The sequence below is a fragment of the Streptomyces sp. 7R007 genome, from assembly GCF_054850255.1.
Window position 1 is genome coordinate 1 of the sequence record NZ_JBTWMV010000008.1, and the last position, 57671, is coordinate 57671.

47 protein-coding genes (1 of these 47 running past the window's edge) are annotated in these 57671 nt (G+C 71.8%); 22 read left to right on the plus strand and 25 right to left on the minus strand.

Going from position 1 to position 57671, the window contains the following annotated elements; genetic code table 11:
• The first annotated feature begins 444 nt into the window (after positions 1-444).
• The 9 genes from ngcE (at position 445) to ACYF6T_RS12780 (ending at position 12533) form a co-directional block, all read left to right on the plus strand.
• Positions 445-1893: an N-acetylglucosamine/diacetylchitobiose ABC transporter substrate-binding protein gene (gene ngcE / locus ACYF6T_RS12740; protein WP_461696028.1), complete on the plus strand. Its 1449-nt coding sequence runs from the start codon at positions 445-447 to the stop codon at positions 1891-1893.
• A gap of 66 nt (positions 1894-1959) precedes the next feature.
• The gene (locus ACYF6T_RS12745; protein WP_461696030.1) at positions 1960-2895 is read left to right on the plus strand and encodes a carbohydrate ABC transporter permease; all 936 of its coding nucleotides are present in this window, start codon (positions 1960-1962) and stop codon (positions 2893-2895) included.
• Between the two features lie 15 nt (positions 2896-2910).
• Positions 2911-3834 (plus strand): carbohydrate ABC transporter permease, encoded by a 924-nt coding sequence (locus ACYF6T_RS12750; RefSeq protein ID WP_461696031.1) that lies wholly within the window; start codon positions 2911-2913, stop codon positions 3832-3834.
• A gap of 183 nt (positions 3835-4017) precedes the next feature.
• The gene (locus ACYF6T_RS12755; protein WP_461696033.1) at positions 4018-5217 is read left to right on the plus strand and encodes an ROK family transcriptional regulator; all 1200 of its coding nucleotides are present in this window, start codon (positions 4018-4020) and stop codon (positions 5215-5217) included.
• A gap of 133 nt (positions 5218-5350) precedes the next feature.
• A complete protein-coding gene (locus tag ACYF6T_RS12760) occupies positions 5351-6451 on the plus strand; it encodes a sugar ABC transporter substrate-binding protein (RefSeq protein WP_461696358.1) in 1101 nt (366 codons plus the stop codon).
• Positions 6452-6640: 189 nt separating this feature from the next.
• Complete coding sequence (locus ACYF6T_RS12765) at positions 6641-7432, plus strand: ATP-binding cassette domain-containing protein (RefSeq protein ID WP_208780943.1); 792 nt, start codon at positions 6641-6643, stop codon at positions 7430-7432.
• Positions 7429-8733, plus strand: a complete 1305-nt coding sequence (locus tag ACYF6T_RS12770; RefSeq protein ID WP_461696035.1) for a sugar ABC transporter permease — start codon at positions 7429-7431, stop codon at positions 8731-8733. Before ACYF6T_RS12765 ends, ACYF6T_RS12770 begins: the two co-directional genes overlap by 4 nt.
• Before the next feature lie 216 nt (positions 8734-8949).
• Entirely contained in the window at positions 8950-10878 is a 1929-nt protein-coding gene (dxs, locus tag ACYF6T_RS12775; protein ID WP_461696036.1) for a 1-deoxy-D-xylulose-5-phosphate synthase, read from the plus strand.
• A gap of 149 nt (positions 10879-11027) precedes the next feature.
• Entirely contained in the window at positions 11028-12533 is a 1506-nt protein-coding gene (locus ACYF6T_RS12780; RefSeq protein WP_461696038.1) for an amino acid permease, read from the plus strand.
• Between the two features lie 15 nt (positions 12534-12548).
• On the opposite strand, the gene ACYF6T_RS12785 is transcribed toward ACYF6T_RS12780, so the two are convergent.
• Together ACYF6T_RS12785 and ACYF6T_RS12790 are read right to left on the minus strand one after the other, a co-directional pair.
• Positions 12549-12995, minus strand: a complete 447-nt coding sequence (locus ACYF6T_RS12785; RefSeq protein WP_461696040.1) for an NTP pyrophosphohydrolase — start codon at positions 12993-12995, stop codon at positions 12549-12551.
• A 33-nt stretch (positions 12996-13028) separates the two neighbouring features.
• Positions 13029-13919: an NAD(P)-dependent oxidoreductase gene (locus ACYF6T_RS12790; RefSeq protein WP_461696041.1), complete on the minus strand. Its 891-nt coding sequence runs from the start codon at positions 13917-13919 to the stop codon at positions 13029-13031.
• A 155-nt stretch (positions 13920-14074) separates the two neighbouring features.
• Between ACYF6T_RS12790 and ACYF6T_RS12795 the strand changes: the two genes are divergently transcribed.
• Positions 14075-15091, plus strand: coding sequence for a hypothetical protein (locus ACYF6T_RS12795; protein WP_461696042.1), 1017 nt, complete (start codon positions 14075-14077; stop codon positions 15089-15091).
• Between the two features lie 78 nt (positions 15092-15169).
• Here the strand turns inward: ACYF6T_RS12795 and ACYF6T_RS12800 are convergent, their stop codons facing one another.
• Entirely contained in the window at positions 15170-16258 is a 1089-nt protein-coding gene (locus tag ACYF6T_RS12800; RefSeq protein ID WP_461696043.1) for an LCP family protein, read from the minus strand.
• A 327-nt stretch (positions 16259-16585) separates the two neighbouring features.
• On the opposite strand from ACYF6T_RS12800, the gene ACYF6T_RS12805 reads away from it, so the two are divergent.
• From ACYF6T_RS12805 to ACYF6T_RS12825, 5 genes are all read left to right on the plus strand, one after another.
• Positions 16586-17707 (plus strand): PLL family lectin, encoded by a 1122-nt coding sequence (locus tag ACYF6T_RS12805; RefSeq protein WP_461696359.1) that lies wholly within the window; start codon positions 16586-16588, stop codon positions 17705-17707.
• 189 nt (positions 17708-17896) lie between these two features.
• The gene (locus tag ACYF6T_RS12810; RefSeq protein WP_461696361.1) at positions 17897-19702 is read left to right on the plus strand and encodes a stealth family protein; all 1806 of its coding nucleotides are present in this window, start codon (positions 17897-17899) and stop codon (positions 19700-19702) included.
• The gene (locus tag ACYF6T_RS12815; protein ID WP_461696044.1) at positions 19699-20649 is read left to right on the plus strand and encodes a hypothetical protein; all 951 of its coding nucleotides are present in this window, start codon (positions 19699-19701) and stop codon (positions 20647-20649) included. The genes ACYF6T_RS12810 and ACYF6T_RS12815 overlap by 4 nt, the downstream gene beginning before the upstream one ends.
• Before the next feature lie 8 nt (positions 20650-20657).
• Positions 20658-23528 (plus strand): stealth conserved region 3 domain-containing protein, encoded by a 2871-nt coding sequence (locus ACYF6T_RS12820; protein ID WP_461696045.1) that lies wholly within the window; start codon positions 20658-20660, stop codon positions 23526-23528.
• Positions 23529-23550: 22 nt separating this feature from the next.
• Complete coding sequence (locus ACYF6T_RS12825) at positions 23551-25521, plus strand: PIG-L family deacetylase (protein WP_461696046.1); 1971 nt, start codon at positions 23551-23553, stop codon at positions 25519-25521.
• Positions 25522-25595: 74 nt separating this feature from the next.
• On the opposite strand, the gene ACYF6T_RS12830 is transcribed toward ACYF6T_RS12825, so the two are convergent.
• From ACYF6T_RS12830 to ACYF6T_RS12845, 4 genes are all read right to left on the minus strand, one after another.
• Entirely contained in the window at positions 25596-27725 is a 2130-nt protein-coding gene (locus tag ACYF6T_RS12830; RefSeq protein ID WP_461696047.1) for a 3-hydroxyacyl-CoA dehydrogenase NAD-binding domain-containing protein, read from the minus strand.
• Positions 27722-28948: a thiolase family protein gene (locus ACYF6T_RS12835; protein ID WP_461696048.1), complete on the minus strand. Its 1227-nt coding sequence runs from the start codon at positions 28946-28948 to the stop codon at positions 27722-27724. The genes ACYF6T_RS12830 and ACYF6T_RS12835 overlap by 4 nt, the downstream gene beginning before the upstream one ends.
• A gap of 118 nt (positions 28949-29066) precedes the next feature.
• Positions 29067-30095 carry a LacI family DNA-binding transcriptional regulator gene (locus ACYF6T_RS12840; RefSeq protein WP_461696049.1) on the minus strand — a complete coding sequence of 343 codons (1029 nt, stop codon included), beginning with the start codon at positions 30093-30095 and terminating at the stop codon, positions 29067-29069.
• On the minus strand, positions 30092-32461 hold the full coding sequence (locus ACYF6T_RS12845; protein WP_461696050.1) for a glycoside hydrolase family 2 protein: 2370 nt from the start codon (positions 32459-32461) through the stop codon (positions 30092-30094). The genes ACYF6T_RS12840 and ACYF6T_RS12845 overlap by 4 nt, the downstream gene beginning before the upstream one ends.
• Before the next feature lie 165 nt (positions 32462-32626).
• Between ACYF6T_RS12845 and ACYF6T_RS12850 the strand changes: the two genes are divergently transcribed.
• From ACYF6T_RS12850 to ACYF6T_RS12860, 3 genes are read left to right on the plus strand one after another with little or no spacing between them, the layout of a single operon-like run.
• Positions 32627-33940, plus strand: coding sequence for an ABC transporter substrate-binding protein (locus tag ACYF6T_RS12850; RefSeq protein ID WP_461696051.1), 1314 nt, complete (start codon positions 32627-32629; stop codon positions 33938-33940).
• Positions 33940-34890, plus strand: a complete 951-nt coding sequence (locus ACYF6T_RS12855; protein ID WP_461696052.1) for a carbohydrate ABC transporter permease — start codon at positions 33940-33942, stop codon at positions 34888-34890. The genes ACYF6T_RS12850 and ACYF6T_RS12855 overlap by 1 nt, the downstream gene beginning before the upstream one ends.
• Positions 34887-35717 carry a carbohydrate ABC transporter permease gene (locus ACYF6T_RS12860; RefSeq protein WP_461696053.1) on the plus strand — a complete coding sequence of 277 codons (831 nt, stop codon included), beginning with the start codon at positions 34887-34889 and terminating at the stop codon, positions 35715-35717. The genes ACYF6T_RS12855 and ACYF6T_RS12860 overlap by 4 nt, the downstream gene beginning before the upstream one ends.
• Positions 35718-35733: 16 nt before the next feature.
• On the opposite strand, the gene ACYF6T_RS12865 is transcribed toward ACYF6T_RS12860, so the two are convergent.
• The 3 genes from ACYF6T_RS12865 to ACYF6T_RS12875 form a co-directional block, all read right to left on the minus strand.
• Complete coding sequence (locus ACYF6T_RS12865; RefSeq protein WP_461696055.1) at positions 35734-37014, minus strand: ribonuclease D; 1281 nt, start codon at positions 37012-37014, stop codon at positions 35734-35736.
• Between the two features lie 251 nt (positions 37015-37265).
• Entirely contained in the window at positions 37266-37925 is a 660-nt protein-coding gene (locus ACYF6T_RS12870; protein WP_461696056.1) for a helix-turn-helix transcriptional regulator, read from the minus strand.
• Between the two features lie 240 nt (positions 37926-38165).
• Positions 38166-38834, minus strand: coding sequence for a DUF3000 domain-containing protein (locus ACYF6T_RS12875; RefSeq protein WP_461696058.1), 669 nt, complete (start codon positions 38832-38834; stop codon positions 38166-38168).
• A 95-nt stretch (positions 38835-38929) separates the two neighbouring features.
• Between ACYF6T_RS12875 and hemE the strand changes: the two genes are divergently transcribed.
• Positions 38930-39988 carry a uroporphyrinogen decarboxylase gene (gene hemE / locus ACYF6T_RS12880; RefSeq protein ID WP_461696059.1) on the plus strand — a complete coding sequence of 353 codons (1059 nt, stop codon included), beginning with the start codon at positions 38930-38932 and terminating at the stop codon, positions 39986-39988.
• Position 39989: 1 nt separating this feature from the next.
• On the opposite strand, the gene ACYF6T_RS12885 is transcribed toward hemE, so the two are convergent.
• Positions 39990-40817, minus strand: a complete 828-nt coding sequence (locus ACYF6T_RS12885; RefSeq protein WP_461696060.1) for a rhomboid family intramembrane serine protease — start codon at positions 40815-40817, stop codon at positions 39990-39992.
• A gap of 125 nt (positions 40818-40942) precedes the next feature.
• Between ACYF6T_RS12885 and ACYF6T_RS12890 the strand changes: the two genes are divergently transcribed.
• Positions 40943-41266: a hypothetical protein gene (locus ACYF6T_RS12890; protein WP_461696061.1), complete on the plus strand. Its 324-nt coding sequence runs from the start codon at positions 40943-40945 to the stop codon at positions 41264-41266.
• A 78-nt stretch (positions 41267-41344) separates the two neighbouring features.
• Here the strand turns inward: ACYF6T_RS12890 and ACYF6T_RS12895 are convergent, their stop codons facing one another.
• A complete protein-coding gene (locus ACYF6T_RS12895) occupies positions 41345-42733 on the minus strand; it encodes an FAD-dependent oxidoreductase (RefSeq protein ID WP_461696063.1) in 1389 nt (462 codons plus the stop codon).
• Positions 42734-42760: 27 nt separating this feature from the next.
• The gene (locus ACYF6T_RS12900; RefSeq protein ID WP_461696065.1) at positions 42761-43741 is read right to left on the minus strand and encodes a DUF4349 domain-containing protein; all 981 of its coding nucleotides are present in this window, start codon (positions 43739-43741) and stop codon (positions 42761-42763) included.
• A gap of 156 nt (positions 43742-43897) precedes the next feature.
• Here ACYF6T_RS12900 and hemG point away from each other — a divergent pair, with 156 nt between their 5' ends.
• Positions 43898-45352, plus strand: coding sequence for a protoporphyrinogen oxidase (gene hemG, locus ACYF6T_RS12905; protein WP_461696067.1), 1455 nt, complete (start codon positions 43898-43900; stop codon positions 45350-45352).
• Between the two features lie 5 nt (positions 45353-45357).
• Entirely contained in the window at positions 45358-46089 is a 732-nt protein-coding gene (gene hemQ, locus ACYF6T_RS12910; protein ID WP_461696068.1) for a hydrogen peroxide-dependent heme synthase, read from the plus strand.
• Here the strand turns inward: hemQ and ACYF6T_RS12915 are convergent, their stop codons facing one another.
• From ACYF6T_RS12915 to ACYF6T_RS12970, 12 genes are all read right to left on the minus strand, one after another.
• Positions 46090-47694 (minus strand): alpha/beta hydrolase, encoded by a 1605-nt coding sequence (locus ACYF6T_RS12915; protein ID WP_461696070.1) that lies wholly within the window; start codon positions 47692-47694, stop codon positions 46090-46092.
• A gap of 115 nt (positions 47695-47809) precedes the next feature.
• Positions 47810-48586 carry a TIGR04222 domain-containing membrane protein gene (locus ACYF6T_RS12920; RefSeq protein ID WP_461696072.1) on the minus strand — a complete coding sequence of 259 codons (777 nt, stop codon included), beginning with the start codon at positions 48584-48586 and terminating at the stop codon, positions 47810-47812.
• Positions 48587-48719: 133 nt separating this feature from the next.
• Positions 48720-49490: a DUF4142 domain-containing protein gene (locus tag ACYF6T_RS12925; protein ID WP_461696073.1), complete on the minus strand. Its 771-nt coding sequence runs from the start codon at positions 49488-49490 to the stop codon at positions 48720-48722.
• A 116-nt stretch (positions 49491-49606) separates the two neighbouring features.
• Complete coding sequence (locus tag ACYF6T_RS12930; RefSeq protein WP_461696075.1) at positions 49607-51322, minus strand: MbnB/TglH/ChrH family RiPP precursor modification enzyme; 1716 nt, start codon at positions 51320-51322, stop codon at positions 49607-49609.
• Positions 51323-51439: 117 nt separating this feature from the next.
• On the minus strand, positions 51440-52228 hold the full coding sequence (locus ACYF6T_RS12935) for a DUF4142 domain-containing protein (RefSeq protein WP_461696362.1): 789 nt from the start codon (positions 52226-52228) through the stop codon (positions 51440-51442).
• A 151-nt stretch (positions 52229-52379) separates the two neighbouring features.
• Positions 52380-53093 carry an aminoacyl-tRNA hydrolase gene (locus ACYF6T_RS12940; protein ID WP_461696077.1) on the minus strand — a complete coding sequence of 238 codons (714 nt, stop codon included), beginning with the start codon at positions 53091-53093 and terminating at the stop codon, positions 52380-52382.
• A 35-nt stretch (positions 53094-53128) separates the two neighbouring features.
• A complete protein-coding gene (locus ACYF6T_RS12945) occupies positions 53129-53308 on the minus strand; it encodes a hypothetical protein (protein WP_461696079.1) in 180 nt (59 codons plus the stop codon).
• A gap of 18 nt (positions 53309-53326) precedes the next feature.
• Positions 53327-54169, minus strand: a complete 843-nt coding sequence (locus ACYF6T_RS12950) for a polysaccharide deacetylase family protein (RefSeq protein WP_461696080.1) — start codon at positions 54167-54169, stop codon at positions 53327-53329.
• Between the two features lie 83 nt (positions 54170-54252).
• Entirely contained in the window at positions 54253-55770 is a 1518-nt protein-coding gene (locus tag ACYF6T_RS12955) for an FAD-dependent oxidoreductase (RefSeq protein WP_461696081.1), read from the minus strand.
• Between the two features lie 29 nt (positions 55771-55799).
• Positions 55800-56651, minus strand: a complete 852-nt coding sequence (locus ACYF6T_RS12960; protein WP_461696083.1) for a PPK2 family polyphosphate kinase — start codon at positions 56649-56651, stop codon at positions 55800-55802.
• A gap of 29 nt (positions 56652-56680) precedes the next feature.
• A complete protein-coding gene (locus ACYF6T_RS12965) occupies positions 56681-57232 on the minus strand; it encodes a YbhB/YbcL family Raf kinase inhibitor-like protein (RefSeq protein ID WP_461696084.1) in 552 nt (183 codons plus the stop codon).
• A gap of 10 nt (positions 57233-57242) precedes the next feature.
• Positions 57243-57671 carry the 3' portion of a slipin family protein gene (locus tag ACYF6T_RS12970; RefSeq protein WP_461696086.1) on the minus strand. It continues 411 nt past the right edge of the window, so the window shows 429 of its 840 coding nt (coding positions 412-840); its start codon lies off the right edge, out of view — the gene reads right to left on this strand; the stop codon is at positions 57243-57245.

The window sequence follows — 57671 nt, forward strand, 5'->3', positions numbered from 1 at the left end:
CGGTGGCCGCCCCCTGTGCGCCCACCGCCATGACAAAGGCGGCCGTGATCACGACCGCCGGACTGCCTCTGTGCCGTCTTCTGAAACCCATGGACCAGACCCTCCCTGCGCCCATCGGACAACGTTGTCAACTTCGATGCGCAGTGACCAGTAGTGGGTCAAGTGGTCAGTGATGTCAAGGGTGTTGCTCGTGGCATTCGGGGTGTATGTCGCGGATTTTTCCGGCAAGGCGGCCACAGGCGGCTCATATTTCCGCCAGGTCTCAACTCGGAAAAGACCCGTGGCCCACTTTGCATTCGATCTTGCTCCGTTGGCGGGAAGTGGACTATACCTGTCGGCGAATCACACGATCCGCACATCCTGCACGACCCTGCTTGACCTGACCGCGGTGCCGGCGAGGATCCGGTTCACCGCCTGAGTCCTGGAGAAGGCGAGGACTTGAGCATGGGATCCACTTCCGCCGAGAACAACGGCAGCGCGGGTGTCGGCCGCCGCGATCTGATCAAGCGGTCGGCCGCACTCGGCCTGATCTCCGTACCCGCGATGAGTTTCCTGTCGGCGTGTGCCAGCGGCGGCGGGGGTGACGACAACTCGAGCGACAACGACCAGGGCAAGACCTCCAAGTCGAACCCCTTCGGCGTCGAGAAGAACGGCAAGCTCGACGTCGTCGTCTTCAAGGGCGGTTACGGCGACGACTACGCCAAGGCGTGGGAGGCGAACTTCAAGCAGAAGCTCGGCATCACCTCCACCCACACCGGCACCCAGGAGATCACCGGCAAGCTCCAGCCCCGCTTCAACGCGGGCAACCCGCCGGACATCGTGGACGACTCCGGCGCCCAGCAGATCAAGGTCGACGTGCTGTACAAGAACGGCCAGCTGCTGGACCTCGCCGCCGTCCTGGACGCGCCCGCGGTCGACGACCCGAGCAAGAAGGTGCGCGACCTGATCATCCCGGGCACGCTCGACGCCGGCATGCAGGAGGGCAAGATCGTCGCCCTCAACTACATCTACACGGTCTGGGGCCTGTGGTACTCCGGCAAGCTCTTCAAGGAGAAGGGCTGGGAGGAGCCCAAGACCTGGGACGACTTCATCGCCGTCTGCCAGGACGCCAAGAAGCAGGGCATCGGCGGCCTCGCCCACCAGGGCAAGTACCCGTACTACATCAACGTCGCCATCATGGACCTGATCGCCAAGACCGGCGGCCTGGACGCGATGAAGGCGATCGACAACCTCGACCCCAAGGCCTTCGTCGGCTCCGACGCGGCCCAGGCGGCCGTCGAGGCGATCTACGAGGTGGTGGAGAAGGGCCTGTTGATGCCCGGCACCAACGGCCTGACCCACACCGAGTCGCAGACCCGCTGGAACCAGTACAAGGCCGCCTTCATCACCTGCGGCTCCTGGCTGGAGAACGAGCAGCTGAAGCAGACGCCGTCGGACTTCGACATGAAGTTCATGCCGATGCCGCTGCTGCCCGACAGCAAGATGCCCTTCGAGGCGATCCGGGCCGGTTCCGGCGAGCCCTTCATCATCCCGGCGAAGGCCAAGAACCTGCCCGCGGCCAAGGAGTTCATGCGGCGCATGCTCTCCAAGGAGTGGTCGACGCTGTTCGCCAAGGAGGCCAACTCCCTCACCATCCTCAAGGACGGCGTCGACCCGAGCGTCAAGCTGCGCCCGGGCACCCAGTCCACGGTCGAGGCGTCCAAGGCGGCCGGTTCCAACACCTTCCGTTACCTGTACACCGAGTGGTACAGCGAGATGGACACCGCCCTGCAGGCGGCCTCCAACGAGCTGATGTCCAAGCGCATCCAGCCCAAGGAATGGCTGAAGCGGTGCCAGGCCGCGGTCGACAAGCAGGCCAAGGACCCGGCCTCCAAGAAGAACCACCGGGACTGACCGCAACGCCGTTTCCCGGGCCGGACCGGTCCGGCCCGGGAAAGGACTTCAGGGGCAGGGACGCCAATGCGCAAAGGGCAGTACAGGTTCGTCGCCGGATTTCTCTTCGTCCCGGTGGCGCTCTATCTGATCTTCGTGATCTGGCCGTACATCCAGACGTTCGGCTATTCGCTGACCGACTGGAAGGGCCAGTCGCAGACCTTCAAGTTCGTCGGCCTGGACAACTACAAGGCGCTGTTCCAGGACGACGTCTTCATGCAGGCCATCTGGCACAACATCCTGTTCCTGATCTTCATTCCGATCATCACGATCCTGCTCGCGCTGTTCTTCGCGTTCATGGTGAACGCGGGCGGACGCAGCCGGGCCGGCGGAGTGCAGGGCGTCGCCGGATCGACGTTCTACAAAATCGTCTACTTCTTTCCGCAGGTCCTGTCGCTGGCGATTGTCGCGGTGCTGTTCAACGCGGTGTACCGCAGTGACGGCGGCGGCCTGCTCAACGGCTTTCTGATCAAACTGCACCTGGTCGACGCCAACAATCCGGTGGAATGGCTCAACGAGCCGAACATGGTGCTGTGGGCGCTGATGGCGGCCGTGGTCTGGCACGGCGTCGGCTTCTACCTGGTGCTGTTCTCGGCCGCCATGCAGTCCATTCCGAAGGACATCTACGAGGCCGCCCTGATCGACGGCGCGGGCCGCAACCAGTCCTTCTTCCGTATCACCCTGCCGCTGCTGTGGGACACCGTGCAGACCGCCTGGGTCTACCTGGGCATCGTTGCGATGGACATGTTCGTCCTGGTGTCCTCCATGACCGCGAGCATGGGCGCGTACGGCGGCGGCCCCGACCACCACAGCGACGTGATGTCGACGGTGATGATGCGCAACTTCCAGTACTTCGGCAAGAGCGGATACGCCTGCGCCATGGGCGTCGTCATGCTGCTGCTCACCCTGGTCCTGTCCGTGGTCATGCTGCGCGTCACCCGCCGCGACCGCGTCGAGTTCTGAGCGGGAGATACGACGATGAGCGCACCCATCAAGGAACCCGCGGCGGCCCCCGCCGAGCGTCCCGTCACCAAGGCACCCGCCGGCCCGGGCGACCGCCGTGGCGAGGGCGTCGTCCTGAACGTCTTCTCGCACGGCTTCCTCGCCCTGTGGGCCCTGCTGATCGTGCTGCCGCTGCTGTGGCTGGTGTTCAGCTCCTTCAAGACCGACGCCCAGATCGGCGGCTCGGCCTTCGGCTGGCCGCAGAACTGGTCCTTCGGCGTCTTCCGCCGGGCCTGGAACAAGGGCATCGGCGACTACTTCCTCAACACGGTCATCGTGCTGGTCTTCTCCGTGCCGCTGACCATGCTGTTCGGCTCCATGGCCGCCTACGTGCTGGCCCGCTACCGGTTCTGGGGCAACCGGCTGCTGTACTACTTCTTCGTCGCCGGCGCGATGTTCCCGGTCTTCCTGGCCCTCGTCCCGCTGTTCTTCATGGTCAAGCGGCTGGACATGCTCAACACCTACCAGGGCCTGATCCTGGTCTACATCGCCTACTCGATGCCGTTCACGGTCTTCTTCATGCACGCCTTCTTCCGCACACTGCCCACGGCGGTCTTCGAGGCGGCCATCCTGGACGGCGCCTCGCACACCCGGACCTTCTTCCAGGTGATGCTGCCGATGGCCAAGCCGGGTCTGATCAGCGTGGGGATCTTCAACACGCTCGGCCAGTGGAACCAGTTCATCCTGCCCACGGTCCTGATGCAGCCGCAGAGCGGCGGCGATCCGGAGCGGTACGTCCTCACCCAGGGCCTCATCCAGCTGCAACAGCAGCAGGGATACGCCTCCGACCTGCCCGTTCTCTTCGCCGGCGTGACCATCGCGATGATCCCGATGCTGGTGGTCTACCTCTCCTTCCAGCGCCAGGTCCAGGCGGGCCTGACCTCGGCCACCCTGAAGTAGCGCTCCGCAGCCGCCCGAACGCGCGCCGCTCCCGTCCCGGGGGGCGGCGCGCACGCTTGTTCCCATGCGCCCCGAAACAGTTCAACCTCTTGACGGGAGGCAACCCGAACGGCTCAGCTTAGAGTTCACTAGTTGGACATAGACGGGGCCTCACCGATGCGGTCCCGCGCGCAGGAGGTCGTCGTGGAGACTCCGGGGTCGCAGTCGTCACTGCACCGAGCCAACCTGGAGCGGGTCGTACGGGCCGTCCGGCTGGCCGGGTCGCTCACGCAGGCGGAGATCGCGAGGACCACGGGCCTGTCCGCGGCGACGGTCTCCAACATCGTCCGCGAGCTCAAGGACGGCGGAACGGTCGAGGTCACGCCCACGTCGGCGGGCGGGCGCAGGGCGCGCAGCGTGTCGCTGAGCGGGGACGCCGGCATCGTCATCGGCGTCGACTTCGGGCACACGCATTTGCGCGTCGCGGTCGGGAACCTCGCCCACCAGGTGCTGGCCGAGGAGTCCGAGCCGCTGGACGTGGACGCCTCCTCCACGCAGGGCTTCGACCGGGCGGAGGAGCTGGTCAATCGCCTGATCAGCGCAACGGGCGTGGACCGGTCGAAGATCGCCGGCGTGGGCCTGGGTGTGCCCGGTCCGATCGACGTCGAGTCCGGCACGCTGGGCTCCACCGCCATCCTGCCGGGCTGGACCGGCACCCGGCCCGCCGAGGAGCTGCGGGGGCGGCTCGGGGTGCCGGTGCACGTGGACAACGACGCCAACCTCGGCGCCCTGGGCGAGCTGGTCTGGGGCAGCGGCCGGGGCGTGCGCGACCTCGCTTACATCAAGGTCGCGAGCGGTGTGGGCGCCGGTCTGGTGATCAACGGGAAGATCTACCGCGGCCCGGGTGGCACAGCGGGAGAAATCGGTCATATTACTCTTGATGAGTCCGGCCCCGTCTGCCGCTGTGGAAACCGGGGCTGCCTGGAGACCTTCGCGGCCGCGCGCTATGTGCTGCCGCTGCTCCAGTCCAGCCACGGCACCGACCTGACGATGGAAGGCGTCGTGCGGCTGGCCAGGGACGGAGACCCGGGCTGCCGTCGGGTGATCGCCGACGTCGGCCGCCACATCGGCTCAGGAGTCGCCAATCTCTGCAACCTGCTGAACCCGAGCCGGGTGGTGCTCGGCGGTGATCTCGCCGAGGCCGGTGAACTGGTGCTCGGGCCGATCAGGGAGTCCGTCGGCCGCTACGCCATCCCCAGCGCGGCGCGTCAACTCTCCGTTCTCCCGGGGGCACTTGGAGGCCGTGCGGAGGTGCTCGGGGCGCTCGCTCTCGCACTCAGCGAGATGGGCGATTCCACCCTTTTGGACGGCACGCTGCACGCGGCGTCACCTGCCTTCACTTAGAGAACGGATGGCACCGTTGCCAACCCGTTAAGGATTTACTTCTTGACGTCGCACGTGTGGCCGAGTTGACTTCCAGCCACCTCGGCCGCAACGTCGCGGCCTCGTCAGGGAGGTTTCTGAAGTGAACACGCGTATGCGTCGTGCCGCGTTCGCCGTTGCAGCCGGTGCGATGGCCGTTTCCCTCGCCGCCTGTGGCAGTGCGAAGGAGTCGGGCGGCGGTTCGGACTCGTCGTCGTCCGCCAAGAAGGGCGACAACATCAAGGTCGGTCTCCTGCTCCCGGAGAACCAGACCGCGCGCTACGAGAAGTTCGACAAGCCCTTGATCGAGAAGAAGGTCAAGGAGCTCACCAACGGCAAGGGCACGGTCGTCTACGCCAACGCCAAGCAGGACGCGAGCCTCCAGGCGCAGCAGGTCGACACCATGGTCACCCAGAAGGTCGACGTGCTGATCGTGGACGCGGTGGACTCCGCGGCGATCAAGAACTCGGTCCAGAAGGCCAAGGACGCCGGCATCCCGGTCGTCGCCTACGACCGCCTCGCGCAGGGCCCGATCTCCGGCTACACGTCCTTCGACAACGAGACCGTCGGCAAGACCCAGGGCGAGGCCCTGCTGAAGGCCCTCGGCTCCAAGGCGAAGTCCGGCAAGATCGTCATGATGAACGGGTCCTCCACCGACCCGAACGCCGCCCAGTTCAAGAAGGGCGCGCTCTCCGTCCTCCAGGGCAAGGTGAACATCGGCAAGTCCTACGACACCAAGGACTGGAAGCCGGAGAACGCCAACGCCAACATGGAGGCGGCGATCTCGGCCCTGGGCAAGAAGAACATCATCGGTGTCTACTCCGCCAACGACGGCATGGCCGGCGGTATCATCACCGCCCTCAAGGCCGCCGGCATCTCCAACGTCCCGGTCACCGGCCAGGACGCCGAGCTCGCCGCCGTCCAGCGGATCATCACCGGCACGCAGTACATGAGCGTCTACAAGCCCTACCCGACCGAGGCCAACACCGTCGCCGAGCTGGCCGTCGACATCGCCCAGGGCAAGGACCTCAGCTCCGTCGCGCCCGACAAGGTCGACAGCCCGACCAACCAGGGCATCCCGGCGAAGATCATCCCGGTCTACTCGCTGACCAAGGACAACATCAACGACACCGTCATCAAGGACGGCATCTACACGGTCGCCGACATCTGCACGGCCCAGTACAAGGCCGCCTGCGACAAGGTCGGTCTGAAGTAAGCAGCGGCACGTCCCTTCCCAGGTGGGGGAATTCGCTCTTGAATTCCCCTACGGGACGCCCGCTCCGAAGGCTCCTTCCGGCGCCCCGCGTATCAGACAGCCCCGCAAGCTCGTGGCGGGGCGCCGGACGGAACAGCCTCCCCCCCAACTTTTCTGCACTACCTTCCGCCGGGTCAGGCGGCGAAGGAGATGGTTCACGTGTCCGCTACGCCCGTGCTGGCGTTGCGCGGGGTCTCCAAGCGATTCGGTGCCGTCCAGGCGCTCACCGACGTAGAGCTTGAGGTCCACGCCGGTGAAGTGGTCGCCCTGGTGGGCGACAACGGCGCCGGAAAGTCCACGCTGGTCAAGACGATCGCCGGCGTGCACCCCATCGATGAGGGCGTCATCGAGTGGGACGGCAAGGCGGTGTCGATCAACCGGCCGCACGACGCCCAGAACCTGGGCATCGCGACGGTGTACCAGGACCTCGCGCTGTGCGACAACATCGACGTCGTCGGCAACCTGTACCTGGGCCGTGAGGTCCGCAAGTACGGCGTGCTGGACGAGGTCGAGATGGAGCGCCGCTCGCGCGAGCTGCTGGACCAGCTGTCCATCCGCATCCCCAGCGTCCGCATCCCGATCGCCTCGCTCTCCGGCGGTCAGCGCCAGACCGTGGCCATCGCCCGCTCCATGCTCGGTGAGCCCAAGCTGGTCATTCTCGACGAGCCCACCGCCGCTCTCGGTGTCGAGCAGACCGCCCAGGTCCTCGACCTCGTGGAGCGGCTGCGGGAACGCGGTCACGCCGTGATCCTCATCAGCCACAACATGGCCGACGTGAAGGCCGTCGCCGACAAGGTGGCGGTACTGCGTCTGGGTCGCAACAACGGCGTCTTCGAGGTCAAGTCGACCTCGCAGGAAGAGATCATCTCCGCCATCACCGGCGCCACGGACAACGCCGTGACCCGTCGTGCGGCGCGCACCTCCGGGGAGATCAAGAAGTGAGCATCGACAAGACCTCTGCCGCCCCGGGGACCCCGGAGGACGAGCACGTCGTGGAGAACCCCGAGGCCGCGGCCGGCGCCGCGACCGTCGTCGACCCCCGGCTGCTCGTGCGCGAACAGGGCTTCGCGGGCTACATCACGGAGTTCAAGCGCAAGATAAAGGCCGGCGACCTGGGCTCCATGCCGGTCGTCATCGGCCTCGCCGTCATCTGGATCATCTTCCAGAGCCTGAACTCGAACTTCCTCACCGCCAACAACCTCTCCGACATCTCCATCACGATGGTCGGCACCGGCATGATCGCCGTCGGTATCGTCTTCGTGCTGCTGCTCGGCGAGATCGACCTGTCGGTCGGCTCCGTCTCCGGTGTCGCGGGCGCCACCTTCGCCGTGCTGAACATCAATCACGGCATGAGCGAGTGGCTGGCCTTCGTGCTGGCCATCCTGACCGGCACGGTCGCCGGCGCGATCCACGGCTTCTTCTTCGCCAAGATCGGTGTGCCGGCGTTCGCGGTCACCCTGGCCGGTCTGCTCTTCTGGAACGGCTTCATGCTCCAGATCCTGGGCGACAACGGCACGATCAACCTCAAGAGCGACGGCATGGTCGCCAAGCTGACGACGTACTACTTCACGGACGTCGCCGCCGCCTACGGCCTGGCCATCGCCGTGACCGCGCTGTACTTCCTCAGCTCCTACTTCGGCAACCGCCGCCGCGAGGCCGCGGGCGTGCCGTCGCGGCCGCTGAGCGAAACCATCCTGCGCACGGCGCTGCTGGCGGTCGTCGCGTTCGCCGTGGCCATCGTCTACAACCAGTACAAGGGCCTGCCGCTGGCCGTCGTGATCTTCATCGGCGTCCTGCTGATCACGGACTTCGTGCTGCGCCGCACCCCGTACGGCCGCAAGATCTTCGCGCTCGGCGGCAGCGTCGAGGCCTCCCGGCGTGCCGGTATCAACGTGGAGCTGGTGCGGATCTCGGTCTTCGCGATCTCCGGCACCTTCGCGGCGATCGGCGGTCTGTTCATCGCCTCGAAGATCGCCTCCGCCAACCAGGGCGCCGGCGGCGGTGACCTGCTGATGAACGCGATCGCCGCGGCCGTCATCGGCGGCACGTCGCTCTTCGGTGGCCGTGGGCGCACCTGGAACGCGCTGCTCGGTGTGCTGGTCATCGTCTCGATCCAGTACGGCCTGGCGCTGGAGGGCATCGCCTCGCCGGTCCAGTACATGATCACCGGTGGCGTGCTGCTGGCGACGGTCGTCATCGACGCCGTCACCCGCAGGACGCAGAAGACGGCCGGTCGCGCCTAGCGACCCCCGACCGATGCCCGGCACCGCACAGGTGCCGGGCATCGTCGTGTCGTACGCAGCCGCATGCAGCCGTAGGCAGTCGTAGGCAGGAGCGATCGTGGGTAGAGCCGATCGCGTGACGTACGACGCACCGGCCGGGCGTCGCTCGCACAGGCGGAACATTAGACTCGACAAGCCCGGCAACAGCTCGATCAGCTCTACTGCAAGGAGGCACGGGTGCCGCTGCTGACCCGTATCAGGGGACCGCGCGATCTGGACCGGCTCAGCCTGGAGCAGCTGGACCAGCTGGCAGAGGAGATCCGGACCTTCCTCGTCGACGCCGTCTCCAAGACCGGCGGGCACCTCGGCCCGAACCTCGGCGTGGTCGAGCTGACCATCGCGCTGCACCGCGTGTTCGACTCGCCCAGGGACAAGGTGCTGTGGGACACCGGTCACCAGTCCTACGTGCACAAGCTGCTCACCGGGCGGCAGGACTTCTCCCGGCTGAAGATGAAGGGCGGTCTGTCCGGCTACCCCTCGCAGGCCGAGTCCGAGCACGACGTCATCGAGAACAGCCACGCCTCGACGGTGCTGGGCTGGGCCGACGGCCTCGCCAAGGCCAACCAGATCAAGAAGCGCGATGACCACGTGGTCGCCGTCATCGGCGACGGCGCCCTCACCGGCGGCATGGCCTGGGAGGCGCTGAACAACATCGCCGACGCCAAGGACCGCCCCCTGGTCATCGTCGTCAACGACAACGAGCGCTCCTACGCGCCCACCATCGGCGGCCTGGCCAACCACCTCGCCACGCTGCGCACCACGGACGGCTACGAGCGCTTCCTGGCCCGCACCAAGGAGGTGCTGGAGCGCACCCCGGTCGTCGGCAGGCCGCTGTACGAGACCCTGCACGGCGCCAAGAAGGGCCTGAAGGACTTCATCGCCCCCCAGGGCATGTTCGAGGACCTGGGCCTGAAGTACGTCGGCCCCATCGACGGTCACGACATCGAGGCGCTGGAGTCGGCGCTGGCCCGCGCCAAGCGCTTCGGCGGCCCGGTGATCGTGCACTGCCTCACCGAGAAGGGCCGCGGCTACCAGCCCGCCCTCCAGGACGAGGCCGACCGCTTCCACGGCATCGGCCCCATCCACCCCGACACCGGCCTGCCGATCAAGGTCTCCGGCGCCGACTGGACCTCCGTCTTCGGCGACGAGATGGTCGCGCTCGGCAAGGAGCGCGAGGACATCGTCGCCATCACCGCGGCGATGCTCCAGCCGGTCGGCCTGAAGAAGTTCGCGGACGCCTTCCCCGACCGGATCTACGACGTCGGCATCGCCGAGCAGCACGGCGCCGTCTCCGCGGCCGGCCTCGCGCACGGCGGCCTGCACCCCGTCTTCGCCGTCTACGCCACCTTCCTCAACCGGGCCTTCGACCAGGTGCTGATGGACGTGGCGCTGCACAAGTGCGGGGTCACCTTCGTCCTGGACCGGGCCGGCATCACCGGCACCGACGGCGCCTCCCACAACGGCATGTGGGACATGTCGATCCTCCAGGTCGTGCCGGGCCTGCGGCTCGCCGCCCCGCGCGACGCCGACCAGGTGCGCGCCCAGCTGCGCGAGGCCGTCCAGGTCGAGGACGCGCCGACCGTCGTCCGCTTCTCCAAGGGCGCCGTCGGCCCCGCCGTACCCGCCGTGGGACGCGTCGGCGGCATGGACGTGCTGCGCGAGCCCGGCACCGGCACCCCGGACGTGCTGCTGGTCTCGGTGGGCGCCCTCGCCCCCATGTGCCTGGAGATCGCGGAGCTGCTGGACCGGCAGGGCATCTCCACCACCGTCGTCGACCCGCGCTGGGTCAAGCCGGTGGACGAGGCCATGGCCCCGCTCGCCGAGCGGCACCGGGTGGTCGTCACCGTCGAGGACAACTCCCGCGTCGGCGGCGTCGGCTCGGCGATCGCGCAGGCCCTGCGGGACGCGGGCGTCGACGTGCCGCTGCGCGACTTCGGCATTCCGCCGCGCTTCCTCGACCACGCCTCCCGCGCCGAGGTCATGGCCGAGATCGGACTCACCGCCCCCGACATCGCCCGCCAGGTCACCGGCCTGGTCTCCAAGCTGGACGGCCGCTTCGACCGCACGGCGGCCGGCGTGGACTCCGTGGAGCCCGCGCGCGACTAGAAGACCCCTTCAACGGGCCGGTTCCGCCACTCCTACAGGTGGCGGAACCGGCCCGTTTGCGTGAACCTGCCTGTGCCGGGGCATACGCATCCCCGGCCCTCTCGATCATGTTGAGCCATACCGGGGTCTCGCAAGCGTGGGAGGTAGGCGTGAGCAACACGCTGTTCAGGACGAAGAACGTCGAACAGTCCATCCAGGACACGGAAGAACCCGAGCATTCCCTCAAGAAGTCCCTGTCCGCCCTCGATCTGACGGTGTTCGGAGTCGGTGTCATCATCGGCACCGGCATCTTCGTCCTCACCGGCACGGCCGCCAAGAACACCGCCGGCCCGGCCGTTTCCCTGTCGTTCGTGGTCGCCGGCGTCGTCTGCGCGCTCGCCGCCCTGTGCTACGCCGAGTTCGCCTCCACGGTCCCGGTCGCGGGGTCCGCGTACACCTTCTCCTACGCCTCCCTCGGCGAGCTGCCGGCCTGGATCATCGGCTGGGACCTGGTGCTGGAGCTGGCGCTCGGCACGGCGGTGGTCGCCGTCGGCTGGTCCGGCTACATCCACTCGCTGCTGGACAACGCCGGCTGGCATCTGCCCGAGGCGCTCAGCGGCCGGGACGGGGCCTCCGGGTTCGGCTTCGACATCCTCGCCGCCGCCCTCGTCCTGGTGCTCACCACCATCCTCGTCATCGGCATGAAGCTGTCCGCGCGGGTCACCTCCGTCGTCGTCGCCATCAAGGTCGCCGTCGTGCTGGTCGTCATCATCGCGGGCGCCTTCTTCATCAAGGGCGGCAACTACGACCCGTTCGTCCCCAAGGCGCAGTCGGTGGAGGCGGGCGGGAACCTCAAGGCGCCGCTGATCCAGCTGATGTTCGGCTGGGCGCCCTCCAACTTCGGCGTGATGGGCATCTTCACCGCCGCCTCCGTGGTCTTCTTCGCCTTCATCGGCTTCGACGTCGTCGCCACCGCCGCCGAGGAGACCCGCAACCCGCAGCGCGACGTGCCGCGCGGCATCATCGGCTCGCTGATCATCTGCACGGCCCTCTACGTCGCCGTGTCGATCGTGGTGACCGGCATGCAGAAGTACAGCAAGCTGTCCGTGGACGCCCCGCTCGCCGACGCGTTCAAGGCCACCGGGCATCCCTGGTTCGCCGGTCTGATCAGCTTCGGCGCGGCGGTCGGTCTGACCACCGTCTGCATGATCCTGCTGCTCGGCCAGTCCCGCGTCTTCTTCGCGATGAGCCGCGACGGTCTGCTGCCGCGCTTCTTCTCGCACACCCACCCGACGTTCCGCACGCCCTACCGGTCCACCATCCTGCTCGGCGTGGTCATCGCGGTCGTGGCCGGCTTCACCAGCCTGAGCGAGCTGGCCGAACTGGTGAACATCGGCACGCTCTTCGCCTTCATCGTCGTCGCGATCAGCGTGATCATCCTGCGCAACACCCGCCCCGACCTGGAGCGTTCCTTCCGCACCCCCTGGGTGCCGGTGCTGCCGGTCCTGTCGGTGCTGGCCTCGCTGTGGCTGATGCTGAACCTGCCCGCCGAGACCTGGCTGCGGTTCGCGATCTGGATGGTGATCGGCTTCGCGGTGTACTTCTTCTACGGCCGCTCCCACAGCCGCCTCGCACGACGCGACCCCGCGGCCGCCGCCCCCGACGCCAGGGCCTGACGCCAGGGCCCGACGTCAGGGCCTGACCGTCCGGGGACCGGCGACCTCGGCGCCGAGTTCCCGCACCCGCCGGCGCAGTTCCCGGTCCGCGGTCACCACCAGCATGGCCCGGTCACCCGCCCGGGCGACGAGGTCGACCATGTGGTCGTCCCCGCTGCCCGGCGCGGACTCCACCCGTACGCCGGGCACGGCCGGCAGCCCGCGGGCCGCGCCCTCCACCACGAGGACGATCTCCACGGGCCCCGGCCGGCCGGGCACCCCGTCCACCGCCAGCCGGTCCCGCAACCGCTCCGCGGCCCCCCGCCGATCCCGCCACCACCCGTCGGGCACCGACCCGACGACGTTGGCCCCGTCGACGATCACCAGCAACGGGGTCTCGGGGCGCACGGCGGCCTCGCCCACGGAGCCCTCGTTGCCGGAGCCCTCGTCCGCGGGGCCCTCGTGTCTGCGGTCCTCGTTCATGGGGTCAGGTTCGCACGGTGCGTCGGTCGGGTGTCAGTCGGTCGGCTTCTCGTCGAAGCTGGCGAAGTAGGCCGCCACCATGTCCTCGTCGCCGTGGCCCTGTGCGGCGGCGCGTTCCAGGCGTTCGGCGCTCGCCGCGGCCACGTCGAGGCGCACGCCGTGCTCCTCGCCGGCGGCCACGATCAGCCGGGCGTCCTTCGCGGCCGTGGTGACCGCGAACTGGGGCGGGGTGAGCCGGTTTTCGAGGACCATGCCGGCCTTGGCGCGCAGGTAGCCCATGTCGAGCGGCCCGCCGCCGATCAGGTCGAAGAAGTGCTGCGGGTCGACGTCGAGGGCCTTCGCCAGCGCCAGCACCTCGCCGGTCGCCGCGGTGGCGGCCACCACCCAGCTGTTGGCGACCAGCTTCAGCCGGCTCGCGCTGCCGGCCGAGCCGTCCCGGCCGGTCCACAGGGTGCGCGCGCCGACCGCGTCGAACACCGGCTCCACGGCCGCCCGGCCCTCCTCGGGCCCGGCCGCCAGCACGGTCAGCTGCCCGGCCTCGGCGGGCTGACGGGTGCCCAGCACGGGGGCGTCGTAGAAGACCAGTCCGTGCTCGGCGGCGAACGCGGCGAGCCGCGCCGTGCTCTCCAGGCCGGCGGTGGTCGACTGCACCCAGGCGACCCCGGGACGCAGCGCGTCGGCGGCCTCGCGCATCACGTCGAGGGTGGTGGGGCCGTCGTAGAGGATGGTCAGGACGACGTCGGCATCCCGGACCGCCTCGGCCGGGGTGTCGGCGATGTGCGCGCCGTCGGCGGCGAGCGGCTCGGCCTTGGCGCGGGTGCGGTTCCAGGCGCGGACGGTGTGTCCGGCGCGGGCGATGTTGCGGGCCATCGCGGCGCCCATGATGCCCGTGCCCAGGACGCTGACGGTTCGCTTGTCGGTCATGGAGTCGGCTTCCTTCTCGTACGTACGTGGCCTGTGTGGAGGTTGCCTCGTGCGGTTGGTGCCGGTACCAGCCTGCCCCATCGAGATCGTTCCCGGGCGACCGGTTGCCGCTCCCCGCGTGACCGTGCGGCGGGCGGCGCGCTTAGAGTGAACCGGTGAACGGCGACTGGCTCATGCGCGGCCGAGACGGCCGGCTCTGTGTCTACCTGCCCGCGGGCGACGCCGTCCTGTGCCGGGCGGAGCGGGTGCCCGGCGGACCGTGGACGCCCCCGCGCAGGATCGGCGGGGAACAGAAACTGCTCGACTCGCTCGCCGTCGGGCAGGGCGACAACCTCTACGGCCATCTGGTGGCCTGGCGGCCCACCGTCTCCGGCGAGGCGGGCCTGGTGCACTCCACCCACTTCCGCCCCCGGCTCGCGGCCCTCGACTGGAACCCGATCGGTCACCCGAACAAGAAGGGCGACGTCACCGGCACGCCGGCCGTCGCGGTCGACGCGCAGGGCCGGGCCCATGTCTTCGTGCGCAACCGGGGGCAGGGGGTGAACATGATCGCCCAGAAGGAGAAGGGCGGCTGGGAGCCCTGGCGCGACCTCAAGGGCAGCAAGGTCCAGGACGGACTCGCGGCCGTGACGGGGGAGTCCGGGTGCGTGGAGCTGTACGCGGCGGTGCCGGGCGGGCTCGTGCACTGGCGGCAGCGGGAGCCGGGGACGGTGCCGGAGCTGGACGAGGCGGTCGAGGCACCGGTGCGGCCGGGGACCCTGCACGCGCTCGCCACCTCTTCCGACCGTACGACGTGCTTCTACACCGACGACTCGGGCGACCTGTGCGCATGGCGCCCCGGCGGCAAGCCGGTCACCCTCCTGCCGTCCACGGGGCCCGGTCCGGTGTCCGCCGTCCGCTGCGAACTCGACGGCCACGACTGTACGTTGCTCGCCCAGCGCTCGGCGAGCGGCCGGGTCGCCTTCGCCGCGTACCCCACGGAGCAGGAGTCGGCCGGCGCCTGGTGGACGGAGTCGGGCCCGCAACTCCCCTCGGACGCGACGGTCTCCCTCACCCTGGACGACAGCGCCCGCGTGGTGGCCGCCACGGTGTCGCCCAGCACCGGCCGGCTCCTCCTCACCCGCCGCAAGGACGAACCGGGCCTGGCACTGGAGGCCTGGCGGGAGTTCTGAGCGAAAGCGACGCGACGCACCGGACGCACCGGGAACTCGCGCGCCGCGAGGGGGCAGCGACCCGCCGCACCGCGTGGGTCAGGAACTCCCGCCGTGCGCCGGGGACTTCTTCGCCGACTCCGGGATCGTGGAGTCCGTGCGGATCGCCTTCCACAGGGTGGACGCCTGGGGCTCGGCCGCCACCACCCGGTTGGGGTCGATCCTGTCGTAGGCGACCGGGAGCATGATGGTCTCCATGCTCGACGGGTCGACGCCGTTCAGACTGCGGCCGAAGTCCGCGAGCTTGGTGAGGGAGGCGAGGCCGGAGTCGGTGGTGAGGGCCTCGGTCAGGTTGTCGGCGATCCGGTATGCCTTGGCCGGGCTGCCCAGCAGGTCCTGCTTCTTGATCTCGCTCAACAGGGCCAGCATGAACTGCTGTTGGAGACCGATCCGGCCCAGGTCGCTGCCGTCGCCGATGCCGTGCCGGGTGCGCACGAACTGCAGCGCCTGCGTGCCGTCCAGCTTGTGCGTGCCCTTGGTGATGTCCAGGCCGCTGGAGCTGTCGTGGATGTCCTGGTCCACGGTGACCGTCACGCCGCCGATCGCGTCCACCAGCCCCTTGAAGCCGGCGAAGTCGATCTCGACGTAGTGGTCCATGCGCACCCCGGACATCTTCTCCACCGTCTTGACCACACAGGCCGGACCCACCTGGGAGTAGACGGAGTTGAACATCACGCGCTTGGCGGAGGGGACCGTGGAGCCGTCGGACTTCGTGCACGCGGGCCGGGTGACGAGGGTGTCGCGCGGAATGCTCACGGCGACGGCCTTCGTGCGGCCCTCGGGTATGTGCATCACCAGCGCCGTGTCCGAACGCGCCCCGGAGACGTCCGGGTCGTCCACCAGCTCGCCGTTGGCGCCGGCCCGCGAGTCCGAGCCCAGGATCAGGATGTTCTGCCCGGAGGTCGGCAGCTTCTCGGGCCGGTCGTCGCCGATCGCCTTGTCGATGTCGACGCCCTTGAGGTTGCCGTCGAGCCTGCTGTACAGCCAGTAGCCGGTTCCGGCGCCGGCCACCACGAGGACGGCCAGCGAGAGGAGCACCCACCGCAGCACCCGGCGCCTGCGGGGCGGTCGGCCGGGGGACCGGCGGCGCGATCTGCTCGGGCTGTCGTCGACGGCTGGGGTCGTCATGCGGCTCGGTGTCCTCGTCTTCCGGTCGTTCTCGGGCTGCTCGGTCTCGCGCGCCGTCGGCGTGCCCAGCGCTGCCCGGCGCTGGAGAGACCGGTGAGACGCGACAGGCGTTGTACGGCAGTGACCCGAATCACACGACTCCCGGGCGGACGGCGTCCGATGTCCGTGATGTCCGCTGATGTTCCGTCGTGCGCGGGGCTCTTGGGCCCTCGATCCGAGCCCGGGGAGTGTAAACGGTGTGCATATCATGTGTGAATTCCAGGTCCCCTGTGAATTCCAGGTCCCCGCATCGGAGTCGGGCAGTCGTCGAGGGAGTCCGTCATGGTGATGCGGGGTCGGTCCGCGCGCGCCGCACAGCCGCGCCGTCCCGCCGGGACCGTCGCCGCCGTACCCACGCACACCGTGACCGCGACCGCCACCGGCTCCTGGCTGGTGCTCGGCAAGGACGGCCGCCTCACCGCCTACGCCCCCTGCGCCGGCGGCCTGCTGCGCTGGACCGAACTGCGGCCCGGCGGCCCCGGCTGGTCCGGGCCCGACGTCGTCGCCGTACCGGACCTCACCCACCTCGCCGTGGTGCAGGGCGCCGACACCTACGTCCACTTCCTGGGCCGGCGCGAGCGGCCGCGCGCCGGCGGCCCGGCGCAGGTGGACGTGGTGCACGCGATCCAGTACCAGACCGGACGGCCCGTCACCGAGTGGCGCTCGCTCGGCAATCCGCACCGGGAGCCGGACAGGGCGCTGCGCCTCGGCCCGCCGACGGCCGCCGTGGACGGCGCCGGCACCGTGCACGTCTTCGCGCGCAACGCGGGCGGCGGAGTGATGATGCGCCGGGAGGGCAGGGGCGGCCGCTGGGAGCCCTGGGCCGACCTGCGGGGCGCCGACGTCCAGGACGCGATCGCCGCGACGGCGCTCTCCGACGGCCGTATCGAGGTGTTCGCGCCCGCCCGGGGCGCCGCGCTGCACTGGGTCCAGCCCGAGCCGGCCGCCGTGCCGCAGCGGGCGCACGACGTACGGCCCGGCCCGCTGCCCGGCACCGTCGCCGCGCTGGAGACCGCCCCCGGCCGGCTCACCTGGTTCTGGACCGACCCGGCCGGCTCCGGGCTGGTCTGCCACCGGCGCGGCGGCTGGTCGGTGCCGCTCGGCGGCGCCCCCGGCGACGGCGCCAACGCGGTGCTGCGCACGGTGCTCGACGGCTACGACTGCACGGTCGTCGCCCACCGCGGCGCGTCCGGCGCCGTCGTGCTCGGCCTGTGCGGCACCGAGGCCGAGTCCTCGGGCCTGTGGTGGACGGACACCGGCCGCCCGTGCCTGGGCGATCCGGCCCTGGCGCACGACGGCCGCGGCCGGGTGGTCGTCGCCGCCGTCGATCCCGACGGCACCCTGCGGGTCGCCCGCCGGGCCCCCGAACCGGGGCTGGTGCTCGGGGAGTGGGAGCGCGTGGCCGGGTGATCCGCGATGTGGCGTTCCCGACACCGGTGGCCGTTACATCGATTACTTCTGGACAGCTTGAGAATCCGGTGTAAATATTCTGTCCGATCGGTAAAGCCCAGGTAATCGTCTGATGAACCGTGGGCTGACGTGAGGGTGGGGACCTGTGCCGGAACCGCTTCCGGCCACGACTTGGATGGTGCAGACGTACTGGTGAGCCTCAACAATCCCGAGGCGAGCGGACTCGTGTCGACCTATCGGTCCTTGGTGCCCACGGGAGCCCGCCGCCGGATCGCGGGACGCGTTCCGCACCCGGTGCGCACCTCCGTCAAGCGCTCCCTGGCCTCCGTCGACGCCGTCCGCTCCGCCGTGGTGGTCCGCGCGCTCGGCGGCGGCCGGCGCGGCGGCGGCACCTCCGACGGACAGCTGCGCGTCGTCCGCGCGAACGGCAGGCACGTCCGCGCCATGGAGGTGGAGGGCGCCACCGCCTGGGCCGCCCGCGCCCGCAACCTCCACATCGTGGTCTCCGTCCTGGAGGAGGCCGGCATCGACTACTTCTGCGTCCGCGGCACCGCCTCGCTCACCCCGTGCGTCGCCGTGCCGGAGCGGCTGCGGGCCGAGGCGGAGTCAGTGCTGCGGGCCGTGTGCGAGGAGGGCGCGGGATACGTCGGCACGGCCGGCGCGGGACCGATGCGCCCGGGCGCCGCCGCGGCGAGCTGGCGTGCGCTGCGGGGCCAGCGCGTGCTGCGGGTGGCGTGGAACGTCTGCGATCCCACCGGCAACCTGGTCTTCGGCCGCGAGTCCGGCTGCGACCTGGAGTTCTGGTCCGAGCAGGACGGCCGGCTGATCGCGCCCCGGCCCAACCGCGTGGTGACCGAGGTGCCGGTGGACCGGGGCCGCTGCTGGGTGGAGCAGAAGCGTTTCAGCACGGTGCCCGCCGTCTACGACACCGGCCATGCGCGCACCCTGCCCGAGTTCGCCGCCGCGCTGCCCGAGGACCACCTCTTCCCGATCGACGTCGTCTACACCTGGGTCGACGACTCCGACCCGGTGTGGCGGGCGAGCCGCGACGCCGCACGCGGCCGGCTCGGCGCGGACGGCGGCGGCGCCCTGCACGAGCAGGCGGCCAACGACGCCCGCTACACCAGCCGCGACGAACTGCGCTACTCGCTGCGCTCGATCCACCAGTACGCCCCGTGGGTGCGCCACATCTTCCTCGTCACCGCGGGTCAGGTGCCGGCGTGGCTGAACACCGACTTCCCCGGCATCCGGGTCGTGGACCACCGGGAGATCTTCTCCGACCCGCACGCGCTGCCGACGTTCAACTCCCACGCCATCGAGAGCCAGTTGCACCACATACCGGACCTCTCGGAGCACTTCCTCTACCTCAACGACGACGTGTTCTTCGGCCGTCCCGTCCAGCCCGGCCACTTCTTCCACCCCAACGGGCTGACCAAGTTCTTCCAGTCCAAGGCGCTGATCCCGTCCGGCCACGCCGACACCGCGGACCTGCCCGTCAACGCCGCCGGCAAGAACAGCCGCGGCCTGATCGCGCAGCGCTTCGGCACCGTCATCTCGCAGAAGATGAAGCACACCCCGCACGCCCTGCGGCGCAGCGTCCTGGCGGAGATCGAGCAGGTCTACGCGAAGGCGCACTGGGTGACGCAGCACGCCCGCTTCCGCTCGCCCCACGACGTGCCGATCGCCTCCTCGCTGCACCACTACTACGCCTACCACTCGGCGCGCGCGACGATCGGCGACATCCGCTACGTCTACGTCGACCTCGCCGACGCCCTCGCCCAGCGCCGCCTCGACAGCCTGCTGGCCCGCCGCAACTTCGACACCTTCTGCATGAACGACACGGTCACCGCGGCCGACCCCGAGGCGCAGAGCCGTATGGTCGCCGACTTCCTGGAGAGCTACTTCCCGGTGCCGAGCCCCTACGAGGCGACCACCGGCATCCCGGCGCCGCGCGAGGGCCGGCGGGCGGCCCAGCTGGAGCGCGCCGGCTCATGACCCGTACCTCCCAGAGCCCCGCCGCGAAGGCCGGCGGGGCGGGCCTCAGACGCCGTCTGGGCGCCCTGCGCACCCGCCTGATGCTCGGCTTCTTCCTCCCCCTGCGCCGGGGCCGCGCCGCCCACCTGCACTACGCCGCCATCCTCGACGGCCAGACCGTCAACCTGCACGCCGAGCTGCCGCCCTCGGCGGGCCGGCCCGAGCGGGCGGAGATCGTGCTGCGCCGCGGCCGCAGCCGGCACCGCGGCGAGGCCCGCGTCTACGCCGGACCGGACGGGGAGACGCTGGTCGACGCCGCGATCCTGCTGGGCGCCGAACTCGGCGGCCTGCCCGTCGGCCCCGGCCGCTGGCGCCTGCGGCTGCGGCTGACCTCCGGGCGCCGCTCGCGCACGCTGTCGCTGCTGCTGCCGGAGCCGCCGAAGCCGTACGAGGGACCGACGAAGCCGATGACGGCCTCCCCGGTGACCGGTGAACGCCACCGCCTCGGCCGCTCCGTGCGCGGCAGCGCCCGCGTCGTGACCACCCCGGCCCGCTCGGCCGTGGAGGTGTCCAAGGTGCACCTCAACCACGCGGGCGTCACCGTCGACTTCCGCGTCCTCGGCACCCGGGCCGAGGAGCCCCGGGCGGAGTTCGTCGCCTCCGGACGCCGGGTCGAGCAGCCGGTGACCGCACTCGGCGCCGGCACCTACCGCGTGGAGGTCCCGCTGGAGCGGATGCCGCCCCGCGGCGCCCGCCCCGACCACTGGGACGTCGTCCTCGTCGACCGCGCCGGACGGTCGATGCGCCTGGGCCGCCGGCTGCACGACGTACGCAACCCGCTGCGCGTCTTCGCGATGCGCTCCCTGGCCGTCACCCCGCCGGGCCGCGCCCCCATGATCGTCCAACCGCGCTACACCCCCGCAGGCAATCTCCGCATCACCTGCACGCGCATGCCCGAGGCAGGCTGAACCGAGCAATGAAGATCACGTTCCTGCTGACCACGGCCGACGCGGTCGGCGGCACCGAACGGGCCGTCTACAACCAGGCCTCGGAGCTCGCCGTCCGGCACGACGTGCGGGTGCTCAGCGTCTTCAAGAGCAAGCGGGAGCAGTTCTTCACGCCCGACGAACGCGTCCGCGTCGACTACCTCGTCGACCTCACCGGCCGCGCCCCCCGCCCGCTGCGCGCCACCGCCGTCGACGACGCGGTGTGGGCGGGCCTGGCCGCACAGCCGAGCCAACTGGTCGACCGCTCCTGGGAGTCGGCCTTCAGCCGGCTGTCCGACCTGGAACTCGGCCTCGCCCTCCAGGACACCGACACCGACGTCCTGATCACCACCACCCCCGCGCTGATGGCCCTCGCCGTCCAGCTCGCCCCGGCGCACGTCGTCACCGTCCACCAGGAGCACCGGGTCTCCGAACTGCGCGGCACCAGCGGGGAACCGCTGCGCCGGTACGCCTCCCGGCTCGACGCCCTCGCGGTGCTCAGCGAGCGCACCCGGGACTGGTTCGCCGAGACCCTCGGCGACGCCGCCCCCCGGCTGGAGGTCGTGCCCAACGCGCTGCCCGGCGGCTTCCGGCCGCGCTCCACCCTGCAGACCCGCACCGTCGTGATCGCCGGCCGGCTCGTCGCCGAGAAGCAGATCGACCACGCGGTCAACGCCTGGGCGATCGTGGCCCGTTACCACCCCGACTGGCAGCTGAGGATCTTCGGCGACGGGCCCCTCAGCGGCGCCCTGCGCCGGCAGATCGACATGCTCGGACTGCACGACTGCGTCCAGCTCAACGGCAACTCCCGGCATCTGGCCGAGGAGTGGGCCAAGGCCAGCATCGCCACGCTCACCTCGCGCAACGAGGCCTTCGGCCTGGTCCTCGCCGAGGCCCACGCGGCCGGCGTCCCCGTGGTCTCCTACGACTCGCCCAACGGCCCCCGCGAGGTCGTCATCGACGGGCAGACCGGCATCCTCGTCCCGCCCGGCGACACCGACGCCCTCGCCTCGGCCCTGCTGCTGCTCATCCAGGACACCGAACTGCGGCAGAAGATGGGCGCCGCCGCGCTGGCGTCCGTCACTCGGTTCTCGCCCGCCGTGGTCACCGCCACCTGGGAGCGGATCTTCCACGAGCTGCTCGCCGAACGCGACAGCGGCCGCCGCGCCGCCGCCAAGGCCGAACGCCAGGCGCTGCACGCCTACTTCGGCGGCCCGGACGGCACCGTGGCCGCGGCCACCCCCGCCCCGGCCACCACCGTGCGCACCAAGGACCAGCGTGCCCTGGAGCAACGGCTGCTCCAGCGACGGGAGTTCGTCACCGACGGCGGCCAGGTGTGCCGGCTGCTCGACTGGGAGTCCCCCTGGGACGTCGTGCAGCAGAACCTCGCCCTGGTGGCCGGCGCCCTGGAAGGGGCCGACATCCCCTACATCGTCGTACGCGACCATCTCGTACGGCACTCGGTCGCCGTGCACGCCGTCTACCGGGAGCAGGTCTTCAAGACCCTCGCCGAACGGTACGCGCGCGACGCCGTGTACGTCGCGGTGCTCAACGAGGCGCAGAAGACGACGGCGACGGTCCTCGCCGGGCTCGCCGCCCCGTACGCGGACGAGTCCGTCTCGGGGGTGCGGGTCTACCAGAACGTCGTGTCGCACTCGCGGCTGCTGCGCCTGGGCGGGGTGTACGGCTGCACCATCGCCTTCTGGGACAACGACCTGGAGGACGAGGCCCACTTGCAGGCTCCCGCCCGCACCCTCATCGGCGACCGCGTCCCCGGCGCCGCCATGCACCGCGCCACCCTCACCCTGGCCGGCCGGCCCTACCCGACGATCGGCGCCTTCGCCGAACGGCTGCACGGCGACGTGGACTTCCCCGTCGACGCCGTCTACACCTGGGTCAACGGCGCCGACGTCGACTGGCTGGAGCGCAAGAACGCGGTCCTTGCGGCGATGGGCCTGGAGACCGAGGACGCGGCGACGAGCGCGGCCCGCTTCCGCGACCGCGACGAACTGCGCTACTCCCTGCGGTCGATCGACATGTACGCCCCCTGGATCCGCAACGTCTACCTCGTCACCGACCGGCAGGTCCCGCACTGGCTGGACACCTCCCACCCCCGCGTGCGGGTGGTGGACCACACGGAGATCTTCGGGCCGCGCGGTGCGCTGCCGACGTACAACTCCCATGCCATCGAAAGCCAGTTGCACCACATCGAGGGCCTCGCCGAGCACTTCCTGTACTTCAACGACGACGTGTTCCTCGGCCGGACCGTCCAGCCCGACATGTTCTTCCTGAGCAACGGCCAGGCCAAGCACTTCATGTCGCCGACCGCCGTGCCGATGGCCCCGGTGACCGCCGAGGACGAGTTCAACATCAGCGCCGCGAAGAACAACCGGGCGCTGATCCAGCGGGACTTCGGGCGCACGCTCGTGCACTCCTTCCTGCACGCCCCGCACCCGCTGCGGCGCAGCGTCCTCGCCGACATCGAACAGCGCTACCCGCAGGCCGTGGCCGCCACCGCGGCGAGCCGGCTGCGCAGCCACGGCGACATCTCCGTCGCCTCCTCGCTGCACCACTACTTCGGCTACCACACCCTGCGCAGCGTGCCCGGCAGCATCTCCTGCGGCTTCGTCAACGTCGGCCTGAGCGAGCACGCACCGCGGCTCAACCGCATCCTCACCGTGCGCCCGCACGACGTGTTCTGCCTGAACGACTACCACGACGGGGACGTCCCCGAGGACGAGCAGGACGCCATCCTCGCCGCGTTCCTGCCCAGTTACTTCCCGGTGCCGAGCCAGTTCGAGACCGGATCGGCACGCAACCAGCGGGCCCACGCGGGCTATCTGCCCGGATGGCCGCTGTGACGGCCGCAGAGAGGAACCCATCGTGAACAGCCCGGCCTCCGTGCTGCAGATCGTGGCCCACCCCGACGACGACCTGTACTTCATGAACCCAGCCGTCTTCCACGGCCTGAAGGCGGGCACCCGCACCACCACGGTCTGCCTCACCAGCGGCGACGCCGACGGACGCAACCCCCGCCCCGGCGACCCGGGCCCGGTCGCCGAGGACCGGGAGGCCTACGGCAGGGCCCGGCAGAACGGCCTCAAGGCCGCGTACGCCGCCATGGTCCTCGGCGACCGTACGGCGGCCTGGAAGCCGGCCACCCTCTCCACCGCGGGCGGCGCCGTCGCCGAGGCGTACACGCTGGCCGACGCGCCCTGGGTGACGCTGATCTTCCTCAACATCCGCCAGCACGGCACCCCCGAGGGCCCGCCGCGCAGCCTGCACGTGCTGTGGCGCGACGAGGTGGCCCAGGTGCCCACCCTGGTCCCCAGCGGCGGCCTGGTGGCCGAGGCGTACGCCTACACCCGCGCCGGGCTGGTGGACACCCTGGTGCAGATCATGGACCTGGTGCGGCCGACGCTGGTGCGCACCCTGGACCCCGACCCCGACCGGCTCGTCCACGACGAGAGGTTCCCGCAGCGCCACGACCACGGCGACCTCTCCGACCACTGCGACCACACCGCGGCGGCGCTGTTCGCCTGGCTCGCCCTGGACCGCTACCACGGGCCCGCCGAGCACGGCACCCACACCGTCGAGACCTACCGCGGCTACTACAACGAACGCTGGCCCCACAACCTCAGCCAGCGGGCCGTGTCGATGAAGGAGTTCTTCCTCAACTTCTACGGCGCCGCCGACGGGTACGACAGCGGCGACCCGGCCGGCAGCGGCGACTACGCCGTCGCCTTCACCGCCCGGCGCACGGGCTGGGTGCAGAGCACCGCGCCGCGCCATCCCATGGGCGCGAACTGGCTGCTGACGGACCGTCGGGGCCGCCTGGCCGCCTTCGCGGTGGTCAACCAGCAGGCGGCGGTGTGGCTGGAGGCGCAGCCCGGCTCCGACCAGTGGCGCGGCCCCTTCTTCCTCGGCGGCGGCCCCCTCGCTCCCGGCCTCGCCGTGAGCCTCACCCCGGACGGCCGCTGGCAGGTCCTCGCCGAACGCCTCTCCCACCTGGCCGCCGACGACGCGCACGCCCGCGAGATCGTCCTGCTCGAACAGGCCGAGCCGGACGGCGTGTTCCCCGGCTGGGTCAGCCTCGGCAACCCCTCCGCGGGCGTCCCGCACCGCGACCGCCACCTCGGCACCCCGGTCGTCACCCGGGACGGCCGGGGACGGCTGCACCTCTTCGTGCGCAACGCCGGGCAGGGGCTGCACACCCGCATCCAGGAGACCGACGGCACCTGGGGGGAGTGGACCGATTTGCGCGGGCACGACCTCCAGGAGGGGCTGGCCGCGGTCACCGCCCTCAACGGGCACGTCGAGGTCTTCGGCGCCAGCCGCGAGGGCGTCTTCCACTGGGCGCAGAACTCCCTCGACGAACCGCTCACCCGGGCGCCCCGGTTCCGGCTCAGCGTGCCCGCGGGGCCGGTCGCCGCCGTCGTACAGCCCGGCGGACAGGTCACCACCGTCTACCGGCAGCCCGAGACCGGCCGGCTGCTCATGGCGCAGGAGGACGCCCCCGGCGGCCGCTGGGCCCAGCCGGCCGCCCCGATCGGCGGCCCCGGCGGTTACGGCGCGATCGCGCTGGCCGCGTCCCCCACGCCCGCAACCGGCACACTCGTGGCCACCCGCGGCGACCTGGGCGGGGTCGCCTACCGCTTCCTGCCCGGCGAGGGACCCTGGCGCGAACTGCCGACCACCGGCCTCGGCGGACCGATCGCCGGCGCCCCCGCCGCCGCCTTCGACGCCCTGGGCCGGGCCACCCTCGCCGTCCTGGGCCCGGACGCCCGCCTCGCGGTGGCCCGCCAAGCCGCCCCCGGCTCGGAGGAGTTCGGCCCGTGGACGGTGGCCGGCTGAGATCCGCCGGCCGCCCGGCCGCATGACGGAGGGCCCCCGCCGGCAGGCGGAGGCCCTCTTCGGCTGTGCGCGGGTTACGCCGGGACCGACGCCACGCCCGGAGCCAGGAACTTCTTGCCGTTCACCCGCTCGGAGACACCCTCACGGTCCAGGTACGGCGTGATGCCGCCCAGGTGGAAGGGCCAGCCGGCGCCGGTGATCAGGCAGAGGTCGATGTCCTGGGCCTCGGCGACGACGCCCTCGTCCAGCATCAGGCCGATCTCCTGCGCCACCGCGTCCAGGACGCGGGCGCGGACCTGCTCCTCGGTCAGGACGGTGTCGCCCTGCTTGAGCAGCGCGGCGACCTCCGGGTCCAGCTCCGGCTTGCCGCTGTCGTAGACGTAGAAGCCGCGCTTGCCCGCCTCGACGACCGCCTTGAGGTTCGGGGAGACCGTGAAGCGGTCCGGGAAGGCCCGGTTGAGGGTCTCCGAGACGTGCAGGCCGATCGCCGGGCCGACCAGCTCCAGCAGGACGAGAGGAGACATCGGCAGGCCCAGGGGCTCCACCGCCTTCTCGGCGACCTCGACCGGGGTGCCCTCGTCGATGACGTTCTGGATCTCGCCCATGAAGCGGGTCAGGATGCGGTTGACGACGAACGCCGGGGCGTCCTTGACCAGGACCGCGGTCTTCTTCAGCTTCTTGGCCACCGCGAAGGCGGTCGCGAGCGAGGCGTCGTCGGTCTGCTCGCCGCGGACGATCTCCAGCAGCGGCAGAACGGCGACCGGGTTGAAGAAGTGGAAGCCGACGACCCGCTCGGGGTGCTTCAGCTTCGACGCCATCTCCGTCACCGAGAGGGAGGAGGTGTTCGTCGCCAGGATCGCGTGCGCCGGGGCGACCGCCTCGACCTCCGCGAACACCTGCTGCTTGACGCCGATCTCCTCGAACACGGCCTCGATGACGAAGTCCGCGTCCGCGAAGCCCTCGGCCTTGTCCAGCACACCGGTGACCAGGGCCTTGAGGCGGTTGGCCTTGTCCTGGTTGACACGGCCCTTGCCGAGCAGCTTGTCGATCTCGGCGTGGACGTAGCCCACACCCTTGTCGACGCGCTCCTGGTCGATGTCGGTCAGCACGACCGGCACCTCCAGGCGGCGCAGGAAGAGCAGCGCCAGCTGCGAGGCCATCAGGCCCGCGCCGACCACGCCGACCTTGGTGACCGGACGCGCCAGGTTCTTGTCCGGGGCGCCCGCGGGACGCTTGCCGCGCTTCTGCACCAGGTTGAACGCGTAGATCCCGGCGCGCAGTTCGCCGCCCATGATCAGGTCGGCGAGCGCCTTGTCCTCGGCGTCGTAGCCCTGCTGGAGGTCGCCGTTCTTGGCGGCGGCGATGATGTCGAGGGCGCGGTAGGCGGCCGGGGCGGCGCCGTGCACCTTGCCGTCGGCGATGAAGCGGCCCTTGGCGACGGCCTGGTCCCAGGCCTCGCCGCGGTCGACGACGGGACGCTCGACCTCGATGTCGCCCTTCAGGACGGACGCCGTCCAGATCAGCGACTGCTCCAGGAAGTCGGCGCCCTCGAAGATCGCGTCCGCGATGCCGAGGTCGTAGACCTGCTGACCCTTGAGCTGCTTGTTCTGGTTGAGGCTGTTCTCGATGATCACCGAGACGGCCTTGTCGGCGCCGATCAGGTTCGGCAGCAGCGTGCAGCCGCCCCAGCCGGGGACCAGGCCGAGGAAGACCTCGGGCAGCGAGAAGGCCGGCAGGGCCTTGGAGACGGTCCGGTACGTGCAGTGCAGACCGACCTCGACGCCACCGCCCATCGCGGCGCCGTTGTAGTACGCGAAGGTCGGCACGGCGAGGCCGCCGAGGCGCTTGAAGACCTCGTGGCCGCCCTTGCCGATGGCCAGCGCGTCCTTGTGCTCCTTCAGCAGCTCGACGCCCTTGAGGTCGGCGCCGACGGCGAAGATGAACGGCTTGCCGGTGATGCCGACACCGACGATCTCGCCGGCCGCGGCCTCCTTCTCGACCTGGTCGATCGCGGTGTTGAGGTTCGCCAGCGAGGCCGGGCCGAAGGTGGTCGGCTTGGTGTGGTCGAAACCGTTGTCCAGCGTGATCAGGGCGAACCGCCCGGCGCCGGACGGCAGGTCGAGGTGGCGTACGTGCGCCTGCGTCACGACCTCGTCCGGGAACAGCTCGGCCGCACCCTTCAAAAGCTCAGCGGTGGTGCTCACTTGCTGCCTCCGGCGTCCTTGTGGTTCGGGTTCTCCCAGATGACCGTCGCGCCCATGCCGAAGCCGACGCACATCGTGGTCAGGCCGTAGCGGACCTCGGGCTGGTCCTCGAACTGGCGGGCCAGCTGCGTCATCAGACGGACGCCGGAGGAGGCGAGCGGGTGGCCGAAGGCGATGGCGCCGCCGTACTGGTTGACGCGCTCGTCGTCGTCCGCGATGCCGTAGTGGTCGAGGAAGGCCAGGACCTGGACGGCGAAGGCCTCGTTGATCTCGAAGAGGTTGATGTCCTCGATCGACAGACCGGCCTTGGCGAGGGCCTTCTCGGTCGCCGGGATCGGGCCGTAGCCCATGACCTCGGGCTCGACGCCGGCGAAGGCGTACGAGACCAGGCGCATCTTGACCGGCAGGCCGTTCTCGCGGGCGAAGTCCTCGGAGGCGATGATCGAGGCGGTGGCGCCGTCGTTCAGACCGGCCGCGTTGCCCGCGGTGACCCGGCCGTGCACGCGGAAGGGCGTCTTGAGGTTCGCCAGGTTCTCCAGGGTGGTGCCCGGACGCATCGGCTCGTCGGCCGTGACCAGACCCCAGCCGGTCTCGCCGGCCTCGGGGTTGGTGCGGCGCACCGAGATCGGGACCAGGTCGGCCTGGATCTTGCCGTTGGCGTACGCCTTGGCGGCCTTTTCCTGGGAGCGCACGGCGTACTCGTCGGCGCGCAGCTTGGTGATCTGCGGGTAGCGGTCGTGCAGGTTCTCCGCGGTCATGCCCATGAACAGGGCGGACTCGTCGACCAGCTTCTCGCTGACGAACCGCGGGTTCGGGTCGACGCCCTCGCCCATGGGGTGGCGGCCCATGTGCTCGACACCGCCGGCGATGACGGCGTCGTAGGCGCCGAAGGCGATGGAGCCGGCGGTGGTGGTGACGGCCGTGAGCGCACCGGCGCACATGCGGTCGATGGAGTAGCCCGGGACCGACTGCGGCAGCCCGGCGAGGATGCCGGCCGTGCGGCCGAGGGTGAGGCCCTGGTCGCCGATCTGCGTGGTCGCGGCGATGGCGACCTCGTCGATCTTCTTCGGGTCGAGGCCGGGGTTGCGGCGCAGCAGCTCCCGGATCGCCTTCACGACGAGGTCGTCGGCGCGGGTCTCGTGGTAGATGCCCTTCGGGCCCGCCTTGCCGAACGGGGTGCGGACGCCGTCGACGAAAACGACGTCCCTGACGGTACGAGGCACGATGGCTCTCCTCCAGATGCGGGATCTGCACTGCTGCGGCCGCGCTGAGCGCGCGCTCAGGCCCATGCTACTTACGAGTAACGTACCTGCCCAGTCCTGGAGGCGGGAGCGGCGAAGGTCACACCCGGGGAGGGGCCGTCGAGCCGCGCGGAGTGAGGACCGGCGTGGGCACCGGATGGGAGGCGGGCCGCTCTCCCAGGATCACCTGGAACAGCGTCCGGGCCGCGTCCGCGCCGAACGCGTGCACGTCGTGACTCATCGCGGACAGGGTCGGATGCGTCAGCCGGCACAACTGCGAGTCGTCCCAGGCCAGCAGCGACACGTCCCCCGGCACCGACAGCCCCATCTCCGCGGCCACCGACAGCCCGGCCACCGCCATGATGTCGTTGTCGTAGACGATCGCCGTCGGCCGGTCCGGCTCCGAGGCGCTGAGCAGCGAGCGGGTGGCCCGCGCCCCCGCCTCCCCGGAGTAGTCGGTGGTCAGCTGCCACGCCCCGGCCAGCTCCAGCACCCGCGCCGCCTCGTCGAACGCGGCCGTCCGCGTCGCCGTGTGCCCGAGCGCCGCCGCCCCGCCGACCCGCGCGATCCGCCGGTGCCCCAGAGCGGCGAGGTACCGCACCGCCTCCGTGACGGCGCTCGCGTCGTCCGTCCACACGGACGTCAGCCCGCCCGTGAGCGAGGGGTGCCCCACCGCCACCACCGGCATCCCCAGCCGCCGCACCGCCTCCACCCGCGGATCGTCCAGCCGGAAGTCGACCAGGATCGAGCCCCCGATCCGCCGCCCCCGCCACCACGCCTCCTGGAGCCCGGCCTCCTCCTCCACGTTCCGCACCAGCCGCAGCAGCAGCGAGCAGGACCGCTCGGTCAGCACGCTCTCCACGCCCGAGACGAACTCCATGTAGAACGGCTCGAGCCCGAGCAGCCGCGCCGGCCGGCAGATCGCCAGCCCCACCACGTCCACCCGCGACCCGGCCAGCGTGCGCGCGGTCAGGTTCGGCGCCCAGCCCAGCTCCCGGGCCGCCTGGAAGATCCGCTCCCGGGTCGCCTCCGACAGCCCCGGCTTGTGGTTGAAGGCGAGCGACACGGCCCCCTTGGACACGCCGGCGCGGGCGGCGACGTCCTTGATGGTGACGCGGGAGGTCGTCATGAAGCGGGCTCCAGGCAGTACAGGGCGGACCGGGCGGCATCCGGGTCAGGAGTCTCCCAGCCCCGTACGCCGATGGTGACCCGTTCCCCGGGCAGCAGCGTCACCAGCCCCCGGTCGGCCCGCGCCAGCGGGTGCAGCCGGTCGGCCTGCAGCAGCAGATCCCGTACGAGGGTGCGGGCCGTCACCGTGACCGCGCCCGGCGCCACCGAGACGTCGAACTCCGGCCGCGGATACGGCACCTCGCGGTCCGGCACCGGGAAGTGCAGCGCCCGCAGCCCGTCCGCGTCCGCCACCAGGAACTCCTTGGGTCCGACGGGCGTCAGCTCGCGGGGAACGGGCACCTCGCCCACGGCACGCCGTCCCGCCGCGAACGGCACCCTCGCCTCACCGGCCACGGCGCCCTCGACCGACATCCGCCGCAGCACCACCGTGCCCGCCCACGCCTCGGCCCCCTGGTTGACGAGCGCCAACACCAGCCCCTCGGCGCGCACTCGAAGGGTCGGCAACCGGTCCGCGTACAGCCGCCGCAGCTCGTGGTAGAGCGGCTTCTCGCGCCCGTCCCCGTCCACCGCCGCCCAGGACGTCACCGGCCAGCAGTCGTTGAGCTGCCAGACGACCGTGCCCGCGCACACCGGCCAGTGCGCGCGCCAGTGTTCGACGCCGGCCGCCACCGCCCGCGCCTGGTTGACCTGCGTCAGATAGTGCCAGCGGTCGAAGTCGTCCTCGGGGACGGCGAAATGGCGCTCCAGACCGCGCCGCAGCTTGCCGTTGCCGTCGTCGGCCTTCTGGTGGTGCAGCATGCCGGGGGAGTCGGCGGCGAGTTCCTCGCCCGGCAGCGCCCGCCGCAGCGTGGCGTACGCGGGCGGCGCCTGCCAGCCGAACTCGGCCACGAACCGCGGGACTTCACGCCGGTACTCGGCGTAGTCCGCCCGGTTCCACACCTCCCAGGAGTGGTGCGTGCCGTGCGCCGGATCGTTCGGGTGATGCGCCCACGACCCGGACCACGGGCTGCCCGCCGTGTACGGCCGCGTCGGATCCAGCTCCGCCACCACCCGCGGCAGCAGCCCGAGGTAGTACCCCTCGCCCCAGGAGTCCCCGGCCAGCCGCTCCTCCCAGCCCCAGTCCCGGAACCCCCACAGGTTCTCGTTGTTGCCGTTCCACAGCACGAGCGAGGGATGCGGCATCAGCCGTACGACGTTCTCCCGGGCCTCGGCCTCCACCTCCCCGCGCAGCGGCTGCTCCTCGGGGTAGGCCGCGCACGCGAACGGGAAGTCCTGCCAGACCAGCAGCCCCAGTTCGTCGCAGGCGTCGTAGAAGTCCTCGCTCTCGTAGACGCCCCCGCCCCACACGCGCACCAGGTCCACGCCCGCGTCCGCCGCCTGCCCGAGCCGCTGCCGGTAGCGCCGACGGGAGATCCGGGACGGGAACACGTCGTCCGGGATCCAGTTGACGCCCCGCGCGAAGAGCCGCTCGCCGTTGACGACCAGGGTGAAACCGCTGCCGTGCGCGTCCGCCGACGTGTCCAGCCGGACGGTGCGGAAACCGATCCGCCGCCGCCACACGTCCAGCGTCTCCTCGCCGTGCAGCAGCCTCAACTCGACCTCGTACAGGGGCTGTTCACCGTAGCCCCGGGGCCACCACAGCCGCACGTCCGGCACCCGCAGCCGTACCGCCCCGGCGGTTCCGTCGATCTCGGCGCGCGCCCCCACCCCGCCCACGGTGGCCTCCACGGTGAGCGGCGCCTCGACCCGGGTGCGTTCGACGTCCACCGCCAACTCGACCTGTCCGGCGCCCTCGTCGACGGTCACCAGGGGACGCACGCGGGCGATTCGCGCCGTCGACCAGTGCTCCAGCCGCACCGGGCGCCAGATTCCGGCCGTCACCAGGGTGGGTCCCCAGTCCCAGCCGAAGGAGCAGGCCATCTTGCGCACGAAGTGGTACGGCTCGGCATAGGCGGCCGGCCGGTCGCCCACCCGCCCGCGCACCGCCTCGGCCTCGGCGTACGCGGAGACGAACCGCACCGACAGCCGCCCCGCCAGGCCGGTCACGTCGAAGCGGTGGGAGCGGTGCATGTTCCTGGTCCGGCCGAGGAGCCGGCCGTCGAGCGAGACCTCGGCGACGGTGTCCAGCCCGTCGAAGACGAGGTCGGTCTGTTCGTGCCCCGACGCGGCGGCGAGGTCGGTCTCGTACGTCCACTCCCGCCGCCCCACCCACGCCACCTCGGTCTCGTTCCGGCCGAGAAAGGGGTCCGGGATCACCCCCGCCGCCAGCAGGTCGGTGTGCACACAGCCCGGCACGGTGGCCGCGAGCGCGGCGCCCTCGTGCAGCAGGACCCATCCCTCGGTGAGCGGTGTCGCCTCCAGCATGCACACTCCTCTAAACCGTTTCAGTCGTGTGAGCGAAAACTTTTCTCCAGCCTTGGCGGAATAGGGACTTTACCGGTTAAGAAAACGTTGTCAGAGTACCGAACCAGCCAACCCGCTCGTGCTCGTCCGTCCCATGAACGCCCACCATGAACGGAGCTGATGCACATGTCCCGCCGTACAGTCCTGGCCGTCGCGGCCGGAGCCGCTCTCGTCCTCACCGCCTGCACCGGCACCGGCGCCACGTCGAAGGGCGCGGAGGCGAACGCGCCCGGCGACCCGTCGAAGGTGACCGGCACCATCAAGGTCCTCACCCAGCGCACGGATCTGGTGCAGGACGGCACGATGAAGAAGTACGCCGCCGAGTTCAACAAGACGTACCCGAAGGTCAAGGTCGAGTTCGAGGCCCTCACCGACTACGAGGCCGACGTCAAGATCCGGATGAACACGGAGAACTACGGCGACGTCCTGATGATCCCGGGCGTGGTCAAGAAGAGCGACTACCCCAGGTTCTTCGCGTCCCTGGGCACCCGGGCGGAACGCGGCAAGAAGTACCGGTTCACCGACTTCACCACCGTCGACGGCAAGGTCTACGGGCAGAGCCCGATCGGCGTGAGCCCCGGCTTCGTCTACAACAAGAGGGTCTGGCGGGAAGCCGGTGTCACCCAGTGGCCCACCACACCGGCCGAGTTCCTCGCCGACCTCAAGGCCATCAAGTCGAAGACGGACGCGGTGCCGTACTACACGAACTTCGCCGCCCAGTGGCCGCTGACCTCCTGGACGTCCGTCAACGGCTCGGTCGGCTGTGACACCCAGGCCACCACCAGGCTGGCCGAGGGCGATCCCTGGGCCAAGGGCAGCGACCTGCGTGTCGGCGACACCCTGCTGTACGACATCGTCCACCAGGGCCTGGCGGAGAAGGACCCGACAACCACCAACTGGGAGCTGTCCAAGCCGCAGTTGGCGAAGGGGAAGATCGCCACACAGTGGCTCGGCACCTGGGCGATCATCCAGTTCCAGGACGCGGCGAGGAAGGCCGGCGTGGACCCCGACGACATCGGCTTCATGCCCTTCCCGGCGCAGGTGGACGGGAAGTTCTGCGCGGTCGTCGGCCCCGACTACAACCAGGCGGTCAACGTCCACTCCGCGCACAAGGCGGCGGCCCGCGCCTGGATCGACTGGTTCACCGACAAGTCCGGCTACGACAAGGACAACCTGGCCATCTCGCCGCTGAAGAACGCGCCGCTGCCCGAGGTGCTGAAGCCGTACCAGGAGGCGGGCGTCACGTTCATCGAGCTCGACGACACCAAGGGAGCCGAGGTCAAGGCGATCGACGACCAGTCCGAGGTCGGCATCAACAAGCCCGACTACCGCCAGGACCTGGTCGACCTCGCGCGCGGCGCCCGCAAGGGCGACCTGGACGGCTTCTTCGCCGGCCTCAGCGAGAAGTGGACGGCGGCCGAGAAGACCGCGGGGTCCTGATGACGGACACCACCCACCAGGCGACCGGACGGGCCGCCACGGCGCCGCCCGCCGCACCGCTCCCGGCCCCCGCCCCACGCGGCACCCGCGTGGGGCGGGGCCTGACCCCCTGGCTGTTCCTCCTCGCCCCCCTCGCCCTGCTGGTCACCTTCACCTACGCGCCGATCGTCAACATGCTGGCGTACAGCTTCACCGACTGGGACGGCCTGAGCCCCGAACTGCACTACACGGGCGTCGGCAACTACACCGAACTGTTCACCCGCCCCGACCTGTTCGAGGTGTTCTGGGTCAGCGGTTACTACCTGGCCGCCTCCGTGGTCCAGATCGTCGCCGCGCTGTACTTCGCCACGATCCTCAGCTTCGACGTCCGCTTCCGGAACTTCTTCAAGGGCGTGCTGTTCTTCCCGTACCTGATCAACGGGGTGGCGATCGGTTTCGTGTTCCTGTACTTCTTCCAGGACGGCGGCACCCTCGACTCGGTCCTCGCCCTCTTCGGCTACCACGCCGACCACGCCTGGCTGGGCACCCCGGTCTCCGCCAACACCTCCCTGGCCGGCGTCTCCGTCTGGCGCTACACGGGCCTGAACTTCGTGCTGTTCCTCGGGGCGATCCAGTCCATCCCGGGGGAGTTGTACGAGGCGGCCGAACTGGACGGCGCCAACCGCTGGCACCAGTTCCGCCACATCATCGCGCCGGGCATCCGGCCCGTGCTGTCCCTGACGGTGATCCTCTCCGTCTCGGGCTCCCTGTCGGTCTTCGAGATCCCGTACATCATGACCGGCGGGGCGACCGGCACCGAGACGTTCGTGATCCAGACGGTGAAGCTGGCCTTCCAGTTCAACAAGACGGGCCTGGCCTCCGCGGCCGCCGTCGTCCTGCTCCTGATCATCCTCCTGGTGACCTGGATCCAGCGCCGGCTGGTCCCCGACGACAGGGTGGACCTCGTATGACACGCCGCGTCGTGACCCGAACCCTCGTCTACCTCTCCCTGATCGCGGCGAGCGTCGTGGTCCTGCTGCCCCTGGTCGTCGTCCTGCTGACGTCTCTGAAGACCGAACGGGAGACCGCCGACGACACCGGGGCGCTCACCCTCCCGCACGACCTGCTCAACGTCCACAACTACGTGACCGCGTTCCAGGACGGCCGGATGCTCTCGGCCTTCGGCAACACGGCGTTCATCCTGGTCGTCTCGGTCGCCGGCACGGTGCTGATCGGTTCGATGACCGCGTACGCGATCGACCGTTTCACCTTCCGTTTCCGCGGACTGGTGCTCGGCCTGTTCCTGGTCGCCGCCCTCGTCCCCGGCGTGACCACCCAGGTGGCGACCTTCCAGATCGTCAACAGCTTCGGCATGTTCGACACCCGCTGGGCCCCGATCGCCCTCTACACGGGCACGGACATCGTCTCGATCTACATCTTCCTGCAGTTCGTGCGCTCGATCCCGACCTCGCTGGACGAGGCGGCCCGCATCGACGGCGCGAACGCCTTCACGATCTACTGGAAGATCATCTTTCCGCTCCTGAAGCCGGCGATCGCCACCGTGGTCATCGTGAAGGGGATAGCCGTCTACAACGACTTCTACATCCCCTTCCTCTATATGCCGTCCCAGGATCTTGGCGTGATCTCGACGTCCCTGTTCCGCTTCAAGGGACCGTTCGGCGCGCACTGGGAGACGATCTCGGCGGGAGCGATCCTGGTGATCCTCCCGACCCTGATCGTCTTCCTGTGCCTGCAGCGCTACATCTACAACGGTTTCACCAGGGGAGCGACCAGATGACCGGCCGTGGCCGCGCTCACGCGGACAGGGCCGCCACCAGTACGGGCGTCACCTGCTCGACCTGCCAGGGCCGCGCACCGTAGCCCGCCAGCGCGGCCCCCACCGACTCGGCGTCCACCACCTTCGGCGGCTCCCAGCACACCCGCCGCACGGTGTCCGGCGTGATCAGGTTCTCCTGGGGCATGTTGAGCCGCTCGGCGAGAGCGGACACCCCGGCCCGCGCCGCCGACAGCCGCGCGGCCGCCGCCGGGTCCTTGTCGGCCCAGGCGCGCGGCGGCGGGGGCCCGGTGACGGGCTGCCCCGGCGCCGGCAGCTGCGCGTCGCTCAGCGCCTTCGCCCGGTCGACGGCGGCCTGCCACTGCTCCAGCTGCCGCCGCCCCATCCGGTGCCCGAACCCGCCCAGCGCGGCGAGGGCCTGCACGTTCCCCGGCAGGGCGAGCGCGGCCTCCACGATGGCCGCGTCCGACAGCACCTTGCCCGGCGACACGTCCCGCCGCTGCGCGATCCGGTCCCGCGTCTCCCACAGCTCCCGCACCACGGCGAGCTGCCGGCGCCGGCGCACCTTGTGCATCCCGGACGTCCGCCGCCAGGGGTCCTTGCGCGGCTCGGCCGGCGGCGCGGCGGCGATCGCGGCGAACTCCTGCCGCGCCCACTCCAGCTTGCCCTGCCGGTCCAGCTCCTTCTCCAGGGCGTCGCGCAGGTCGACGAGGAGCTCCACGTCCAGCGCCGCGTACCGCAGCCACGGCTCGGGCAGCGGACGGGTCGACCAGTCGACCGCGGAGTGCCCCTTCTCGAGGACGAAGCCGAGAACGCCCTCGACCATGGCGCCGAGGCCGACCCGGGGGAACCCGGCCAGCCGTCCGGCGAGCTCGGTGTCGAACAGCCGCGTCGGCACCATGCCTATCTCGCGCAGGCACGGCAGGTCCTGTGTGGCCGCGTGCAGCACCCACTCCGTGTCGGCGAGCGCCGCGCCGAGCCCGGAGAGGTCGGGGCAGGCCACGGGGTCGATCAGCGCGGTGCCGGCGCCCTCGCGGCGCAGCTGGACCAGGTAGGCGCGCTGGCCGTACCGGTAGCCGGAGGCGCGCTCGGCGTCGACGGCGACGGGGCCGGAACCGGCCGCGAACGCGGCGGTCACCTCGGCGAGCGCGTCCGCGTCGGCGATCACCGGCGGAATGCCCTCGCGCGGCTCCAGCAAAGGAATCGGCGCCCCGGTGTCAGTAGATCCGCCGTCGTCCGGAGGGGCGCCTCCGGTGGTTCGCAGTGAGATGTCTGCTGCGGTCTCTTGGGCGTCGGTCACCTGTCAAGGGTATCCGTGTATGGACAGCGCCCGCCGACGTAACGTTCCGTCGACGGGCGCCTGGGGGTCGTAAACCAGTCAGCTCGGTGAAACATCCGGTTCACGACGAGGGGGGAGGGCGAACGGGGATCGGCGGCCGATCCTGTTCACGGCTGTGAATATCCGGGGCGGGCGAGAACGAGAAGGGGTCGGTGCGGGGCGGGTGTCAGTGGACGCGGTGCATCCAGCGGGTGCGGGTGGTCTCGGCGGATTCAGTGGATGATGCCGGTGCGCAGGGCCACGGCGACCATGCCGGCCCGGTCGCCGGTGCCGAGCTTGCGGGCGATGCGGGCGAGGTGGCTCTTCACGGTCAGCGCGGACAGGCCCATGGAGACGCCGATGGCCTTGTTCGACTGGCCCTCGGCGACCAGGCGCAACACCTCGACCTCACGGCCGGACAGCTCGCGGTAGCCGCCCGGGTGGCTCGGGGCACCCGGGGGGCGGCGGTGCATACGGGCGGCGGCGCCGAGGGGGGCGGCGCCCGGCCGGGTGGGGAGCCCGACGTTGGTGCGGGTGCCGGTGACGACGTAGCCCTTGACGCCGCCGGCGAGGGCGTTGCGGACGGCGCCGATGTCGTCGGCGGCGGAGAGGGCGAGTCCGTTGGGCCAGCCCGCGGCCCGGGTCTCCGACAGGAGGGTGAGGCCGGAGCCGTCGGGGAGGTGGACGTCGGCGACGCAGATGTCTCGGGGATTGCCGACGCGGGGTCTGGCCTCGGCGATGGAGGAGGCCTCGATGACGTCGCGCACACCGAGCGCCCACAGGTGGCGGGTGACGGTGGAGCGGACGCGCGGGTCGGCCACGACGACCATGGCGGTCGGCTTGTTGGGACGGTAGGCGACCAGGCTTGCGGGTTGCTCAAGGAGAACGGACACCAGGCCTCCTGGGGTGCGGGACGGCTTTGTAGGTCAAAGTCGTCTTCGGCACCAAACCTGCGGTCCTTTAGAGAAAGATCACGATTTAGTGAGTAACAATCCGTGCAATTCGGACGCGCGGTCGATCGTTCGGTGAACGAATCGGTCCGTTCGAGAGGCTGCTCTGACTGAAAGTGGCCGTATCGACAAAGAGACGGTCAACAAGGGAGACGGTCAGGAGCCCGTGTGGGTGACGGACGGCTAGCGCGACTGCGGGCCGCGCCGCTGCGGCAGCGTGACCACCGACGCGTCGCCGGGCCCGGCCGGCGGCAGACCGGCCACCTGCGCCAGCAGATCGCACCAGGAGGCCAGATGCGCCGCCGTGTCCGGGACGCCGCCCAGGCCCTCGCGGGGCGTCCAGGAGGCGCGGATCTCGATCTGCGAGGCGGCCGGGCGCTCTGCGAGACCGCCGAAGTAGTGCGAACTGGCCCGCGTGACCGTGCCGCTGGGCTCGCCGCACGACAGCCCGCGCGCCTGGAGCGCGCCGGTCAGCCACGACCAGCACACGTCCGGCAGCAGCGGGTCCGCGGCCATCTCCGGCTCCAGCTCCGCGCGCACCAGCGTCACCAGGCGGAAGGCGCCCCGCCAGGCGTCGTGGCCGTTCGGGTCGTGCAGCAGCACCAGGCGGCCGTCGGCCAGGTCCTGGTCGCCGTCGACGACCGTGGCCTCCAGCGCGTACGCGAACGGGGCGAGCCGCTGCGGGGCGCGCGTGGCCTCCACCTCGATCTGCGGGCGCAGCCGCGCCGCCCGAAGCGCCTCGACGGCAGCCCGGAAGGGCAGCGGAGCCGCACTGCTCGCATCCCCGTCCCCCTCCTTGGTGTCGTCCATTCCGTCAGCGCCGTCCGACAGTCGTCCCTGAGCCGCAGCCATGCGGGGAAGATTAAGGGGAACGGGGGCTTCGTGCAGGGCAAGACACCCCTTGGGGCGCGGCTTGGTCGCATCCCGCGTCGTGCGAGACTTTCCCCGTGAGCGCCATTGACACCCCGCAGCCGTCCGCGACGTACGACTCCGCCTTCCTGAAGGCGTGCCGGCGCGAGCCGGTGCCGCACACGCCCGTGTGGTTCATGCGCCAGGCCGGGCGCTCGCTGCCGGAGTACCGCAAGGTCCGCGAGGGCATCCCGATGCTCGAGTCCTGCATGCGGCCCGAGCTCGTCGCCGAGATCACCCTCCAGCCGGTGCGCCGGCACGGCGTCGACGCGGCGATCTACTACAGCGACATCGTCGTCCCGCTGAAGGCCATCGGCGTCGACCTCGACATCAAGCCCGGCGTCGGCCCCGTCGTCGCGCACCCGATCCGCACCCGCGCCGACCTGGCCCAGCTGCGCGACCTGACCCCCGAGGACGTCTCCTACGTCACCGAGGCGATCGGCCTGCTCACCCGCGAACTCGGCGCCACCCCGCTCATCGGATTCGCCGGCGCGCCTTTCACCCTCGCGAGTTACCTCGTCGAGGGCGGTCCGTCGCGCACGTACGAGAACGCCAAGGCGATGATGTACGGCGACCCGGAGCTGTGGGCCGATCTCCTCGACCGGCTCGCCGACATCACGGCCGCCTTCCTGAAGGTGCAGATCGAGGCCGGCGCCTCCGCCGTCCAGGTCTTCGACTCCTGGGTCGGCGCGCTCGCCCCGGCCGACTACCGGCGCTCGGTCATGCCCGCCTCGGCCAAGGTCTTCGACGCCGTCGCCGGGTACGGCGTGCCGCGCATCCACTTCGGCGTCGGCTCCGGCGAGCTGCTGAAGCTCATGGGCGAGGCCGGCGCGGACGTCGTCGGAGTCGACTGGCGCGTCCCCCTCGACGAGGCCGCCCGCCGGGTCGGCCCCGGCAAGGCGCTGCAGGGCAACCTCGATCCGACGGTCCTGTTCACCACCCCGGAGATCGTCGAGGCCAGGACGCGCGAGGTGCTGGACGCGGCGGCCGGTCTGGAGGGCCACGTCTTCAACCTCGGCCACGGCGTCCCGCCGAACACCGACCCGGACGCGCTCACCCGCCTCGCCGAGTACGTCCACACGCGGACCGCGCGCTGACCTACCAGGTGTGCCGGGGCCGGGCCCGCCTGCCGAACAGCAGGCCGCGCGGCTCCGGCGGCGGAGGTGTGCCGGGCTTGAGCGGCCAGGCCAGCAGCATGCCGGCGAGGAAGCCGACGACGTGCGCCGCGTACGCCACCGTGCCCGCGGAGGAGACGCCCTCGCCGGCCGAGTAGAACGCCTGCAGCACGAACCAGAAGCCCAGCACCAGCCAGGCCGGCAGTCTCAGCGGCAGGAAGACCAGGAACGGCACGAGGACCCACACCCTGGCCTTCGGATACAGCACGAGATAGGCGCCGAGGACGCCCGCGATGGCACCCGAGGCGCCGATCAGCGGGTCGGCGGAGTCGGCGTTGAGCAGCGCGAAGCCGTAGCCGGCCGCGTAGCCGCAGACGACGTAGAACAGCGCGAAGCGCACGTGCCCCATGCGGTCCTCGACGTTGTTGCCGAAGATCAGCAGGAAGAGCATGTTGCCCAGCAGGTGCAGCCAGCCGCCGTGCAGGAACATCGCGGTGAACACGGACACCGCGGGCGACTTGTCGTAGCCCGGCGGGGCCACCACACAGCCCACGTGGCCGGAGGCGCTCTGGCCGATCTCACCCGTGGGCACCAGCCGCGGCATCTGATGGTGGATCAACTCCCGCGGCACCGCCGCGTAGTGGTCCAGGAACGCTTGCAGATGGCACAGCTGCGACAGGCTGCTGTCGCCCGCCACGGAGCCGGCGAGGCCGGGCGTGAAGAGGAAGACGAAGAAGTTCGCGGCGATGAGCGCGTACGTCACCCAGGGGGTACGGCGCACCGGATTCACGTCATGGACGGGGATGACCACATCTCATTAGTGCCCCCGATGAGCTCGGCGAATCGGTGAACGCGGGCACGTGCGCGTGCGTATGACTCGTCAACCGCCCGCGGCGCGGGGAAGGCGGGTCGCGGGGACGACGTGAGGAACAGGCGATGAACGACCAAGTTACTCCCGCGATGCACGCGCTTCCGGACGGCGAGGCCGAGATCTCCCTCGTGGTCAGGCTCCCCTGGGAGGACGTGGCACGGCTCGGCCAGGAGGCCGGGCGGCTGGCTTCGCAGATGCAGCGGCCGGTGACCCTGGACGAGGCGGTGAGCCACCGGCTGCGCTCCACCCGGCCGGCCGCGGCGCACGCGAAGCCGGCGGGGGAGCAGCCGGTCGCCATGACGTCGACGGCGTCGGTGTCCTCCCTGCCGCCGCGGCCGCCGGCGGAGCAGGCGCGCCAGGCCATCGAGCGCATCAACGGGAGCGCGTGAGGTGTTGCGACGCAGGGGCGCGCGGGGCGGGCCGGCCGCGGGCACGTCGTGGCTGGTCGCGCGGTTCCCCGCGCCCCTTCAGATCGGCTGTCCCACCGCCTTCGCCGCCTTGCGGGCCGCCACCAGGACCGGATCCCAGACCGGTGAGAACGGCGGGGCGTAGCCCAGGTCCAGGGACGTCATCTGCTCCACCGTCATGCCGGCCGTCAGGGCGACGGCGGCGATGTCCACCCGCTTGGCCGCGCCCTCCCTGCCCACGATCTGCACGCCGAGCAGCCGTCCCGTCCGGCGCTCGGCGAGCATCTTCACCGTCATGGGGGAGGCACCGGGGTAGTAGCCCGCACGGCTCGTGGACTCGATGGTGACCGCCTCGAACTCCAGCCCCACCCTGCGCGCGTCCTTCTCACGCAGGCCCGTGCGGGCGATCTCCAGGTCGCACACCTTGCTGACCGCCGTGCCGACCACCCCCGGGAACGTCGCGTAGCCGCCGCCCACGTTGGTGCCGATGACCTGGCCGTGCTTGTTGGCGTGGGTGCCCAGGGCGATGTGGCGCTCCTGGCCGGAGACCAGGTCGAGGACCTCCACGCAGTCCCCGCCGGCCCAGATGTCCGTGTGGCCGCGCACCCGCATGGCGAGGTCGGTGAGGAGCCCGCGGTGGGTGCCCAGGGGGAGACCGGCGGCCTCGGCGAGGGCCGTCTCCGGGCGGACGCCGATGCCGAGGACGACCACGTCCGCCGGGTACTCGGCGTCCTCCGTGGCCACCGCGCGGACCCGGCCGTCCCCACCGGTGAGGATCTTGGTGACCGTGGCGTCGTTGACCATGGTGATGCCCAGGCCCTCCATGGCCTCGTGCACCAGGCGGCCCATGTCGGGGTCGAGGGTGGACATCGGCTCGCTGCCGCGGTTGACGACCGTCACCTCGTAGCCGCGGTTGATGAGCGCCTCGGCCATCTCCACGCCGATGTACCCGGCGCCGACCACGACGGCGCGACGGCCACGCGTGCGTGCCAGCGAGTCCAGCAGGGCCTGCCCGTCGTCCAGGGTCTGCACGCCGTGCACCCCGGGGGCGTCGGCGCCCGGCATGTCGGGACGGATCGGGCGGGCGCCCGTCGCGATCACCAGTTTGTCGTACGACGTCCAGGACTCGGCCCCGGAATCGACGTCACGCGCGCGTACCCGGCGGCTGGCCACGTCGATCTCCGTGACCTCGGTGCGCATGCGCAGGTCGATGTCCCGCGCGCGGTGCTCCTGCGGCGTACGGGCGATCAGCCGGTCGCGGTCGGGGACGTCGCCGCCCACCCAGTAGGGGATGCCGCACGCCGAGTAGGAGGTGAAGTGGCCCCGCTCGAAGGCCACGATCTCCAGTTCGCCGGGGCCTTTCAGACGGCGGGCCTGCGACGCCGCGGACATCCCCGCGGCGTCGCCGCCGATCACGACCAGTCGTTCCCTCGCAGCGCTCATGCTCATGCGAACACGCTACGGGGGCACGGCATTTCAGTCCTCCTCGCCGCTCTCCCGGGTACCGGACGCCTCCGGCGCCGGGCGCGCCGCCGGCAGCGGGCCGAGGGTGCTCATGGCGGGCGCCGGGGCCGGGCGGCGCGGCAGCCGGGGCCGCACCAGCCGCAGCCAGGCCAGCGCCAGCAGGGCCGCTACCGCGGCGAACGGGAGCACCGCGCCGAGGGCCACCGCCAGCCAGCGCAGCATCGTCACGAACGCGTCCCAGCCGCCCGCCAGCGCGTCCGCGAACCCGGGGCTGTCGTCGGCCGTGGCCTTCTTCACCGGCGTCTCGGACAGGGAGAGGGTGATCGTGGCCAGGCTGGTGCGGTCCTTCAGGGACGCCTGCCGGGCCAGCAGCGCCTCCAGATCGGCCTCCCGGCTGCTCAGCTCGCCCTCCAGCTCGACGACGTCGCTGAGCTTGGCCGCCCGGTCCATCAGCTCGCGCACCCGGGCCACGCTGGCCCGCTGCGACCGGATGCGGCTGTCCACGTCGACGATCTGGTCGGTGACGTCCTCGGCCTTCGCCGTGCGGTCCAGGAGCTTGCCCGTGCCCTGGAGGCCGGCGAGCACCTCGTCGTACTCGGCGACCGGCACGCGCAGCACCACGCGGGTGCGCTCGCGGCCCTTCTCGTCGCGGGTGGTGGTCTCGTCGCCGACGTACCCGCCGGCGTTCTCGGTGGTCGTGCGGGCCTCGTCGAGGGCCTTCGGCACGTCCTCGACCTGCACGGTCAGTGAGGCCGTGCGGATGATGCCGCCCGCCGTCGGCTTCGGTGTGCCGGACGCCCTGCGGCCCTGGGCGGCGCCGCCCGGACCGGCCTTCGCGTCGCTCTGGGCGGCCGCCTTGTCGGATCCGCCGCCGGCGTCGCTGCTGCTGTCGCTGCCGCCGCAGCCGGCCAGCAGCAGGGCCGAGGCCAGCAGCATCCCGGCCAGGGCCTGGACGGGGCGTGCGGAACGTCGTGCGGAACGTCGTGCGTGCATACGGGCTTCCCCCCGGGTGGTGACGACTGACGCTCCTTCGACGCCGGGTCCGGGCCGGACGTTTGGGCGCGGTGGTCCCGATGCGGTCACGGTCGGGACTCGGCAGGGCCACAGGGCCCTGGCGTGACTGTCGGTGGTGTCTGAGAGGGTGGAGCCATGAGCGGATCACGTACGGGTTCGGGGCACGTCGTCGTCATCGGGGCCGGCATCGCGGGCCTGGCCGCGGCGCACCGGCTGCTGGGACGCGGCGCGCGGGTGACCGTGCTGGAGGCGTCGGACCGGGTCGGCGGCAAGCTGCTGCCCGGCGAGATCGCGGGCGCCCGTGTCGACCTCGGCGCCGAGTCGATGCTGGCCCGCCGGCCGGAGGCGGTCGCCCTCGCCCGCGAGGTCGGACTCGCCGAGCGCCTGCAGCCGCCGGCCACCGCGACCGCCTCGATCTGGACCCGCGGCGCCCTGCGCCCCATGCCCAAGGGCCACGTCATGGGCGTCCCCGGCACCGCCTCCGCCCTGTCCGGCGTGCTGTCCGCGGAGGGCCTCGCCCGCATCGAGCGCGATGCCGACCTGCCCCGCACGGAGGTCGGGGACGACGTCGCCGTCGGCGAGTACGTGGCGGCCAGGGTGGGCCGCGAGGTGGTCGACCGCCTGGTGGAGCCCCTCCTGGGCGGCGTGTACGCGGGCGACGCCTACCGCATCTCGATGCGCTCGGCCGTCCCGCAGCTCTACCAGGCCGCGAAGACGCACACGTCCCTGACCGAGGCCGTCCGCGAGATCCAGAACAGGGCGGCAGCCCAGCAGCAGACCGGCCCGGTGTTCATGGGCATCGAGGGCGGCGTGGGGCAACTCCCGCTCGCCGTCGCGGAGTCGGTGCGCGCGGGGGGCGGCGAGATCCTCACCGGGACGCCGGCGACGGAGCTGCGCCGCGAGAGCCCCGGCGGCTGGCGGGTCACCGCCGGGGACCGGAGGCTGAGCGCCGACGCGGTCGTCGTCGCCGTGCCCGCGCCCGCCGCCGCGGCCCTGCTGCGCGCCGAGGCCCCGGCCGCCGCCGCCGAGCTCGCCGCCGTCGAGTACGCCTCCATGGCCCTGGTCACCCTCGCCTACCGCCGCGCCGACACCGACCTGCCCGCGGGCAGCGGCTTCCTCGTGCCGCCGGTCGACGGACGCACCATCAAGGCGTCGACGTTCGCCTCCCAGAAGTGGGGCTGGATCACCGACGCGAACCCGGACGTCGTCGTCCTGCGCACCTCGGTCGGACGGTTCGGTGAGACGGAGATCCTCCAGCGCGAGGACGCCGACCTGGTGGACGTCTCCCGCCGCGACCTGCGCGCGGCCACCGGCCTGGCCGCGCGCCCCCTCGACACCCGCGTCACCCGCTGGACCGACGGCCTGCCCCAGTACCCGGTCGGCCACCACGCGCGCGTGGCCCGCGTCCGCGAGCACGTCGCCAAGCTGCCCGGCCTCGCCGTGTGCGGCGCCCCGTACGACGGCGTCGGCATCCCGGCCTGCATCGCGAGCGCGTACGCGGCCGTGGACCAGCTCGGCGGAGACCCGAGCGGTGTGCAGGAGCTCACCGCCCACCCGGTGCAGTCGCTGCACGGAGGAGCAGGAGAATAAGGGACATGAGTGACGACGCCCCCACCACCGCCCCCGAGCGGATCCCGAACAAGGGCAAGCTGGCCAAGGACCTCAACGAGGTCATCCGCTACACCCTGTGGTCCGTCTTCAAGCTGAAGGACGTGCTCCCCGAGGACCGCGCGGGCTACGCCGACGAGGTCCAGGAGCTGTTCGACCAGCTCGCCGCGAAGGACGTGACGGTCCGCGGCACCTACGACGTCTCCGGCCTGCGCGCCGACGCGGACCTCATGATCTGGTGGCACGCGGAGACCAGCGACCAGCTCCAGGAGGCGTACAACCTCTTCCGCCGCACGAAGCTCGGCCGCTCCCTGGAGCCGGTCTGGTCGAACATGGCGCTGCACCGCCCCGCCGAGTTCAACCGCTCGCACATCCCGGCGTTCCTCGCCGACGAGACGCCGCGCGACTACGTCAGCGTGTACCCCTTCGTGCGCTCCTACGACTGGTACCTGCTGCCCGACGAGGACCGCCGCCGCATGCTCGCCGACCACGGCAAGATGGCCCGCGGCTACCCCGACGTCCGCGCCAACACGGTCGCCTCCTTCTCCCTCGGCGACTACGAGTGGATCCTCGCCTTCGAGGCCGACGAGCTGTACCGCATCGTCGACCTCATGCGCCACCTGCGCGGCTCGGAGGCCCGCCAGCACGTGCGCGAGGAGGTCCCCTTCTTCACCGGCCGCCGCAAGGACGTCGCCGAGCTGGTCGCGGGCCTGGCCTGATCACCGGCCGCGCCGGTCGGCCGCCGTGTGCGGACGGCTCACCGGCGCGGGCTCCGGGTGCGGTGCGCAGGCGGCGCGCCGCACCGGCAGCCGGCCCTCCAGGAGGTAGGCGTCCAGGTAGCCGTTGACGCACCGGTTCGGTCCGCCCGCGACGCCGTGCGTGCCGGCGTCCCGCTCGGTCACCAGCACCGAACCCGACAGCCGCCGCTGCAGTTCCAGCGCCCCCTCGTAGGGCGCGGCCGCGTCCCGCTCCGCCGCCAGGATCAGTGTCGGCGGCAGCTCACCGGGCCCGGTGCGCACGTCCAGGGGCCGCTGCCGCGGCGCCGTCCAGTACGCGCAGGGCAGGTTCATCCACACGTTGTCCCACGTCTCGAACGGCGCCACCCGCGCCAGCCGCGTGTTGTCCCGGTCCCAGACCCGGAAGTCCGTCGGCCAGGGCGCGTCGTTGCACTCGACGGCCGTGTACACCGCGCTGGAGTTCTCCGCCTCGGCCGCCGCCTCCGCGACCGGCGCCGCCTGCGCGATCAGCTGCTTCGGGTTGCCCTTGAGGTACTCCGACAGCGCCTCGGCGCGGTGCGGCCAGTAGTCGTCGTAGTACCCGGCGGTCAGGAACGCGTTCTGCAACTGCCCCGGCCCCACCCTGCCGCCCGCCGGCTCGGCCGCGAGCTGAGCGGCGGCCCGGTCGTAGCTGCCCTGCACCGCCTCCGCCGTCGCCCCCAGCCCGTACACGTCGTCGTGCCGGGCCACCCACTCCCGGAAGTCCGCCCAGCGGCCCTCGAACGCGGCCGACTGGCCGAGGTTGTTGCGGTACCAGACCTGCTCCGGGTCGGGGTTCACCGCCGAGTCGAACACCATCCGCCGCACGTGCGAGGGGAACAGCGTCGCGTACAGTGCCCCGAAGTAGGTGCCGTACGACGCGCCCATGAACGTCAGCTTCTCCTCGCCCAGCGCCGCCCGCAGCACGTCCAGGTCACGGGCGTTGTTGAGGGAGGTGTAGTACCGCAGCGCACGGCCCGCGCGCCGGGCGCACCCGCGCGCGTACGCCTTCGCCTGCGCGATGCGCTCCTTCTTGTACGACGGTGAGGGGTACGTCGGCGACAGCGACGGCGCCTTGAAGAACTGCTTGGGGTCCTCGCACGACAGCGGCGCCGAGCGGCCGACGCCGCGCGGGGAGTAGCCGACGAGGTCGTAGGCCGAGCCGATCCGCTTCCACCCGGGCAGCAGCCCGACGAGCGGGAAGTAGAGGCCGTCGCCGCCCGGGCCGCCCGGGTTGTAGACCAGCGAGCCCTGCCGGGGCACCCGGCGCTTGCTGTTGTGCGGGTCCGTGTGCGTGGCCCGCACCCTGCTGACCGTCAGCTTGATCTGCTGGCCGTCGGGGCGCGCGTAGTCGAGCGGGACGGACACCGTGCCGCACTGGAGGGCGCCCGGCAGGTCCTGCGCGTCGGCGCACCTGCCCCAGTCGACGCCGGCGCTCGCGGCGTGCGCGGCGGCGACCGCCGTACCGCGCGCCTCGGCCACCGCGCCGGGCGCGCCGTCGGCCGGCGCGGCGGCGAGGGTGGTCAGCAGCAAGGATCCGGCGGCCGTGTAGAGGGCGGGGGCTCTCATCGCGTGTCCCTTCGGTGCGCGGCAGCGACAAAAGGGATGTTTGGTTCGCGTGATGAGGAAGGCAAGCACCGCCCGGCCGGTGTCGCGGCCAATGCCTCCGTGCGCCCCCGGGGTGCTATTCGCGCCAGGGCTGTTCGCGATGGGCGAAGGCCGCGCGCAGGTCCGGTTCGCCGACCGCGCGCACACCGCGCACGGCGACGGAGGCGAGGGAGGCGCGGTCGCCGCCGTCGGCCGCGCGCCGGGCCACCGCGCTCAGCAGACGCTGCCCGGCGGGGGAGGCCCAGCGCGAGTACGGGTGGACCTCGACGCGGGCGATGGCCAGACAGCTCAGGGCGAGCGTGAGGGGCAGCGCGAACCAGAGGGCGACCAGGGTGCGGGGCATGCCGCCCCCGGCGGGCATCAGCAGCGCGGTCGCGCCGAGCGCCACGACGGCCGCCGCCGCGAGCCGCACCCGGCGGATGTCGGCCGCGATACCGCTGCCGTCCGGCACGGCGAGACCCGCGCTGACCAGCCGGTCGGCGAGCCGGCCCACCGCGTCGGCGGTGGCCGCGGCGGCCCGTACCGGGGCGACGCGGCTCTGCCCCTCCGGCCCGATGGCGCCGATCACCGAGCGCTCCATGTCGTCCCGGCCGCGCGGGTCGACGACCGTCGCCCAGCCGGTGTGGGCCAGCAGCAGGCGGTGCTGGCGGGCCATGGAGACCATGGTCAGGTCGGCGACCCGGCGCGGCCCGCCGGAGAGGAACGCGGCCTCGTAGAGGGTCAGATCGTGCTCGTGGGCAGCCGCCTCGGCGCCCGTGCCGACGGCCGCCGCGCGGACGGCGGCCAGGCACAGCCGGGTGCAGGCCGTTCCGGCGACGGCCCAGGCCGGCAGCAGGAGAAGGACCCAGAACATGCCGCGTTTCTATGCCAAGGGCTCCGTGCGACGCCATGCCTTGTTCACCATCCGGACGGAGCGTTGCGGGTATGTGACGTTCCGCTTGGCCGAAAACCACGGCAGAGACAGCAGCCGGTGAGGGTGGCAAGGGCTACGGCGGTGGGCTGGACGCGGCCGGCGGCAGCGCGTACGTCGCGGACGCCGACGGCGTGACGGGCACGGCCGTTCCCGGGTCGCTGGTCGGGCCGGGTGGTGCGGGCGAGGCGGTGAGCGGGGGAGTGCTGTCCGCCGCGAGGCCCTCGGCGAGGGCGTCCCAGTCGACGTACCCCGTGGCCTCCAGGATCTTGATGTGGTCCAGGACGGTGGTGTTGGCGTCGTCGGCGAGCTCGCGCACCAGCGAGTTGCGGGTGCTCGCGCGGACCTGGGCGACGAGGGAGAACACCTTGCCGTGCGCGAGGCGCAGGATGTTGGCGAACTCGCGGTCGTAGTCGGTGCCCTGGGCCGCGGTCAGCTCCCGGAGCCAGCCCTGCTGCTGGGCGTTGGGTTCGTTGGGCAGGGCGAGTCCGAGCTTGGCGGCGACGTCGCGCACCCGCTGGTCGAGGAACATGTGCCCGCCGACGAGGTGTTCGCCGGCCGTCCGTACGGCGTCGGTGGTGCCCTTCTGCTCCGCCTGCTGCCCGGCGGGCAGTTCCCACAGCCCCGCCAGCCGGACCTTGGTGATGAACTCGCGGTCGAGGCCGGACAGCGGTCCGTACCGGGTCGACACGGTCTGGGCGTTGAGCACGCTGACGCCCGTCCCGGACCGGTCGGCGTAGGACCAGATCGGGAAGGCCACCGCGAGGACGGTGGCCGTCAGGGCCGTGATGATGAGGCCCGTGCCACTGAATATGCCTCTGCCCTTGACCGGCGGTCGCGGTCGCATGGCGCCTCCTGCTCGCGGCACCGCACGCTGATGTGCTTCGTGTGCGGGAATGGCATATTACTGCGCGGTCTGTGCGGGACCGCCCACCGGCCGCCGCTCCCGGGGCGCGCTCCAGGTCACCGGTGCGGCAGCACCCGCCGGGCCGCCCGCGCGATCCGCACCCCCGGCCGCCGCGAGTACGGCACCGGACCCGACCGCTCCCGCCACCACGCGCGCACCTCCTGCCGCGCCGGCCCCTCGTCGAGCCGCCCGTCGCGCAGCAGGTACGCGGCGAAGTCCAGCGCGTCGCGCCGGTATCCGCCGCCCATCGGCTGCCGTTGGGCGTACGCCAGAAAGGCGGGCCGGTACTCCGCGCCGAGGATCTCCGGCAGTTCGGGCGCCACCTTGGCCACGACGTCGGCCCGCTTGCCGGCCAGCGCCCGCGCCTGCACCCCGATCCGCACCCGGTCGAACCCCTCCGGCACGGGCGTCCCGGCGACGAGGGCGGACAACAGCGCGGTCTGCGCCAACGCCACCCGCTGCCGCACCACATCAAGCCCCGCCGCCCCCGTCTCACCCCGCCCCGCCGTCCCGGACGCACCCCGCGCCGCCGTCCCGGACGCACCCCGCGCCGCGCCGTCCGTCTCGCGCCGTGCCGTGCTTTCCGGCTCTCGTCGCGCCGCCGTCCCCGTCCCACCTCGCGCCGCCGTCCCGGACGCATCCCGCGCCGTGCCTTCCGGCTCGCGCCGCACCGCCGTACCGGACGCATCCCGCGCCGTGCCTTCCGGCTCGCGCCGTGCCGTGCTTTCCGACTCCCGTCGCGCCGCCGTCCCCGTCTCGCCTCGCGCCGCTGTCCCGGACGCATCCCGCGCCGTGCCTTCCGGCTCGCACCGTGCCGTGCTTTGCGACTCCCGTCGCGCCGCCGTCCCCGTCTCACCCCGCGCCGCCGTCCCCGTCTCACCCCGCGCTGCCGTCCCCGACTCCCGCCGTGTCGTCGGCCCGCTCGTCTGTCGGGGTACGGCCTGTGCTCGTCCCTTCTCCACGGCTTTTCCGATCGATGTCAACTCGGCCTCCAAAGCAGCCGGTTGGGGGAAGTTGTCGTCCCTCTCCAGCAGTACGCCGGGCGGGGTCACCCGGGAGGCGAGGTCGGTCAGGATGTCGAGGACCGGCTGCGGGACCGGGTGGGCGTGGCTGTCGTGCCAGACGCCGTCGCGGGTGAAGCCGCCCGCGACATGGACGTACGCCAGGGCCTCCAGGGGGAGTTCGGCGAGCGCCCGGGCCGGGTCCTCGCCGCGGTTGACGTGGTTCGTGTGCAGGTTGGCCACGTCGACGAGCAGGCGCACGCCGGTGCGGTCGGCGAGGTCGTACAGGAACTGGCCCTCCGTCATCTCCTCGCCCGGCCAGGCCAGCAGCGCCGCGATGTTCTCCACGGCGAGCGGCACCGGCAGCGCGTCCTGGGCGATCCGGACGTTCTCGCACAGCACGTCCAGGGCGTCCCGGGTCCGCGGCACCGGCAGCAGGTGCCCCGCCTCCAGCCCGGGCGACGCGGTCAGCGCACCGCCCGCCCGTACGAACGCGATGTGCTCGGTGACCAGCGGCGACCGAAGCGCCTCCGCCCGCTCGGCGAGCGCGGCGAGCCGCCGCTCGTCGGGCCGGTCCGCGCCGCCGAGGCCGAGCGAGACGCCGTGCGGGACGACGGTCACCCCGCGCTCGCGCAGCCGCCGCAGCGAGTCGGGAAGGTGCCCGGGGCAGACGTTCTCGGCCACGACCTCGACCCAGTCGATGCCCGGCATGCGCTCCACCGCGTCGGCGATCTCCGGCCGCCACCCGATACCGGTCCCCAGTCGCTCCATGGCCCATCCCTCCCTGCCGTCCCCTCGGCGAACGTGAGGGGGGTATGGCCCCGGCGCCCCGCCCCGAACCTCGCACGGCCCTCCTTCAGAGCAACATTTGAGGTTCGGCGCCCCGGCTCAGCGCAGCACGCCCGCCGAGTCCACCGGATCGGGCCGGTCGGTGTTGACGGTGCCGGGCGCGCCCGGCGAGGGCCGCGAGGTGGTGCCGATCCGGCCGCTGGCCTCGGCCGCCGGGGCCGAGGGCGCCACCTGGCCGGGGACCGGCGCGGGCGGCCCGGTCGGGCTGGCGGTGGTCGTGGCGACCGCGTCGTTCGCGATGGCGTCGAAGTCGACCTTGCCGGTCTTCTCCAGGACCGTGATGTGGTCCAGGACGGTCTGGTTGGCGTCCGAGGCGAGCTGCCGTACGAGCGTGTTGCGGGTGGTGTTCCGCACGGCGCCGATGGCCGGGAAGATCTTGCCGTGCGCGGAGCGCAGCAGGTTCACGAACTTGTACTCGTACTCCGCGCCGCTCGCCGCCGTCATCTCCGCCAGCCACCCCTGCTGCTGCTCGTTGGGCTGGTTCGGCAGCTCGACGCCGAGCTGGGCGGCGACGATGCGCACCCGCTTGTCGAGGTCGGTGTGGCCGACGATCAGATGGTCGCCGGCCTCCTTGATCGCCTGGCTCGGCGCCCGCTCGATCGCCTGCTGCCCGGCCGGCAGCTCCCACAGCCCCGCCAGCCGCACCCGCACGATCAGATCCCGGTCGGCGGCCGTCAGCGGACCCCACTGGGTGTTCACGGTGCCCGCGGCCACGTTGGCCTGGCCGGTGCCCGACCGGTCGGCGTACGACCACACGGGGAAGGCCACCGCGCCGACGGTGGTGACCAGGGTCGCGACGAGGAACGCCGTACCGTTGACACGCCTGATTCCCAAAGGTGCCTCCCGGATGAGGACCGGCCGGACGTCGGCCGGTGATGCTTGGCCGGCGCCAGGGGGTACGCGCGGGAGGAAGCCGATGTTCAAGCAACGGGCAAGAAACTAAACGGAAGGCAAAGTCGTGCGGGGTGGGGCGGGCGCGTCAGCGCCGCAGCGCCGGATGCTCGGCGACCACCGTGCAGGAGCCGGGCGCGATCTCGGTGAACCCCGCGTCCCGCACCAACGGCAGCCCGCCCGCCGTCAGTTCGCCCCAGCGCCCGGGATCGGCGGTCCGCACGGCCAGCGGGAACCCCGCCTCGCGCCAGGCGGCCCGCTCCTCCTCCGACAGCTCCCACCAGGCCAGTTGGGCGCCGTGACCGGCCTGGGCCATCGCCTTGCCGGCGGACATGCCGAGCCCGGGGTTCAGCCACAGCACGGGCGTGCCCGGCTCCGCGGGGGCCGGCGGCTCGGGGTCGTCCAGGTCGGTGCCGGAGACCTGCAGCCGGGCCAGGTCCTTCGGCCACCCGTCGAGCGGCACCGGCGGAAACACCCGCACCTCGGCCGACTTCCCCGTCACGGTGATCCCGGGCAGCGCCTCGGCCCGCCGCCACTCGGCGCCCCGGGCCCGCCGTACGACCTTGCGAATCCGCGCGTCCTGCCAGTCGCGCACGGCCGCGGCCCACTCCCCGTCCCCGGCCGACCGCTCGTCGGCGAGCAGGACGAGCACGGCCCGGGCGGCGGTCTCCAGGGCGTCGGTCCGCGCGGGCGGGGCCGCCTTCTCGATCCGCACGACGAGGGGCAGGACGAACTGCGGTGCCTCGTCACGCGCGGTGCGCTCGGCGCGGAAAGGACTGTCACTGGTGGAATCGACACTCACACCGGCCCACCCTAAAGGGCCCCGCCGGCCGGCCCTCACCCCGAGCAGGCGGTGCGCTGTGCCTCCTGCCACTCGCAGACCGGGCAGAGCGTGATCCCTTTGTACGACTCCGGGTACTCCGTCGGCTCCCGGCACAGCACGCACTCCGCGTAGCGCGGCCCGTCCGCTTTCGGTGCCCTGGTCGCGTCGGCCAGGCAGTGGTCTTCCTCGCTCATGCCTCCAGCGTAGGCCGCTCACCGCCGGGTGCCCGTGGCCGCGATCAGCTCGGACACCTTCACGAACCGGAAGCCCTTGCGGCGCAGTTCCGGCACGATCGTGCGCACCGCCCGCTCGGTCACCGGCGCTGCGCTGCGCGTGCAGTGCATGACGACGACCGACCCCGGCCGCACGCCCTCCAGCACCTGCCGGGCCACCGCGTCGGCGTCGGTGGCGAACGCGTCCCCGCTCACCACGTCCCACTGCACGGCGGTGACCCCGGTCGCGGTCAGGGCCTTGAGCGCCTGCCGGTCGTAACAGCCGCCGGGGAAGCGGAAGTACGGCATCGCGTCCGGCACGCCCGCCCCGCGGAACGCCGCGTACGCCCGCTCCACGTCCGCGCGCATCCGGTCGGCGGCGACCGTCGGCAGGCCGTAGCAGTCGCCGGTGAAGGCGTAGTGGCTGTAGGAGTGGTTCGCGATCTCGAAGAGCGGGTCCCGCCCGATGGACCGGGCCTGCACGGGGTACTGGTCGGCCCACCGGCCGGTCATGAACACGGTCGCCGGCACCTTCAGCGCCCGCAGCGTGGCGATGAGCTGCGGATTGTCGAAGCGTTCGCCGGACGCGGCCCGGTTGCCTTCGTCGGCGGTCATGTCGGCGTCGAAGGTGAGCGCCACCGTCCTGCTCCCCGTGCGGGGGCCGTGGCGGAAGACCGGGGTGAGACCGGCGGGGCCCGGCGCGAGGGTCGGGGCGGCCGGGGTCGCCGAGGAGGGCGCCGGGCGGGCCGGGTGCGGGGCGCGCGGGGCCTGCGGGGTGCCGCAGGAGGTGAGGGCTACGGCGAGGGCGCCGAGGGCGGCGAGACGTCGTACGGGAGTGATCATCGTACGACGGTATGGCGGTAAATAGGACTAATCGGTCAGCGGGTCCCGTGTCCGCTCGCCGTGTCACCCGCCCGGAGGGACGGTCAGATGTCCCGCCGCTCCAGCGGCCGGGTCGCCGGGCCCTCGATGACCTTGCCGTCCGTGTCGAAGCGGGAGCCGTGGCAGGGGCACTCCCAGGCGCGCTCGGCCGAGTTGAAGGCGACGAGACAGCCGAGGTGGGTGCAGCGGGCGGAGACGGCGTGCAGGGCGCCGTCGTCGTCGCGGTAGACCGCGAGGCGCCCGCCGTCCGCCCGGACCACGGCCCCCTCGCCGGGCGGCAGGGCGTCCACCGGCGGCACCGGCTTGAGCCGGTCGCCGACGAAGTGCCGGGCCACCTCGGCCTGCGTCTTCAGGAACGACGGTGCCTCCCGTACGGCGGTCCGCAGCCGGCGCGGGTCGTACAGGCCGCTCCACGCGCACGGCTCGCCCGTGATCTGCGCCTTGAGCAGGCTGCCGGCCATGATGCCGCCGCTCAGGCCCCAGCCGCCGAAGCCGGTGGCGACGTAGGTGTGCCGGGCGCCCGGGTGCAGCGGGCCGACCATGGCCACCGTGTCGGTGGGGTCGATGTCCTGCGTGGCCCAGGAGTGGGTGAGGGCGGCGTCCGGGAAGTGCTCGGCGGCCCAGGAGGACAGCCGGTCGAAGCGGGCGCGGGTGTCGCCCGTGCCGGGCGTGAAGTGCTCGCCGGTGACCACCAGCAGCCGCTGCCCGTCGCCGTGCGGTGCCGTGCGCACCGAGCGGGTGCCCTCGTCCGGCGTGATGTACATGCCGTCGGGGTCGAAGTCGGCGGCGAGGGTCCCGGCGACCACCAGCTCCCGGCGCGGGGAGAGCCGGGTGAAGAGCAGGGCGCGGTCGAAGATTGGGTAGTGCGTGGCGACCACGACGTCCCGCGCGGTCACCGTCGCCCCCGTCCCCGTCGACAGCCGGCACGGTTCGCCCTCGTCCAGGCCGTGCACCGTGGTCTGCTCGTACACCCGGCCGCCGTGCGCGAGGAGGTCGTCGGTCAGGGCGCGCAGGTACTTCAGCGGGTGGAACTGCGCCTGCCCGGTCACCTTCACCGCGCCCGCGATCGGGAACGGCAGCCCGGTCTCCGTGGTGAACGAGGCCGGCAGCCCCGCCTCCCGGGCGGCCCGCGCCTCGGCCCGGACCTCGTCCACGCGGCCGGCGTCGCAGACGTAGGTGTAGGCGCTGCGCTCCTCCCACTCGCACGCGATCCCCAGCTCGTCCACGATCGCCGCGGCGCGCTCGATCGCCGCGCTCTGCGAACGGGCGTACAGCCGCGCGCCCTCGGCGCCCCGGGTGCGGCGCAGCCGGTCGTAGATCAGGGTGTGCAGCGCGGTGAGCTTGGCGGTGGTGTGCCCGGTGACGCCCGCCGCGACCCGGTCCGCCTCCAGCACGGCGACGCTCCGGCCGGCCCGCGCCAGCTCCCACGCCGTGCTCAGCCCGGCCATGCCGGCGCCGATCACGGCCACGTCGACGCGGATGTCCTCGGCGAGGGGCGGATGGGGGGCGCCGGGCGCGGTCTGAAGCCAGTAGGATCCGCTGACCTGCTGATTCTCGCTCATGCGGCGCCGGGTACCCCGCGACGGCGGGTTCAGTGGCCGAGCAGCCGTTCCCGGCACCGGGCCACATCGAAGTCCGGCTTCGGATACTGCGGATCCAGCGCCCGCAGATGCTCCAGCAGCAGCCGGCAGACCGCCCAGTTCCGGTACCACTTGTGGTCGGCGGGGACCACGTACCAGGGGGCGTGCGGGGTGGAGCAGCGGGTCAGGGCGGTTTCGTAGGCCCGCCGGTACACGGGCCACAGCACCCGGTCGTCGATGTCGACCGGGTCGAACTTCCAGTGCTTGTCGGGGCGGTCGAGGCGTTTGAGGAGCCGGCGGCGCTGCTCGTCGCGGGAGAGGTGCAGGAAGCACTTGACGACGGTCACCCGGTCGTCGGCGAGGTCCTGCTCGAAGCGGTTGATCGCGTCGTAGCGGCGCTCGATCTCCTCGGGCGGGGCGAGACCGCGGACGAGCGGGACGAGGACGTCCTCGTAGTGGGAGCGGTCGAAGATGCCGAGTTCGCCGGGCCGGGGCAGTTCCCTGCGCACGCGCCAGAGGAAGTCGTGCTCGCGCTCCTCGGCGGTCGGCGCCCCGAACGCCTTGATGCGGCAGCCGTACGGGTTGAACAGGCCGATCACGTGCTTGACGGTGCCGCCCTTGCCGCTGGTGTCCATGCCCTGCAGGACCAGCAGGAGCCGGCGCCGGTCGCCGGCGGTGCTCGCCGCCCACAGGCGTTCCTGGAGATCGTTCAGCGGCTTGCCCATGCGGGCCAGCGCGGCCCGTCCGGCGGACTTGCCCTTCGGTCCGCCGGGGGTGGAGCCCGGGTCGTACGCGGCGAGGTCGACGGGTGCGCCGCCCGGTACCCGCAGCAGCTTGCGGAGGTGAGGCTGGTGGTCGCCCATGACCGACGGAGTACCCGCTGCGCCGGACCTCAGCGGCCGTAGCGGCCCGTGAGCGTGCCGACGGCCAGGGTGTGGCCGGTCAGCGCGCGCCGGACGTCGTCGGCCGAGGCGTCGGCGGCCGGGCCGGGGGAGCGGTCGGCGGCGTAGACCGAGAAGACGTAGCGGTGGGGCGTTCCCCTGGGCGGACAGGGGCCGCCGTACGCCCGCTTCCCGAAGCCGTTGCTGCCCTGGGTCGCGCCCCGCGGCACCTCGCCGGCCGCCCAGTGCGTGTCGCGCGGGCCGATGCCCCACACCAGCCAGTGCACGAAGGTGCCGTGCGGGGCGTCCCGATCCTCGACCAGGACGACCAGCTGGGCCGCGCCGTGCGGTACGCCGGTCACGTCCAGCGGGGGCGAGACGTTCGCGCCGTCGCAGGTGTGGCGGCGGGGGATGGTGCCGCCGTCGGCGAAGGCGGCACTCGACACGGTCAGCCGCCGCGCGGCGCTGGGCGCGGGCACGGACGAGTCGCCGCCGTCGTCCCCGCACCCCGTGACGAGCCCCAGAGCCGCCGCCACGGCGACGGCCACCAGCCTGAGCCGCATGCCCGGCACGCTAGTCGCGCGCCGGGGGCCCCGCCACCTGCGGGTGCTGTTCCTGTCCGTGCGGGTGGCGTTCCGGCACCTGCGGATGCTGTTCCTGCGCCCGTTCCAGGAAGCGCAGCAGTTCCACCGGGAAGGGCAGGACCAGCGTCGAGTTCTTCTCGGCGGCCACCGCCACCACCGTCTGCAGCAGCCGCAGTTGCAGCGCGGCCGGCTGCTCGGACATCTCCTTCGCCGCCTCGGCGAGCTTCTTGGATGCCTGCAGCTCGGCGTCGGCGTTGATGATGCGGGCCCGCCGCTCGCGGTCGGCCTCGGCCTGGCGGGCCATGGAGCGCTTCATCGTGTCCGGCAGCGACACGTCCTTGATCTCCACGCGGTCGATCTGCACGCCCCAGCCGACGGCCGGGCTGTCGATCATCAGCTCCAGGCCCTGGTTGAGCTT

Coding starts and splice junctions, on each gene's coding strand:
- ACYF6T_RS12790 (WP_461696041.1), bottom strand. CDS start 13,919: ATGACCGACAAGCGAACCGTCAGCGTCCTGGGCACGGGCATCATGGGC.
- ACYF6T_RS12800 (WP_461696043.1), bottom strand. CDS start 16,258: ATGACGACCCCAGCCGTCGACGACAGCCCGAGCAGATCGCGCCGCCGG.
- ACYF6T_RS12860 (WP_461696053.1), top strand. CDS start 34,887: ATGACACGCCGCGTCGTGACCCGAACCCTCGTCTACCTCTCCCTGATC.
- ACYF6T_RS12760 (WP_461696358.1), top strand. CDS start 5,351: ATGCGTCGTGCCGCGTTCGCCGTTGCAGCCGGTGCGATGGCCGTTTCC.
- ACYF6T_RS12890 (WP_461696061.1), top strand. CDS start 40,943: ATGAACGACCAAGTTACTCCCGCGATGCACGCGCTTCCGGACGGCGAG.
- ACYF6T_RS12745 (WP_461696030.1), top strand. CDS start 1,960: ATGCGCAAAGGGCAGTACAGGTTCGTCGCCGGATTTCTCTTCGTCCCG.
- ngcE (WP_461696028.1), top strand. CDS start 445: ATGGGATCCACTTCCGCCGAGAACAACGGCAGCGCGGGTGTCGGCCGC.
- ACYF6T_RS12900 (WP_461696065.1), bottom strand. CDS start 43,741: ATGCACGCACGACGTTCCGCACGACGTTCCGCACGCCCCGTCCAGGCC.
- ACYF6T_RS12965 (WP_461696084.1), bottom strand. CDS start 57,232: ATGCGGCTCAGGCTGGTGGCCGTCGCCGTGGCGGCGGCTCTGGGGCTC.
- ACYF6T_RS12840 (WP_461696049.1), bottom strand. CDS start 30,095: ATGACGACCTCCCGCGTCACCATCAAGGACGTCGCCGCCCGCGCCGGC.
- ACYF6T_RS12930 (WP_461696075.1), bottom strand. CDS start 51,322: ATGGAGCGACTGGGGACCGGTATCGGGTGGCGGCCGGAGATCGCCGAC.
- ACYF6T_RS12820 (WP_461696045.1), top strand. CDS start 20,658: ATGAAGATCACGTTCCTGCTGACCACGGCCGACGCGGTCGGCGGCACC.
- ACYF6T_RS12765 (WP_208780943.1), top strand. CDS start 6,641: ATGGTTCACGTGTCCGCTACGCCCGTGCTGGCGTTGCGCGGGGTCTCC.
- ACYF6T_RS12805 (WP_461696359.1), top strand. CDS start 16,586: ATGCGGGGTCGGTCCGCGCGCGCCGCACAGCCGCGCCGTCCCGCCGGG.
- ACYF6T_RS12945 (WP_461696079.1), bottom strand. CDS start 53,308: ATGAGCGAGGAAGACCACTGCCTGGCCGACGCGACCAGGGCACCGAAA.
- ACYF6T_RS12925 (WP_461696073.1), bottom strand. CDS start 49,490: ATGCGACCGCGACCGCCGGTCAAGGGCAGAGGCATATTCAGTGGCACG.
- ACYF6T_RS12895 (WP_461696063.1), bottom strand. CDS start 42,733: ATGAGCATGAGCGCTGCGAGGGAACGACTGGTCGTGATCGGCGGCGAC.
- hemQ (WP_461696068.1), top strand. CDS start 45,358: ATGAGTGACGACGCCCCCACCACCGCCCCCGAGCGGATCCCGAACAAG.
- ACYF6T_RS12960 (WP_461696083.1), bottom strand. CDS start 56,651: ATGGGCGACCACCAGCCTCACCTCCGCAAGCTGCTGCGGGTACCGGGC.
- ACYF6T_RS12920 (WP_461696072.1), bottom strand. CDS start 48,586: ATGTTCTGGGTCCTTCTCCTGCTGCCGGCCTGGGCCGTCGCCGGAACG.
- ACYF6T_RS12785 (WP_461696040.1), bottom strand. CDS start 12,995: ATGAACGAGGACCGCAGACACGAGGGCCCCGCGGACGAGGGCTCCGGC.
- ACYF6T_RS12855 (WP_461696052.1), top strand. CDS start 33,940: ATGACGGACACCACCCACCAGGCGACCGGACGGGCCGCCACGGCGCCG.
- ACYF6T_RS12750 (WP_461696031.1), top strand. CDS start 2,911: ATGAGCGCACCCATCAAGGAACCCGCGGCGGCCCCCGCCGAGCGTCCC.
- ACYF6T_RS12915 (WP_461696070.1), bottom strand. CDS start 47,694: ATGAGAGCCCCCGCCCTCTACACGGCCGCCGGATCCTTGCTGCTGACC.
- ACYF6T_RS12875 (WP_461696058.1), bottom strand. CDS start 38,834: ATGGCTGCGGCTCAGGGACGACTGTCGGACGGCGCTGACGGAATGGAC.
- ACYF6T_RS12955 (WP_461696081.1), bottom strand. CDS start 55,770: ATGAGCGAGAATCAGCAGGTCAGCGGATCCTACTGGCTTCAGACCGCG.
- hemG (WP_461696067.1), top strand. CDS start 43,898: ATGAGCGGATCACGTACGGGTTCGGGGCACGTCGTCGTCATCGGGGCC.
- ACYF6T_RS12950 (WP_461696080.1), bottom strand. CDS start 54,169: ATGATCACTCCCGTACGACGTCTCGCCGCCCTCGGCGCCCTCGCCGTA.
- ACYF6T_RS12815 (WP_461696044.1), top strand. CDS start 19,699: ATGACCCGTACCTCCCAGAGCCCCGCCGCGAAGGCCGGCGGGGCGGGC.
- ACYF6T_RS12845 (WP_461696050.1), bottom strand. CDS start 32,461: ATGCTGGAGGCGACACCGCTCACCGAGGGATGGGTCCTGCTGCACGAG.
- ACYF6T_RS12850 (WP_461696051.1), top strand. CDS start 32,627: ATGTCCCGCCGTACAGTCCTGGCCGTCGCGGCCGGAGCCGCTCTCGTC.